52 protein-coding genes and 1 pseudogene (1 of these 53 running past the window's edge) are annotated in these 57,671 nt (G+C 45.8%); 28 read left to right on the forward strand and 25 right to left on the reverse strand.

Translation table 11 applies throughout. From position 1 onward, the window contains the following. Positions 1-36: 36 nt before the first annotated feature. A complete protein-coding gene (locus QUA99_RS17395; RefSeq protein ID WP_333238964.1) occupies positions 37-378 on the reverse strand; it encodes a hypothetical protein in 342 nt (113 codons plus the stop codon). Between the two features lie 25 nt (positions 379-403). After that, positions 404-487, reverse strand: a pseudogene (locus QUA99_RS33185) (LysR family transcriptional regulator); the annotation flags it as partial. 357 nt (positions 488-844) lie between these two features. On the opposite strand from QUA99_RS33185, the gene QUA99_RS17400 reads away from it, so the two are divergent. From QUA99_RS17400 to QUA99_RS17415, 4 genes are all read left to right on the forward strand, one after another. After that, entirely contained in the window at positions 845-1,525 is a 681-nt protein-coding gene (locus QUA99_RS17400; protein WP_333238966.1) for a type 1 glutamine amidotransferase domain-containing protein, read from the forward strand. 606 nt (positions 1,526-2,131) lie between these two features. Then, positions 2,132-3,496, forward strand: coding sequence for a P-loop NTPase fold protein (locus QUA99_RS17405; protein WP_333238968.1), 1,365 nt, complete (start codon positions 2,132-2,134; stop codon positions 3,494-3,496). A gap of 167 nt (positions 3,497-3,663) precedes the next feature. Beyond that, positions 3,664-4,683, forward strand: coding sequence for a shikimate dehydrogenase (locus tag QUA99_RS17410; protein WP_333238970.1), 1,020 nt, complete (start codon positions 3,664-3,666; stop codon positions 4,681-4,683). 107 nt (positions 4,684-4,790) lie between these two features. Further along, positions 4,791-5,222, forward strand: coding sequence for a hypothetical protein (locus QUA99_RS17415; RefSeq protein ID WP_333238972.1), 432 nt, complete (start codon positions 4,791-4,793; stop codon positions 5,220-5,222). 368 nt (positions 5,223-5,590) lie between these two features. On the opposite strand, the gene QUA99_RS17420 is transcribed toward QUA99_RS17415, so the two are convergent. The 3 genes from QUA99_RS17420 to QUA99_RS17430 all read right to left on the reverse strand — a co-directional run bounded on the left by QUA99_RS17420 (position 5,591) and on the right by QUA99_RS17430 (position 6,876). Then, positions 5,591-5,878: a YggT family protein gene (locus QUA99_RS17420; protein WP_333238974.1), complete on the reverse strand. Its 288-nt coding sequence runs from the start codon at positions 5,876-5,878 to the stop codon at positions 5,591-5,593. Between the two features lie 227 nt (positions 5,879-6,105). Then, complete coding sequence (locus QUA99_RS17425; protein WP_015175618.1) at positions 6,106-6,429, reverse strand: hypothetical protein; 324 nt, start codon at positions 6,427-6,429, stop codon at positions 6,106-6,108. Between the two features lie 81 nt (positions 6,430-6,510). Further along, positions 6,511-6,876, reverse strand: a complete 366-nt coding sequence (locus QUA99_RS17430) for a YkgJ family cysteine cluster protein (protein ID WP_333238976.1) — start codon at positions 6,874-6,876, stop codon at positions 6,511-6,513. Between the two features lie 490 nt (positions 6,877-7,366). Between QUA99_RS17430 and psb30 the strand changes: the two genes are divergently transcribed. Beyond that, the gene (gene psb30, locus QUA99_RS17435) at positions 7,367-7,507 is read left to right on the forward strand and encodes a photosystem II reaction center protein Ycf12/Psb30 (protein WP_332961075.1); all 141 of its coding nucleotides are present in this window, start codon (positions 7,367-7,369) and stop codon (positions 7,505-7,507) included. 106 nt (positions 7,508-7,613) lie between these two features. Here psb30 and recJ read toward each other — a convergent pair whose 3' ends face one another. Then, a complete protein-coding gene (recJ, locus tag QUA99_RS17440) occupies positions 7,614-9,695 on the reverse strand; it encodes a single-stranded-DNA-specific exonuclease RecJ (protein ID WP_333238978.1) in 2,082 nt (693 codons plus the stop codon). Positions 9,696-10,062: 367 nt separating this feature from the next. On the opposite strand from recJ, the gene QUA99_RS17445 reads away from it, so the two are divergent. Continuing rightward, positions 10,063-10,968, forward strand: a complete 906-nt coding sequence (locus QUA99_RS17445) for a bestrophin family ion channel (protein WP_333238980.1) — start codon at positions 10,063-10,065, stop codon at positions 10,966-10,968. Positions 10,969-11,041: 73 nt separating this feature from the next. On the opposite strand, the gene lnt is transcribed toward QUA99_RS17445, so the two are convergent. From lnt to QUA99_RS17460, 3 genes are all read right to left on the reverse strand, one after another. Then, positions 11,042-12,736, reverse strand: a complete 1,695-nt coding sequence (lnt, locus tag QUA99_RS17450; protein WP_333238982.1) for an apolipoprotein N-acyltransferase — start codon at positions 12,734-12,736, stop codon at positions 11,042-11,044. 327 nt (positions 12,737-13,063) lie between these two features. After that, on the reverse strand, positions 13,064-14,146 hold the full coding sequence (gene psbA, locus QUA99_RS17455) for a photosystem II q(b) protein (protein ID WP_333238984.1): 1,083 nt from the start codon (positions 14,144-14,146) through the stop codon (positions 13,064-13,066). Positions 14,147-14,695: 549 nt separating this feature from the next. Beyond that, positions 14,696-15,043, reverse strand: a complete 348-nt coding sequence (locus QUA99_RS17460) for a histidine triad nucleotide-binding protein (protein WP_333238986.1) — start codon at positions 15,041-15,043, stop codon at positions 14,696-14,698. Between the two features lie 234 nt (positions 15,044-15,277). On the opposite strand from QUA99_RS17460, the gene QUA99_RS17465 reads away from it, so the two are divergent. Next, positions 15,278-16,807, forward strand: a complete 1,530-nt coding sequence (locus tag QUA99_RS17465) for a YifB family Mg chelatase-like AAA ATPase (RefSeq protein WP_333238987.1) — start codon at positions 15,278-15,280, stop codon at positions 16,805-16,807. Positions 16,808-16,829: 22 nt separating this feature from the next. Here QUA99_RS17465 and QUA99_RS17470 read toward each other — a convergent pair whose 3' ends face one another. From QUA99_RS17470 to QUA99_RS17490, 5 genes are all read right to left on the reverse strand, one after another. Then, positions 16,830-17,051 carry a type II toxin-antitoxin system HicB family antitoxin gene (locus QUA99_RS17470; protein ID WP_333238989.1) on the reverse strand — a complete coding sequence of 74 codons (222 nt, stop codon included), beginning with the start codon at positions 17,049-17,051 and terminating at the stop codon, positions 16,830-16,832. Positions 17,052-17,125: 74 nt separating this feature from the next. Continuing rightward, on the reverse strand, positions 17,126-19,579 hold the full coding sequence (locus tag QUA99_RS17475) for a dynamin family protein (protein ID WP_333238991.1): 2,454 nt from the start codon (positions 19,577-19,579) through the stop codon (positions 17,126-17,128). Between the two features lie 53 nt (positions 19,580-19,632). Next, positions 19,633-19,863 carry a type II toxin-antitoxin system HicB family antitoxin gene (locus QUA99_RS17480; RefSeq protein ID WP_333238993.1) on the reverse strand — a complete coding sequence of 77 codons (231 nt, stop codon included), beginning with the start codon at positions 19,861-19,863 and terminating at the stop codon, positions 19,633-19,635. 77 nt (positions 19,864-19,940) lie between these two features. Then, positions 19,941-20,738 carry a PIN domain-containing protein gene (locus QUA99_RS17485; protein WP_333238995.1) on the reverse strand — a complete coding sequence of 266 codons (798 nt, stop codon included), beginning with the start codon at positions 20,736-20,738 and terminating at the stop codon, positions 19,941-19,943. 19 nt (positions 20,739-20,757) lie between these two features. Further along, on the reverse strand, positions 20,758-21,204 hold the full coding sequence (locus QUA99_RS17490; protein WP_333103939.1) for a helix-turn-helix domain-containing protein: 447 nt from the start codon (positions 21,202-21,204) through the stop codon (positions 20,758-20,760). A 369-nt stretch (positions 21,205-21,573) separates the two neighbouring features. Between QUA99_RS17490 and purB the strand changes: the two genes are divergently transcribed. The 3 genes from purB (at position 21,574) to QUA99_RS17505 (ending at position 24,677) form a co-directional block, all read left to right on the forward strand. Next, a complete protein-coding gene (gene purB / locus QUA99_RS17495) occupies positions 21,574-22,869 on the forward strand; it encodes an adenylosuccinate lyase (protein ID WP_333238997.1) in 1,296 nt (431 codons plus the stop codon). Between the two features lie 169 nt (positions 22,870-23,038). Next, complete coding sequence (locus tag QUA99_RS17500) at positions 23,039-23,878, forward strand: Uma2 family endonuclease (RefSeq protein WP_333238999.1); 840 nt, start codon at positions 23,039-23,041, stop codon at positions 23,876-23,878. 73 nt (positions 23,879-23,951) lie between these two features. Continuing rightward, on the forward strand, positions 23,952-24,677 hold the full coding sequence (locus tag QUA99_RS17505; RefSeq protein ID WP_333239001.1) for a M15 family metallopeptidase: 726 nt from the start codon (positions 23,952-23,954) through the stop codon (positions 24,675-24,677). A gap of 92 nt (positions 24,678-24,769) precedes the next feature. Here QUA99_RS17505 and QUA99_RS17510 read toward each other — a convergent pair whose 3' ends face one another. Beyond that, complete coding sequence (locus QUA99_RS17510) at positions 24,770-25,612, reverse strand: SH3 domain-containing protein (protein WP_333239003.1); 843 nt, start codon at positions 25,610-25,612, stop codon at positions 24,770-24,772. 387 nt (positions 25,613-25,999) lie between these two features. Between QUA99_RS17510 and QUA99_RS17515 the strand changes: the two genes are divergently transcribed. Next, on the forward strand, positions 26,000-27,367 hold the full coding sequence (locus QUA99_RS17515) for an NACHT domain-containing protein (protein WP_333239005.1): 1,368 nt from the start codon (positions 26,000-26,002) through the stop codon (positions 27,365-27,367). Positions 27,368-27,424: 57 nt separating this feature from the next. On the opposite strand, the gene QUA99_RS17520 is transcribed toward QUA99_RS17515, so the two are convergent. Next, positions 27,425-28,120 carry a Uma2 family endonuclease gene (locus QUA99_RS17520; RefSeq protein ID WP_333239007.1) on the reverse strand — a complete coding sequence of 232 codons (696 nt, stop codon included), beginning with the start codon at positions 28,118-28,120 and terminating at the stop codon, positions 27,425-27,427. 218 nt (positions 28,121-28,338) lie between these two features. On the opposite strand from QUA99_RS17520, the gene QUA99_RS17525 reads away from it, so the two are divergent. The 4 genes from QUA99_RS17525 to QUA99_RS17540 all read left to right on the forward strand — a co-directional run bounded on the left by QUA99_RS17525 (position 28,339) and on the right by QUA99_RS17540 (position 32,517). Continuing rightward, positions 28,339-29,322, forward strand: coding sequence for an alpha-ketoacid dehydrogenase subunit beta (locus QUA99_RS17525; protein ID WP_333239010.1), 984 nt, complete (start codon positions 28,339-28,341; stop codon positions 29,320-29,322). 144 nt (positions 29,323-29,466) lie between these two features. Beyond that, entirely contained in the window at positions 29,467-30,864 is a 1,398-nt protein-coding gene (gene secD, locus QUA99_RS17530) for a protein translocase subunit SecD (protein ID WP_333239012.1), read from the forward strand. Between the two features lie 216 nt (positions 30,865-31,080). Beyond that, positions 31,081-32,049: a protein translocase subunit SecF gene (gene secF, locus QUA99_RS17535; RefSeq protein WP_333239014.1), complete on the forward strand. Its 969-nt coding sequence runs from the start codon at positions 31,081-31,083 to the stop codon at positions 32,047-32,049. 81 nt (positions 32,050-32,130) lie between these two features. Next, positions 32,131-32,517, forward strand: a complete 387-nt coding sequence (locus QUA99_RS17540) for a hypothetical protein (protein ID WP_333239016.1) — start codon at positions 32,131-32,133, stop codon at positions 32,515-32,517. 191 nt (positions 32,518-32,708) lie between these two features. Here QUA99_RS17540 and QUA99_RS17545 read toward each other — a convergent pair whose 3' ends face one another. Beyond that, positions 32,709-34,193, reverse strand: coding sequence for an ATP-binding protein (locus tag QUA99_RS17545; RefSeq protein ID WP_333239018.1), 1,485 nt, complete (start codon positions 34,191-34,193; stop codon positions 32,709-32,711). A 433-nt stretch (positions 34,194-34,626) separates the two neighbouring features. After that, positions 34,627-34,794 carry a hypothetical protein gene (locus tag QUA99_RS17550; protein ID WP_333343444.1) on the reverse strand — a complete coding sequence of 56 codons (168 nt, stop codon included), beginning with the start codon at positions 34,792-34,794 and terminating at the stop codon, positions 34,627-34,629. 968 nt (positions 34,795-35,762) lie between these two features. Here QUA99_RS17550 and QUA99_RS17555 point away from each other — a divergent pair. The 3 genes from QUA99_RS17555 to QUA99_RS17570 all read left to right on the forward strand — a co-directional run bounded on the left by QUA99_RS17555 (position 35,763) and on the right by QUA99_RS17570 (position 38,618). Continuing rightward, positions 35,763-36,161: a DUF4342 domain-containing protein gene (locus tag QUA99_RS17555; protein ID WP_333239020.1), complete on the forward strand. Its 399-nt coding sequence runs from the start codon at positions 35,763-35,765 to the stop codon at positions 36,159-36,161. Positions 36,162-37,250: 1,089 nt separating this feature from the next. Then, entirely contained in the window at positions 37,251-38,105 is an 855-nt protein-coding gene (locus tag QUA99_RS17565; RefSeq protein WP_333239022.1) for a hypothetical protein, read from the forward strand. Between the two features lie 315 nt (positions 38,106-38,420). Further along, positions 38,421-38,618 (forward strand): hypothetical protein, encoded by a 198-nt coding sequence (locus QUA99_RS17570; protein ID WP_333239024.1) that lies wholly within the window; start codon positions 38,421-38,423, stop codon positions 38,616-38,618. Here the strand turns inward: QUA99_RS17570 and QUA99_RS17575 are convergent. Beyond that, complete coding sequence (locus QUA99_RS17575) at positions 38,590-39,975, reverse strand: hypothetical protein (protein WP_333239026.1); 1,386 nt, start codon at positions 39,973-39,975, stop codon at positions 38,590-38,592. The genes QUA99_RS17570 and QUA99_RS17575 overlap by 29 nt on opposite strands. 1,392 nt (positions 39,976-41,367) lie before the next feature. Beyond that, positions 41,368-41,559: a hypothetical protein gene (locus QUA99_RS17580; protein ID WP_333239028.1), complete on the reverse strand. Its 192-nt coding sequence runs from the start codon at positions 41,557-41,559 to the stop codon at positions 41,368-41,370. Positions 41,560-41,616: 57 nt separating this feature from the next. Here QUA99_RS17580 and QUA99_RS17585 point away from each other — a divergent pair, with 57 nt between their 5' ends. From QUA99_RS17585 to QUA99_RS17615, 7 genes are all read left to right on the forward strand, one after another. Further along, on the forward strand, positions 41,617-42,807 hold the full coding sequence (locus tag QUA99_RS17585) for an RNA-guided endonuclease InsQ/TnpB family protein (protein ID WP_445251022.1): 1,191 nt from the start codon (positions 41,617-41,619) through the stop codon (positions 42,805-42,807). Next, entirely contained in the window at positions 42,800-43,906 is a 1,107-nt protein-coding gene (locus tag QUA99_RS17590; RefSeq protein ID WP_333239033.1) for an alpha/beta fold hydrolase, read from the forward strand. Before QUA99_RS17585 ends, QUA99_RS17590 begins: the two co-directional genes overlap by 8 nt. Positions 43,907-44,036: 130 nt before the next feature. Further along, positions 44,037-44,168: a hypothetical protein gene (locus QUA99_RS17595; protein ID WP_333239035.1), complete on the forward strand. Its 132-nt coding sequence runs from the start codon at positions 44,037-44,039 to the stop codon at positions 44,166-44,168. 339 nt (positions 44,169-44,507) lie between these two features. Continuing rightward, complete coding sequence (locus tag QUA99_RS17600) at positions 44,508-46,064, forward strand: metallophosphoesterase (protein ID WP_333239037.1); 1,557 nt, start codon at positions 44,508-44,510, stop codon at positions 46,062-46,064. Between the two features lie 3 nt (positions 46,065-46,067). Beyond that, entirely contained in the window at positions 46,068-46,217 is a 150-nt protein-coding gene (locus tag QUA99_RS17605; RefSeq protein WP_333239039.1) for a hypothetical protein, read from the forward strand. 103 nt (positions 46,218-46,320) lie between these two features. Further along, positions 46,321-47,049, forward strand: a complete 729-nt coding sequence (locus QUA99_RS17610; protein ID WP_333239041.1) for a DUF3891 family protein — start codon at positions 46,321-46,323, stop codon at positions 47,047-47,049. Between the two features lie 389 nt (positions 47,050-47,438). Further along, positions 47,439-48,407 carry a YegS/Rv2252/BmrU family lipid kinase gene (locus tag QUA99_RS17615; RefSeq protein WP_333239043.1) on the forward strand — a complete coding sequence of 323 codons (969 nt, stop codon included), beginning with the start codon at positions 47,439-47,441 and terminating at the stop codon, positions 48,405-48,407. 134 nt (positions 48,408-48,541) lie between these two features. Here the strand turns inward: QUA99_RS17615 and QUA99_RS17620 are convergent, their stop codons facing one another. Next, on the reverse strand, positions 48,542-48,898 hold the full coding sequence (locus QUA99_RS17620; RefSeq protein ID WP_333239045.1) for a hypothetical protein: 357 nt from the start codon (positions 48,896-48,898) through the stop codon (positions 48,542-48,544). A gap of 372 nt (positions 48,899-49,270) precedes the next feature. Between QUA99_RS17620 and QUA99_RS17625 the strand changes: the two genes are divergently transcribed. Beyond that, on the forward strand, positions 49,271-53,764 hold the full coding sequence (locus QUA99_RS17625) for a WD40 domain-containing protein (protein ID WP_333239047.1): 4,494 nt from the start codon (positions 49,271-49,273) through the stop codon (positions 53,762-53,764). A gap of 79 nt (positions 53,765-53,843) precedes the next feature. Continuing rightward, a complete protein-coding gene (locus QUA99_RS17630; protein WP_333239049.1) occupies positions 53,844-53,999 on the forward strand; it encodes a hypothetical protein in 156 nt (51 codons plus the stop codon). A 28-nt stretch (positions 54,000-54,027) separates the two neighbouring features. On the opposite strand, the gene QUA99_RS17635 is transcribed toward QUA99_RS17630, so the two are convergent. The 4 genes from QUA99_RS17635 to QUA99_RS17650 form a co-directional block, all read right to left on the reverse strand. Next, positions 54,028-54,360: a XisI protein gene (locus QUA99_RS17635; protein WP_333239051.1), complete on the reverse strand. Its 333-nt coding sequence runs from the start codon at positions 54,358-54,360 to the stop codon at positions 54,028-54,030. Beyond that, positions 54,348-54,764, reverse strand: a complete 417-nt coding sequence (locus QUA99_RS17640; protein WP_242717021.1) for a XisH family protein — start codon at positions 54,762-54,764, stop codon at positions 54,348-54,350. The genes QUA99_RS17635 and QUA99_RS17640 overlap by 13 nt, the downstream gene beginning before the upstream one ends. Before the next feature lie 169 nt (positions 54,765-54,933). Then, positions 54,934-56,724, reverse strand: coding sequence for an ABC transporter ATP-binding protein (locus QUA99_RS17645; RefSeq protein WP_333239052.1), 1,791 nt, complete (start codon positions 56,722-56,724; stop codon positions 54,934-54,936). A gap of 175 nt (positions 56,725-56,899) precedes the next feature. Beyond that, the gene (locus QUA99_RS17650; protein ID WP_333239054.1) at positions 56,900-57,382 is read right to left on the reverse strand and encodes an FxLYD domain-containing protein; all 483 of its coding nucleotides are present in this window, start codon (positions 57,380-57,382) and stop codon (positions 56,900-56,902) included. A 194-nt stretch (positions 57,383-57,576) separates the two neighbouring features. On the opposite strand from QUA99_RS17650, the gene QUA99_RS17655 reads away from it, so the two are divergent. Then, a protein-coding gene (locus QUA99_RS17655; RefSeq protein WP_333239071.1) for a tyrosine-type recombinase/integrase crosses the window boundary here: on the forward strand, positions 57,577-57,671 show its 5' portion. The gene runs 94 nt beyond the window's last position; only the first 95 of its 189 coding nucleotides appear in the window; its start codon is at positions 57,577-57,579; its stop codon lies off the right edge, out of view.

Consider the following 57,671-nt stretch of genomic DNA (forward strand, 5'->3'; position numbering starts at 1 on the left):
GGCGCTCAAACCTTTATCTGATAAGGGTTTGACTGGCTACTTTGCGCCTCGTGACAGCTTCGCTATTTCTGGGCCAAATAGCAGTTGACATTCAATATCCGATCGAGTAAGTTTTTGAGTAGCAATTACAATGTCTAGTTTTCCTGCTTTGAGTAGTTGTATTAACTCGGGCGTTAACCCAAATTGCACGGTGTAAAAAGTGCGATCGTCCTGCGGTAGTCGATCGAGAATTCGTTCTGTAACAAATTCTTCCGGCGTACCGATTATGATGGTTTGCGGAGTTTGGGCTGTTGAGTTTTTGTGGGGAAGTGATGCAAGTTTCTCGATCGCACCAGCAATTTGAGTATACAGTATTTGTCCCGCTTCCGTGGGAACCATTCGCCTCGGAGTCCTTTGAAACAAGGGATTTTCCCAAAGCTGACTCTAGGGCTGCGACCTGTTGGCTAACAGCCGGTTGCGTGAGGTGGAGGACTTGCGTCGCCCCGATACGGTTCCGACGCGGTAAACCTCAATAAAGCTGCGATAACATTGAAAGTTAATCATATAGCAGAACTAAGAAGGAATCAGGAATCAGGGAAAGCAATTCCCCCCAATCGTTTCAGCAATTAAGAACGCGGTAATAACCTTGGCGGTTGCTATAAAGAGATTTATATTTACCCAATAATTTGATAATTTGTATTCTAGATAAATTCGGTCTATAGCAATCCTTGCAGGAGTCGTAAATTTTTTACCCCACCCCAACCCTCCCCTTAGCAAGGGGAGGGAGTAAGAAATTCACAAATGATTTAGGATTGCTATAGGATGAAAACAACAGGCACAAAGACATTCGCAAAAGGAATAAACTATGACTGGCCAAAAAGTTCTGATTGTTTTAACCAGCCACGATACACTTGGCGACACTGGTAAAGAAACGGGTTTTTATCTCGCAGAGGTGACTCATCCATTGGACGCATTTACTCAGGCGGGATTAACGGTAGATTTTGTCAGTCCAAAAGGCGGCAAAGCTCCAATGGTTGGAATTGATTTAGAAGACCCGCTCAATAAGGCTTTTTTAGACGATTCCGAGCAGGTTTTTCGAGTTGAAAATACGCTCAATCCCGCACAAATTGATTCCGCAGAATACAGCGCTATTTTTTATGCTGGCGGACACGGGACGATGTGGGATTTTCCCGATCATCAAGAACTCGCTGAGATTGCTGCTGCTATTTACGAAGCAGGCGGCATTGTGGGCGCTGTCTGTCACGGGCCGGCCGGGTTAGTCAATATTAAGTTATCTGATGGCGAATATTTGGTTGCTAACAAGACTGTGGCTGCTTTTACTAATGAAGAGGAAGCGGCTGTGGGACTGACTGAAATAGTGCCGTTTTTGCTGGAGTCGAAATTAATTGAACGCGGGGCTAATTTTACGAAAGTTCCTAATTTTCAGGCTCATGTTGTTGCCAGCGACAGGCTCGTCACAGGCCAAAACCCCGCTTCCGCAGCAGGTGTCGGTCACAAAATGGTAGAATTGATCGAAAATAAGTAGATCCAAAAAATATCACACACAGAAACTCGGTTTTTTAAACAACACCTTCGCGCCTCAGCCAAAATGCTCTAGGAGAGTAGGTTGGTTTGAGGCATTCGTACCCCACCTATTCTGAAAATGGCGAAGGTATTACAGCATATTCCATGTAGGTGTAGTACAAAGAAACCGGGTTTCGAGCAACAGAATCATTACCAGAGGCGAGAATGTAAAGAAACCCGGTTAGGAGTGTGTATTTCATCAACCTGGAATACGCTGTATTTAAAAAATCTGGTTCGGGATACCTAATTACTACCTGTTTTGGTTTATTCGGTTAACCGTACTCAAATAACCACTTTTATCCGAGAACATTACTGCTAAATTTTCGTCTGCGATGTCGATTAATTAGCGCTCGCTGTACAAATATAAATTACTTAGTTATGGGTATGAGTGAATATGATTTATTCCAGCAGGCAAAAATTAAGTATAATTTGGGAGTGCTAGTTGAGGGAAAAATCGAGATATTGAACGCCCATAAAACATTAGAATAAGTTGAGAATGTGTGCTGATTATTACCATATCGAAACGAATAAGCTATTAGGGCATAATGTAGTTTTGAGCGAACAGGGTATGGAACTAAATTTACAGAAATTTTATAAAGCTTGCAATCCCAGCTACACGCTAGCAGTAGCAAATCCAGAAGACAGACAATACTATATCGATTTTTCTTCAGTGCGGGGCGGCACAATTGTGGAACAATTGGAGCGCACCATCAGCCGCCTGTCCCCCGATGCACCTACCTGTCAATTATTCACGGGTCACATCGGCTCGGGTAAATCAACAGAATTGCTGCGGCTGCAAGCTCAATTGCAGCAACAAGGATTTCATGTTGTTTACTTTGAGTCGAGTAAAGACTTAGACATGGCAGATGTAGATATCACTGACATTTTGTTGAGCGTTGCTCGTCAGGTGAGCGAAAGCATCGAGAAAATGAAAATAAAGCTGCAACCGACGGGTTTTAAAGCTTTGCTCAAAGGGGTTGCTGATGTTTTTCAAACTCAAATAGATTTGAGGGCTGAAGCTAATGTCCCTGGTTTTGGGGAAATCAATGCCAGCACGGAGGGAGAATTTTCTCTGGCGTTGGGAATTGGCAAAATTACTGCTAAAGCGAAAGATGCTCCGAATCTGCGATCGGAGTTGAGGCAATATTTGGAGCCGCGAACTAACGTAATTTTAGATGCGCTTAATAAGGAGTTGCTAGAACCGGCTAACCAAGAACTGAAACGCCAAGGGAAGCAAGGACTTGTGGTAATTATCGACAATCTCGATCGCATACACCTGTGCGCGAAACCGACGGGGCGGCTGCAGCCGGAATACTTGTTTGTCGATCGCGGCGAACAGTTGGCAAGACTAAATTGCCACGTCGTGTATACAATTCCTTTGGTGCTGATTTTCTCTAACGATTTGGGCCAGTTGACCAATCGGTTTGGGGTCGATCCGAAGGTTTTGCCGATGGTTCCGGTGCAGTTGAGCGACGGTTCTGAGTGTTCTGAGGGTGTGGAATTGCTGCGGCAGATGGTTCTGGCGCGGGCTTTTCCTACGGTGCACCCTTCGCAGCGCTATGCTTTGGTGGACCAAGTTTTCGACTCTGCGGAAACTCTCGATCGCCTGTGTCGAGTCAGCGGGGGTCATGTCCGCAATTTGCTGCAACTGCTGTATAGCTGTCTGCAAAAACAAGACCCTCCTCTGTCGCGGGAAACTTTGGAAAATGTGATCGTCCAGCGCCGCCACCAGCTTACTTTGGCGATCGAACCTGATGAGTGGCAATTGCTGCGCCAAGTATCCGCTAGCAAAACTGTGAGTGGGGAAACTAAATACCAAATCTTGCTGCGGAGTCTCTGGGTGTTTGAATACCGTTACGGCGAAGATTATTGGTTTGATGTCAATCCGATTTTGGCAGACGCCAAGGAGTTTCGGGAAACGGTTGACAGTTGACGGTTGACAGTCACTCGGCGATTGAAATCGCTGTCGCGAGTCAAACGAAGTTCGAGCAGAGGGTGAGTAAAGAATAAGGGCGTTATTGTAGCAGGATTTGGTATGAAAACTAACAACACTCAACAGTCAACCGTTAACAGTCAACCGTCAACAGTGAACTCACAAAAATGATTAAAGGCACTACTAAACTATTGGGAGTAATTGGTCATCCCGTCGAACATTCTCTGTCGCCGGCGATGCACAATGCTGCTATTTCCCATTTGGGAGTCGATTTTGTTTACCTGCCGTTTCCGGTAAAACCAGGGGATTTAAAAGCTGCTATTGCAGGATTTGCGGCGATCGGCGTTCGGGGATTTAGCATCACGATTCCGCACAAACAAGCAATTTTACCCCTACTGTCGTCCGTTTCCCCGATCGCCCGAGCGATCGGCGCAGTCAATACTGTATACCTGACTGACAAAGGTTGGTGCGGCACAAATACTGACGTTGAAGGCTTTCTCGCACCGCTGCAAACCCCCCCAACCCCCCCTTACCAAGAGGGGGCTAAAGACTCAATTTCTGCTTTAGAAAGGGGCAATACGGCTGTTGAATCCTGTCCCCCCCCTTACCAAGGGGGGGCTAGGGAAGTTCAATCTGATTCCCCCCCTTACCAAGGGGGGGCGAGGGGGGGTTCCGATTGGAGTCAAAAAGTAGCGGTAATTTTGGGGAATGGCGGGGCGGCGAGGGCTGTTGTGGCTGGATGCGCTCAATTGGGATGTGCAGAGATTCACGTTGTCGGCCGCAGCGAACAAAATTTAGCGGAATTTCAGCAGAGTTGGGTCAATTGTCCGATGCCGGTGCAGAATTTGCAGGTGCATACTTGGGAGAATTTGTCAATGTTAATTTCGCAGGCAGATTTGCTGGTGAACACGACGCCTGTGGGGATGTATCCGCAGGGGGAAAAGTCGCCGGTGGCGGCTGGTGAGCTCGATCGAATGAAAGCAGGTGCGATCGTCTACGATTTAATTTACACCCCTAATCCTACCCAGTTTCTCAAAGATGCGCAGCTTCGCGGGGCGCAAGCTATTGACGGACTCCCCATGCTAGTTCAACAAGGAGCAGCAGCCTTAAAAATTTGGCTGAACAAAGAATCCGTCCCAGTCGATGTGATGCGGCAAGCCTTGCGACAGCATTTAGGCCTCGACTAATGCCATTGCTTAAAAAAGTAGCTGTAGTTTTCAGAATTCCTATAACTAGGAATTCGATCGTGAATTCGCGCTAAGCTGAGAATTAAAATATACTTGCGCTGCAATTTATGAAATTTCGAGCTATCAGCCTTTTTTTTGCTACTTGCCTGATCGGAATTTTTAGTTTGGTATTCACTCCACCTGCTTGGGCTCTGACGCAGATTAAACTTTCCGACCTTTCTTATCGCGAATGTCCGGCAGAGATGGCAGAAGGAACAGTCACCAGCGGCAGTTCTATGGAAGCTAACTGCTTTTTGATTACTGGGAAAGCTGAAAATAGCACGGGCAAACCAGTTGTCAATGCCGATATTTTCGGCCGCATTTATGATGCTGACGACAATCCGGTGATGCAAAACCGGACTCGGTTGGGTTCTATAGAAGAAGTTCCTCCCGGAATTAGCGATTTTCAGCTCAGAATTTCGGTTGCCGCCAATCAACGAACACCTTTGAAGCTCAAGCAATTTAAAGCTACAGGTTTTACTGGCGTGGTTCGCCGCTAACGAAACTCTTGGAGATTTTAGATTGCTGATTTGAGATTTTGGGTTGGGTGCCGGTGAAACCGCTATGCAGTTTGAGATTTGAGATTTGAGATTTGATATCGTTTCCGGTTGGATGGGAATGATAAAGTCAAGGTCAATAATTCCACATTTCCCCACTCCCCACTCCCCACTCCCCATCATTCCGGTAACACCGGAATTGATAGGAGATTATTGAGTGGCTGGCAATTTCTCATTTCTCATGTACGATGAACTCCCCAGCTTTTCAACCGGGGAGTTCATCTAAAAAGGTCAAATCTAAAATTTAGTTGCCTGCTGCTACGTCTGCCAAAGAATTTACGCTTGATGCTTAAAAAATTAAGCTTTTCTAACTAAAATGCTGTTTGCAAGCTGGTCAAAAGACCGATCAAGAATTCCGAGCCGAACTGAAGTACAAAAAACGCAATCAGCGGCGAAAAGTCAATCCCTCCTAAGGGGGGAATAATCGAGCGGAATAGATTCAGGTAAGGGTCTGTTAACTGACTCAAGATTGAAAACGGGGGGTCGTACCAATTGATATTCGGGAACCAGCTTAACAGCACCCGAAAAATCATTAGGACTACATAGATTTGCAGAAATGTGGACAGCGTGGTTGCCAAAAGGCCTATGGAATAACTCATATATTCTCGTTGAAGTTTGAGTAAAGTTTACAGACACTTTAACTTAAAGTTTAGCATAGGTGGGGGAGAGGGTGAGCATGAGGCTGTTTGCGGGCGCGCTAGAAGAGCGGCGGCCACAATAAAACTCGCTCTTGGCTTCACAGGCCAGAAAGGCCCGTCAAGCGAGAATGGTGCTGGGGGCGCGAGTTGCCAGCATCTGCCCGACTAATCTCAAATCTTAAATTGAGTTAGGAGTCTGGGGCGATCGAACCCTCGCTGCCCGGCGCCGGCGCGTTCCCGTTTACGTCGCCGAGTTGCAGCCGCACGTCATCTATTGCCTGATTTAGCTGGGCAATTTTATCTTCTAAACTCAGCCTCGCTACTTCCATTCCTTCGGCTTCGAGTTGGCTGGCTTTCCTCTGGCGGATTTTTCTGGTTTTTGTGTCTGAAGGTTCACTCAGCAAAGCTTCAGCAGCGCGCCGCGACAGCACCGCGCCCAAAACTGCACCCACCAAGCCGCCAACTGCAGCTCCGGCAATAAATCCCCCTGTAAAACCCTCTCGATTGCTCATGGCTCAACTCAACTGCGCGATATTTCTTTGATTTGTTTATTTTGACACTCTCCCGGTGAGAAACCTGGAGATAGTTAGTTGTCAGTCAGGTAAGGCGAGAATTCCGACTTCAGAGTTAAAGCGGATCATCTCCAAAGATCGATCGCCATAAAGATCTTCAATGTGTTCCAAGCAGCAGTCGATCGCGAAATCGTTCAATTCAGCAGGCTCAACGCCGTACATTTCCTCAAAGACCTCTGAGTCTACCCGACAAAAGCGCGGTCGATCGGGATAAATTCCGCATTCTCGCGTCGCTTTGTCAAAATTGATACACCAACCGTCGTCTCCGACTAAGCTCAAGTAGAGCGCTAATTCGTCTTCAGATAAATACTCGTCTAAGTCAGGGCGTTCTGTTGGGTCGAGGTAACAACAAGCACCGCACTGCTTTACGCAACGCCAAGTAGCCATAGTTTGATTTTAGATTTTAGATTTTAGATTTTAGATTTTAGATTCGGCTCGTTATGTGGAAAATCCCAAACTTTAGGAGATTGGGGCTCCTCAAGTATATCAATTGCCAGCGCCGGAGGCGGATCTCCGAAGGGGCGGTGCGATTTTAGATTTTAGATTTTTGATTCGGATCGCTTTGCGGGAAGGGGCATCAAGTCCCCGGTTCCCTGTGACCAAGACTTTCAAAGGTGGTACCCGCCACGTGATTTATCCGTGGAATCAATCCAAAATCGAAAATTGAAAATCCTTGCGTCCCCCGAATTTATCCCTGGGGTCAATCCAAAATCTAAAATCTAAAATCTAAAATCGAATGACTGGGAGGTCGATCGTAGTTTACATTTTGTTGAATTTTGTAAAGTTCCTTAAAAAACAGGGACAATAGCCCGGTAAAATCAGAAGCGGATTTTCTAATTCAACAATCTAGACTTAATCACTACAGTCAGGAGGACACATGGACTTTATAACCGATCTTTTCAGCGGCCTGGGCGGTGTAAACTACCAACTCATTGTTCAGGTAGCTTTACTCGCAGCCGTCGTGCTTTCGGGCCCGATCGTGATTTTTCTGCTGGCAGCTAGAGGCGGCGACCTGTAATTATAGCACGCTCCGGGGCGATCGAGAGTTGGGAGTTTGGAGTTTTAAATTATGCAAAATTCAAAACGCTCGATCGCCAATTTTTCCTGCTGCACGAGCTTTCTTATCAAATACCGAGGGCGCGTTTAGCAGTTTGAATCAAATTCTCAAAAAAAGGTAGAGATACATCAACTTCTCTAGCATCTTTGCGGGAGTTGCCCAACAAACCGATGTTTTGTCCGGGTGCAACAGCCAAAACTTGTCCTTGAGAGTTGCGAATTCTCAATTCCTCGATCGAGCCGGCCGGAGACAGACTGCAAGAATAAGTGCGATCGCAATAATCAAACTCAACTTTTCCGAACCTCGGTGGCCTGGAAGTAGCAGCATTTGCCGGTAGCCGAACGCCCAACAATTCTAACTCAACTGATGTCTTGCCATTAAAACTATTTTCCCGCAATCGGTAAGCAATATCAACCCGCCGAGGCAAAGGAAAATATTCGCCCCAACGCCAAGCAATCGCCTTCACACTAGCCGATAGTTTTCCATCTAGAGTTGCAGTTAGTTTAACGTGACCTCCTTTACCAACAATTTTCTGTTCAGTTATGCAAACATTAGGCGTCCAAAATACAGGAGCCTTATTCTCAATCCCGCAAGGTTCCAGAGCATCAATTTGTCGGTAAAGGTCGAGATTAATCTCAGCCAAATCCGCTCGCACGTCTACTGAAACCAGCGGTTTTAGGTGTTCCGGCTGCAAACATTGATTGGCAAAAATTGACAGTTGATTGCGGAATTGTTCGAGGTTGTCAGCAAGCATCGAAAAACCGCCCGCCGCTTTGTGTCCGCCAAATTTAGTTAATAAATCCGCGCAAAAATTCAGGGCGTCAAATACATTAAACTCAGGAATTCCCCTCGCCGAACCCCTGACAATTTTATGGGCAACCTCCCCTACAGCCTCATCCTCAAAAGTACCGATAAACACAGGTACGCCGTAGCGTTCCACTAACCGAGAAGCTACAATCCCGATCACCCCGTGGTGCCAACCGGGCTGCACGACAACTAAAACCCGTTCTTGCTGCAAGTCTATCGCCCTTTCCTCGCACCAAGCAATGGCTTCCTGCTCAATTTCCTGGCACAACTCCTGCCTGCGCTGATTGATTTGTTCGCACTGCATTGCGTTTTTGAGAGCCAATTCGCGATCGTCCGCAGTCAGCAACTCTATCACAATTTGAGGGTCAGCCAGCCGCCCCACAGCATTGATCCGGGGCCCGAGCCTAAAACCAATATCTTCAGGCTTTAAGGAATTATTAGTTTTATTTTGCGAGTTAAGAATTGAGGGACTTTCCGCACTTTCCGGCTGCACTCCAGCCACCTGAATTAAAGCCTGAATACCCGCCAATTGCGAGTGAGGCAACAGCCGCAAACCACGCTTCACCCAGCGTCGGTTAACTCCTGTCAAAGGCGCTAAATCCGCAATAGTTCCTAAAGTAAATAACTCCAGCAGCGGATTCACCAACCCGCCAACTTTTTGCATATCTTGAGCCAAAGTAATCGCCAAAACATAAGCAACGCCTACGCCAGCCAAACCGCGATAAGGTGAAGATTCAGCAATTAATTTTGGGTTGAGAATAGCATCGGCAGGTGGCAGTTTTGGCGGCAAATCGTGGTGGTCTGTAATAATAACTTTGACACCGAGTTCTCGCGCTCTGGCAACCGGGCCGTAAGCTGCAATTCCGTTGTCAACCGTGAGAATGAGAGCGACACCTTCGGAGTGAAATTCTTCTACAATGCGATCGTTAATCCCGTAACCTTCTCGCATCCGGCTGGGAATAGCATAATCCACATTCGCCCCCAGAGTCCTCAGAGCTCGCAACAACAAAGCCGTGCTCGTCATCCCGTCAGCATCGTAGTCGCCGCAAATCGCAATTTTTTGCCCTCCCGAAATCGCCTCCCGCAACAATTTGACACTCGCAGCCAAATCTGGAAACTCATCGGTTGGCGCGGGCAAAACCAGAGATTCCGGTTCGATAAACCCTTGCACTTCTTTAACAGAATCTATGCCGCGGTTAATCAGCACCTGTGCTAGCAAGGGCGACAAACCGATTTCGGCGGCAAACTGTTCGGCTTGCTGCGTTTGAGGCGAATAAATTTGCCACCGTTGGTTCGGCAATCGGTGAAAATGCGGAGGCACAGATGTCGGTAGCTCTTGCACGGAAGCTGAGGTTTAAAGATACATGATTAATCTTACCGAATTAAGTGCCTCAGTCAATCAATTTTAGATTTTAGATTTTAGATTTTAGATTGATGCTGATGAGTTTTTTGGTTAAAATCCAAAGGTTGTTTGTAGGAAAGCTTTTTTCGGAAGCTCTCACCCCACCCAAATAGGGATACAAGCGCTGACAGCAGTCGTGGAGACCAAAAAATTTTAGACCAAAGTTCAAACCCCCCAGATTTATCTGTGGAGTCAATCTAAAATCTTGAATCTCCAATCGACTGGCGGGAGTCGAAGAACTAAGTCTAGCAGGTATTTGCGACACCCGAGCTAGGGCGCAGAGTGCTAATTTAAGGAGGAGACTTGCATGAGTGACGATCGACCGTCGTGGTTTAAAGTTGTAATACAGGTTCGAGGGTCTGTCATTCCCTCCATTTTGCCCCGCGTTTTGCTGTGCGGCGGCTTTGGAGTTTTTATTTCCCTGCTGCACTTTTTTGAGTTGCCGGTTTCCCTGCCGATTTTGTCGAGTATTGTACCGAGCATTGTCCTGGGTTTACTGTTAGTTTTTCGGACAAATACAGCCTACGAAAGATTTTGGGAAGGTCGAAAATTTTGGGGCACGTTAATCAACAATGTCCGCAACTTGGCGCGCCAAATCTGGGTAGCCATTGAGGAAAAAGATCCGCAGGATATCACACTGAAAAAGTTTGCCCTGCGCCTGTTACCTGCCTTTGCAGTGGCGATGAAACTGCACTTGCGGCAAGAATCTGTAAATCCAGAATTGGAGCCGTTAATGTCCCCAGCCCAGTACCAAAAGCTCAAGTCGATGAACAATCCGCCCCTAGAAATTGCCTTTTGGATTGAGGATTACTTGCACGAGCAGTATGAGGGCAATTGTGTTGATGTCTATCAGTTAACTGCTATGAAGGAGTTGCTCAACTCTATGATTGATGTACTAGGCGGCTGCGAGCGGATTTTGAAGACGCCTATCCCTTTGGCTTACGCGATTCACCTGAAACAACTATTGTTACTTTACTGTTTGGCACTGCCCTTTCAAATGGTGAACGATTTGACTTGGGGAACCGGCCCTATTGTGGCTTTAATTAGTTTTACTTTGTTCGGCATCGAAGAAATCGGCATTGAAATAGAAAATCCCTTCGGACACGATGCCAATGATTTGCCTTTGGACAATATTTGTGCTACCATGAAGCGCAATATCGATGATTTAATTTCTTTATCTCCTAGCGTTCACGAACACGTGAAAGATAAGTAGAGTCATTCGATTTTAGATTTGAGATTTGAGATTTTAGATTGGTATATAAAATCTAAAATCTCAAATATTTTGGTTAATTTCTAACACTCAACCGCATTAATCCAGCCAATACTAACAATACAGGGGTCAGCCAATCTCCCCACTGCACGTAGAAAGTCCGAGTTTGCCGCCGATAAATAGTAGCATCTCGGACTTCATATGTATTAATTCCCGACTTCCAAACCGTCTCGCCGCGAGGATTTACAAAAGCAGAGTAACCCGTATTAGTTGCGATAACTGCCCATCTATCAGTTTCAATTGCCCGCATTACATCGAGAGCATAGTGCTGAGCCAACATCGGCGGTTTGTAATGGGCATTGTTGGAAGCTGTGAGCATAAATTCGCCTCCATTCGCCGCCTGATATCGGAAAATTTCTGCAAAGGCCGAATCGTAACAAATTCCGACAATGGCGCGGCCAAACGGCGTATCAAACAATTGTTGAGAATTGCCGGGTGCTAAATGAGCATCTAAGGGAGAAAGCCGATTAATAATCCCGCCTAAGATTTCGTAAAAAGGGATATATTCGCCTAAAGGCACTAGCTTTAGTTTATCGTAGCGGCCGACAATTTCTCCCGCGCGATCGATCGCCAATAAGCTGTTAGTGATACTATTCTCTTGCTGTCCGAATCCTCCCACCCAAGCCACAACGCCGCGCTCGAGTATAGCTTGGTAAAAAGAAAGAGTAGAACGCTGATACTCGTTTGTCCAGATAAAAGGCAAAGCTGTCTCTGGAATTAACACAGCATCGACTTTCCTGTCTGCTAGCTGTTTGTATCCAGTGGTGTAACCTTCCAAAGCGCGCCCCCAACCCCCTGAATCAAACTTAATCTCGTTAGGAATGTTGCCTTGAATAATGCCAATTTTTAAAGCGGTTGCAGCTTCTTGATTCAACGGGCGGTTGTATAAACTCCAGCCTGCAATATGCAAAATTAAACACAAACTCGCAGGCAAAATATAAGCAATCCAATTCTTCCTTTTTCCTTCTTCCTTCTTCCTTCTTCCTTCAATAAAAGCTTCGGCGATTAAGCCATTTACTGCTACAATTGCCGCTGTTACTGCACTGGGCCCGGAGAGTTGACCGAGGTGCAATATTGCTAAATTGTGGGGGCTTTGGGTATATGATAGGGATGTCCACCACAGCGAACCTGTACTCCAAATAGTTTCTAAGGCGCACCACAAAGCTGTGCCAATTAAAACGCGAGTTAACGCTGAAAATTGAGCTTTACCCCCCCCAGCCCCCCCTTGTAAAGGGGGGGAGTTAAGAATAAGAATTGAATTTTTGCCGGGTAAAGTTAGGGAGTTGAGAATTACAAATAGCCAGGCCCAAACGGCGACTAAGGCGGCTCCCCAGAGGGTGATGAATGCCCAGCAAAAAAGTGCGATCGCCAAACTCGGCCACCAAGGAACTCCCAACCAAGTCATCGGGTGAATTCCCATAATCCAAGATAAAGCTAATCCGTGATAGCCAATTCCCCAGAGTGAAGGAAGAAGCAAAAATGAATCAGGAAGGACAATAAATTTTGGTTTTTTTTGTGTTATTATTGGTCGTTCGTAACTAACAACCAAAACCCAGAGGGGAACTAGGGCTACCCAAGCGAACAGCCAAGCATTTACTGGTGCGGTTGTCAATCCCATCAAAATGCCGCTAAAAAGTGCGATCGCCCAGGCTAATGTTTGAGATTTATGAACCGCGAGTTTTTCAAATTTGTGCCTGTTAAATATCGCCACTTTGATGATTACTAAAAATAATAATTCTTAATCAATATATCAGATCGATCGGGAATAAAGAAGTTCCGCAACTAGCAATGTACGGGATGTAATATCAACTCCGGTAGCATCGGAATTAATATTACCCACAGTCAGGACACGGCAGTGCCGTGTCCCTACCCCACTTTATTGTAGGGACACGGCACTGCCGTGTCCTCAGTATCGTTCCGATGCAACCGGAAACGATATAACACATTCAACCGAAGGAAATCTATCAAATTCTACTTGCCAAAACAAAAAGCGCCCCTATTTCTAGGAGCGCTTTTTGTTATTAATCAAAAGCTAAATTTAGCCGTTGATGGAAGGAGCAACCATTGCTACAGGGGTGACATCACCAGCGGCCAAGTCAAGCGGGAAGTTGTGAGCATTGCGCTCGTGCATCACTTCCATACCCAAGTTTGCGCGGTTGATCACATCAGCCCAAGTGTTGATGACGCGACCTTGCGAGTCGATAATCGATTGGTTGAAGTTGAAACCGTTGAGGTTGAAGGCCATCGTGGAAATACCCAAAGCGGTCAACCAGATACCGACAACTGGCCATGCACCTAAAAAGAAGTGCAAAGAACGGCTGTTGTTAAAGCTCGCGTATTGGAAGATCAAACGACCGAAGTAGCCGTGGGCCGCGACGATGTTGTAGGTTTCTTCTTCTTGACCGAATTTGTAACCGTTGTTTTGCGATTCGCTTTCGGTTGTCTCGCGAACCAAAGAAGAGGTAACTAAAGAACCGTGCATTGCAGAGAACAAAGAACCACCGAAGACACCAGCTACTCCCAACATATGGAAGGGGTGCATCAGGATGTTGTGCTCGGCTTGGAACACGATCATGAAGTTGAATGTGCCGGAGATACCCAAGGGCATACCGTCAGAAAAGCTGCCTTGTCCGATCGGATAAATCAAGAATACTGCGGTAGCAGAGGCCACAGGTGCAGAGTAGGCTACGCAGATCCAAGGACGCATTCCTAAGCGGTAGCTCAGTTCCCACTGACGGCCCATGTAGCAAAAAATGCCGATGAGGAAGTGGAAAACTACGAGCTGGTAAGGGCCGCCGTTGTACAACCACTCATCGAGGGAAGCTGCTTCCCAGATGGGGTAGAAGTGAAGCCCGATCGCGTTTGATGAAGGAACAACAGCACCAGTAATGATGTTGTTGCCGTACATCAAGGAACCTGCTACTGGTTCGCGGATGCCGTCGATGTCCACTGGAGGAGCAGCTACGAAGGCGATGATGTAACAGACGGTGGCTGTCAGCAGAGTAGGAATCATCAGACTCCCGAACCAACCCACATAAATGCGGTTATCCGTGCTAGTTACCCACTCGCAGTAACGTTCCCAAACGTTGGCGTTTTCACGACGCTGTAAGGTTGTTGTCATTTGGTTTATGATTGCTTAATTGAATTTTCAAGGTTCGTTGTGGGGATGTCCCACGCTTATATTAGTAACATCATTCGCTAAAGTTTGCCAAGGGATTAGCGGTTACTATTTAAATATTTTACAAACTTTTACAAAAGCTTGATTTTTAGTAAATTCTTGTAATTTTTTACAAAGTAATATTACACGCCTAACGGGTTAAATATAGCGACCTGAAGAACTGAATCTATTATATTTAGGTTGGTTCAGGAGTTTGAAAAAATTATTTTTGTTCAGAGCAATCCTCTTTCTATTTAAAGATATCTTAATTAGGTATTGAAGAGATTATTTTTAATATTTATTCACATATTACTGGTGGATGCGGTGAGCGTAAATTTTTATCTGGAGAATACTGAAAACCGGGTTTCTAGTGCGATCGAACTGCATTGTCAATAAGATCCAATCAACCGGGTTGATTGACGAAAAAAGAAACCCGGTTTCTGAGGCGCTTGGCAATAGAAATCAACCGGGTTTCTGAGGATGAGTCCGCAATTTCTGCGTAAAAATTAGCCTTTAGCCTGGAGGCCAGTTCATGTGCCGTCCGCCGAGAATGTGAAGGTGCAGGTGGTCTACAGTTTGACCGCCGTCGCTGCCGGTATTAATGACGACGCGATAGCCGTTGCTGAGTCCGAGTTGTTCTGCTACGCGCTTGACAGTCAGCAGCAGGTGTCCCATGAGATCGCGATCTTCCGACTCGGCATCGGCTAATTTGGCAATAGGCTGTTTGGGAATGACGAGGATGTGGACGGGTGCTTGCGGATTGATATCTCTGAAGGCGAGGGCCAAGTCGTCCTCATAAACGATGTCTGCCGGAATCTCTTTGCGGATGATTTTGCTGAAAAGCGTTTCTTGAGTTGTCATGGGTGTTAACGAAGTTCGGCAACGGATTGTGTAACGGATGTAACGGATGTAACGGATGTAACGGATGTAACGGATGTAACGGATTTCGGGAAGAGGGAAGACGCAGCAGGAGAAAAGGAACAAGAGAAAAGGAAGAGGCAAGAAAAGTTTTTCTTACCTCTTCCGATATTCATTAGTCATTGTTAATCATAATAGATGATGAATCAAGGACAGGCAAATTAAGGATAAAGAAAAATGCTTGCTAGGGTTTGGAGTGCATCGATCGTAGGAATTGACGCGGTAAAGGTGGGTGTCGAGGCTGATGTATCGGGGGGACTGCCGAAAATTGTGGTTGTGGGGTTGCCGGATTCTGCGGTGCAAGAAGCTAAAGAAAGGGTTAAGGCGACGCTAAAAAATTCGGGATATGCTTTTCCGATGCGGAGTATTGTGATTAATTTGACTCCGGCAGATTTGCGGAAGGAAGGGCCGAGTTTTGATTTGCCGATCGCCATTGGCATTTTAGCAGCCTCGGAACAAGTCAGCGCTGAACTTTTGGGAGATCATTTGTTTTTAGGGGAACTCTCTTTAGATGGAAGTTTGCGGGCTGTGGCTGGGGTTTTGCCGATCGCCGCTGCTGCACGAGAAATGGGTATTTCGGGATTGATTGTACCGGCTGCTAATGCAGCAGAAGCGGCTTTGGTACACGGAATATCTGTTTATGGTTTTGAAAATATTTTTGCAGTTACTGATTTTTTAAACAATCCTAATGTGTATTCGCCGATAGAAGTAAACGGTCGAGAACAGTTAGCAAAAACGCGGTTTCCCGGTTTAGATTTAAAGGATGTCAAGGGACAAATTCACGCCCGCCGCGCTTTGGAAATAGCGGCCGCTGGCGGACACAATTTAATTTTTGTCGGGCCGCCTGGAAGCGGTAAAACTATGTTAGCGAGGCGTTTGCCGGGTATTTTGCCGCCGCTGACTTTTGAAGAAGCTTTGGATGTAACTCAAATTCATTCGGTGGCGGGGTTGTTGAAGGATAAGGGAAGTTTGGTGAGCGATCGGCCTTTTCGCAGTCCTCACCATTCGGCATCGGGGCCTTCTTTGGTAGGTGGCGGCAGTTTTCCGCGTCCGGGTGAAATTTCTTTAGCACATAGGGGCATCCTTTTTCTCGATGAATTAACTGAGTTTAAAAGAGATGTTTTGGAGTTTTTGCGGCAACCGCTGGAAGATGGTTATGTGACGATTTCTCGAACTAGACAATCGGTGATGTTTCCGGCGCAATTCACATTAGTTGCAAGTACGAATCCTTGCGCTTGCGGTTATTACGGCGATTCGATTCAACAGTGTACTTGTTCGCCGCAAAAGAGGGAGCAATATTGGGCAAAACTTTCGGGGCCTTTGATGGATCGGATTGATTTGCAAGTGGCGGTTAATCGTTTGAAACCGGAGGAAATTACGCGACAGCCGACTGGAGAGGAGTCGGAACCGGTGCGGGTGAGGGTGCAGCGGGCGCGGGAGATCGCAACTCGCCGTTTTCAGTCGGAATCTAGTTTGCGCTGCAATGCCCAGATGCAAAGCAGTCACATTAACAGATGGTGTCAGTTGGATGAGGCTTCTCGGAATTTATTGGAGATGGCGATTCGGAAATTGGGGCTTTCGGCGAGGGCTAGCGATCGAATTTTGAAGGTTGCTAGAACTATTGCTGATTTGTCGGGGGATGAAAGCTTGAAAACGAATCATGTGGGGGAGGCGGTTCAGTATCGGACGATCGATCGGATGCAGTAAGGGGGATTTGTGCGATCGTTTTTCAAGTCGTAAGTTGATATATTGCAGGTGGGTACTTGGGTTCGGGAATGGGTTTTCCCGCAGCTTTTGCAGCTTCCAGCCATGCTGTTTTAGCAATCTGTACTTCCTGCAAAGCTGATTCTGGGGTTTCGCCAAAAGCGGAACAGTATTTTAAATCAGGAATATCGGCAATGTAGCCTTCATCTGGGTTGCTGTAAAAAATATTGATGTGATAGTCTTTCATGATTCATCATCCTTAATTTTGAGCTATATCGTGTATTCCTGCTTCGTAAAATCCTTCTTCTTGAAGAAATTGAGTTAATTCCTTAAGCCCTTGGCGGCGCTTAAATTTTGGTTTTGTATTAATGGTTTTGTCTGACTCAGAAGTTCATTAGCCTTCTCTTTCAACTTATCCACCTGTAATTTATCATTACCAACTGAAAATGATTCAAGCGCTTGCTTTAATTCTTTCAGTGTTTCTAAAGGTAAAGCTTGAGCTTTTAGTGATTGCTCCAAATCCTTCCTATAATCACCTAGAAGAGAGTCTAGATCATCAAAGTACCTTTTAATTTGTTGATCCAATGATTGCTCAATCAATCGGTTAGATTGTTCTTGAATTTCTTCGACTTTATTGTCAAAGAATTTAACTATTTCACCCTTAAAAAGGATTATGTTAACTGTATATCTTTCTTTATATACATGTTTGTCTAAGTTCACACCGAACCAACCAAAAAAGGTGCTAACTCCACCATAAATTGCGCTCAGTATTGGATGGTTAGCTACCATTGCCACTAAACGAGCACCAAACTGCACCAACAAACCACCAAATGCTCCTTCTAACAATGCTGTGAGTAAATCAGATAATCCATACCCTCTGAATTCAAGCTCAGGGGTATTCACTTCTATGTAAATATCAACTAGCTTGAGTATATCTGGCTTAAAAATAACATCAAAATCTCTTTTTAACCGCTCTCGAGCGCGTTCAATAATAGGCTTAGTTTCATTATCTAGTAACTGGGATAATTTTTGAATCCTGCCTTCTGTCTGTTTATCCGTCTGTTTACAAGCGACATCCAATTGACGTTCAATAATTTGCTTCGCCGAAGCTGCTATTTGCTCAGCGAATAGCTTGGCATCTTGCTTACTATCAAATTCAAATTCATCTTTATCTCTATTAAAGATGTTGGATATGTCGTCCAACCACTTGGAAAATACTGTTATAGCAGAATCTAAAACATACTTTTTCAAGAGTGTGTCAAGTTCGTTTTTTACTTCTTTTTTGAGGGTTTCTAGGTTGGCGTTTACGGTTTCCTTTATTTCCTTTTTTGTTTGGGCAACCTTTTCATCTAGATTCGGACGGCAATCAGCTAGACTAGAAAGCTCATTCTTAAGATCCTCCATTGCTTGCTGGAGCTTTTCAGCATTACTGTTAATGTAAGTCAGGTCATTTTTTGCATTATTACATAAATCATTTAGATGAATAAGACAACGATTCAAGGCAAACTCCATGCAGCGGGGGGCAACTTGTCGCAAAATTACATTAATTGCTTCTTCCAGAAAAGATGCAAACTTTGATGCTTTCCAAAGTCTTACCGCTTTCTTTTGTAATTCCTCTACAGTTGCATCCTTGAGTTCATCCTCCCAATCAACAGGCCAGACTTCTCTAGCTAATGCTTCGGCAGCTTCAGGATCTTGAATATCTTGACTACTCAGAGATGATTGACGAAGAAAATCCTTAGCGCAGAATGCTTGCCTAGCAGAAACTTCAAATACGCGGTCTGTGTTGGCAAGTTGGAGGTTATTAGCAACAAATTGTTTTACCATTTCGGTATCTATGTCACCTCGACGACGCTCATCGATTTTATTAACTAAAACATATAAATTTTTTTGACTGCTTGTTCTAATAACTTTGTGAACTTCTGCTTTAATCTTTTCGGCTGCTTCAGCCCTCAATTCAGTGAAATTCAGGACAAGTAGCACAAGTTGGCTACGCTTAAGTTGCTTGGAAACTACAATTTCTAGCTTTTCGCTGACTCCGGCTTCACTTGGCCCAGGCGTATCAACGATTACAAGATTACCTAGCTTCTCTAGTTGTTGATTTTGCTCTGTTCTGAAAAAAGGAGTTTCGATAGATGGAATGTCATTGTCATTGAGCAACTGGAGAGGATCTTGATCTTGGGATACTGCCAGAATGTTGCAAAGACGGATAATATGATTCAACTCTGTCAGGATCTTGTTGATATTCTTACTGCCAGAGATTTCTTCGGAAATTCCAAAATCTCTATCACTGTGGATTTCTTGGAGTAAACTTGCTAAATGCGGATATTCACCAGTCTGCTTAAGAACTTCTTCCATCCCTTTCTGCTCAATTTCCAGCCTGATAGCCTCCAATGCTTTCTTAAATGCTTCACAGATTCTAGGACTCAATTTTAGAATCGGCTCTGCTGCATTTTCTTTCAATACAATCTCTGTTGGCAGTGTTGTCATCGCTGTAGCAGAACTTGGCAGGAGTTCTTGACCAATAATGGCATTAATAATTTTGGATTTGCCAGCATTCATCGGTGCGGCAATAGCCATTCTGAGTTTTAGGTCTGTGACTGTACCAATCTCCTTTGCAATTTCCTGTTGATATATCTGGTACTTGTTTTCTGAGCTATCCTCAGACTTAAGTTCTTTGCTAGCGCGACCCATCAGAGTGCTAACTTCTTGTAACAGGGCAATTACCTGTCTTTGCAGGTCTTGAACATTTGGCTTTGAGGCTTGAGAAGTCATAGGCTTTTTAGTTGGTGTTTATGTTGAATGGTAGCAGAGATTGTATAACAACTTTAAGCAATTTGTAGTCGTTTCCCCAACGTGTGAGGTTCTGGTAGAGGTTTGCCGTCTTCTTGATAGAGTTCAATCAATGTTTCTAACAATTCTTGTCCGTGTTTTGCTGCTTCCTCGTAAGTGTGTCCGTGAGTGCAAGGCTGCTTGACATCGGTAAACTCCGGCAAACTGACAACAAAAAGTCGATCTTCTTGTGACCACTGGATGATGAGACTGTAACGGCTATTCATCTTGTAGCTCCTTTAGCTTCTGCAAATCGGTTATTTTAATCAGCTTGTTGCTCCTCAACCCTATTTATTGTTAATTCTCAATCCAAGCTTTGAGCAAATATTTTTAATGCTTTGACATCCTCTGATGAGATATTCCCCTCAATTTCCTGATTCTGAAATCGTAGAATTTCACCTCTACCATCTTTCGCACTAATTGTAAGTGTTTTTTCTTGCTGCCAAATACGATACCGCTCTCCCTCAAGAAATTTACCGCCTTCAGGTATTTGTCTGCCGTAGTTCCTTAAGACTGTTTCCGCAGTTTGCACAATATCTAGACTATATTCATATAACAAAATATCACTAGCAAATTTGGGCATACCTGCTTTTTTTTCCAAAAATTCAAGTAATTCAGCAACAGTCTTCGGAGGTTTTTTGTACCTTTCCGACTGTTGCCGTAATAATCTCACTATTAAGTCCGGGTATTCGTCAAATAGCTCGCTCATAAACTCATCAGGTGACAGCGATTTGATGTTCCAAGGAGCTAAATCCTTTTCTTTGAAATCCGCGAGATTGCTGGTAACAATAACATCAGCATTTGCTGTTACAGCAGCAGCAAGAACATGACGGTCTTTAGGGTCATTTTTCATGATTTGCTCTAAGCCGACAGGTACTTCAATTATTGCTTCTGGAAAGGCTGCATTGATTTCCGCTTCAAGATGGATTGCTTTCTCCTGGCATAATATCCCTTGGCGGACAAGGTTGCTCATTGCTTCATCAAGGATTTTCTGCGACCAATACGGTAAATACAGACCTGCCTCGGCGGTGGAAAGCAGAGTATCGCGCAGATACATAGGAAACAGGACACAAGCATCGAGGACAACACTAAGCTTAGACATATTAATGTTGGAATTATTTCTATGCCTCGTACAAACCAGCTTCTTCAGTCATCTCGATTAGCCGATCCAAGTGTTTGCGACGTTTGTTGTCTCGATGTTCTTTATATAAAGTTAAATCCTCCAAACGAATACGTCTATGCTTTCCTACTTTGATACAAGGAATTTCTCCCTGGTCTAGTAACTTGACCAGAAATGGTCGGGATACATTCAGAATATCAGCAGCTTCTTGTGTTGTCAGTTCGTGATTGTGAGGTACTAGAGAGATAGCTTGACCTGATGCCATTGCACGCACAACCTGACGCAAAATGCTGTAGACTGATTCAGGAATTACTATCTCTTCTCCGTTACTTCCGACTAATTTTGGTTGTGCAAATTCGTGGCTGAGAATCCGATCTAATTTTGCTATTTCTTCTTGTTTTTGTTCAGGAATCAAAACTGACTCAAGCGATGCTTTTTGGTTCAACATAATTAATATCTTTTTTGATGTGATTGTTTTTGAAGCACAGAGTCAATATGGTGGTATAAGTTGGTATAATCAGCGGTTTAAACCGCTGATTATACCAGACCCCGTTTTATTTGTCAGCAGACAGAAGCTGCGATAGAGGAAAACCTGTGCAGCCATTGCTGGAAGGGGTATGTAAGTATTTGGCCGGCATATACTTGGTTGTTTCCTTTACGATAACACTTACTGTGCTATAAACGCAATATCCGAAACAAACGAAATATTCAAACTCAGAAGAGGGATAGTTCGATCGCCCCAAATTCCCCATCCCGACTCAAGACGGAGGCCTCGCAGAGGTACAATAGGACGATCGCATTCCCCAAAACTCCCACCGTGATAGAGCGCTACACCTTGCCCGAAATGGGCAACATCTGGACTGAAACCGCCAAACTGAAAAGCTGGCTGCAAGTAGAAATCGCTGTCTGCGAAGCTCAAGCCGAACTCGGCTACATCCCCGCCGCCGCAGTCGAAGAAATCAAAGCTAAGGCTAATTTTGACCCGAAACGAGTCCTCGAAATAGAAGCCGAAGTCCGCCACGACATGATCGCCTTCTTGACAAATGTCAACGAATATGTAGGCGATGCCGGACGCTACATTCACCTCGGCTTAACCAGTTCCGATGTGCTCGATACCGCTTTGGCGCTGCAATTAGTCGCCAGCGTCAATATCTTGTTAGAACGTGTCGAAGAATTGAGTCAAGCTATTCGCTATCAGGCTCAACAGCATCGCAATACCGTCATGGTTGGCCGATCGCACGGAATTCACGCCGAACCCATCACCTTTGGCTTTAAACTAGCAGGATGGCTGGCAGAAGTCTTTCGCAACCGCGCCCGATTGGTGAATTTGCGATCGTCCATTGCAGTCGGCAAAATCTCCGGCGCCGTCGGAACCTATGCTAATATTGACCCGCGAATTGAAGCGATCGCCTGTCAAAACCTCGGACTCGAACCCGATACCGCATCCACTCAAGTCATTTCGCGCGATCGACACGCCGAATACGTCCAAACCTTAGCACTGTTAGCAGCATCGATCGAGCGTTTTGCAGTAGAAATTCGCAACCTGCAACGCACCGACGTTCTCGAAGTCGAAGAGTTCTTTTCCAAAGGGCAAAAAGGCTCATCCGCCATGCCCCACAAACGCAACCCGATTCGATCGGAAAGACTGACAGGGATGGCGAGAATTGTCCGCGCCAACGCCGTCGCAGCCTTAGAAAACGTTGCACTTTGGCACGAACGAGACATCTCTCACAGTTCCGTAGAACGGATGATTTTGCCCGACAGTTCTACAGTAACTCACTTCATGTTAGTAGAAACCACAGACTTAGTAAAACACCTGCTAGTCTATCCCGAAAACATGAAACAAAACATGAACCTTTACGGCGGAGTCATCTTCAGCCAGCGGGTGATGTTAGCCTTAGTAGAAAAAGGCACGAGTCGCGAAGAAGCCTACAAAATTGTGCAATCTTGTGCTCACGAAGCTTGGAACAAACCGGGCGGCAATTTCTACAATTTAATTGCTAAGGACGATCGGGTAACAGCTAAGATGACGACCAAAGAAATAGATGATTGTTTCGATCCGCAGTATCAATTGAGGCACTTAGATTTAGTGTATCAGCGCTTGGGAATTTGAAGAAATTGGGAATTTTCTAGCTAAAGGGACTTAGACATTTTCACCTCAGTTTTTGTCTAAGTCCCACTACGTTATGTCAAAACCTGCTTCGATCGACACAATTGCAGCAGCAATCGCTATGCTGTGAACAGAGCATCAGTCCCGATCGCCAATCGATCGCGTACCCGTCATGACCCAAAGCCTTAGTCCTATAACCCCAGTCCGCGCCTTCCCAGATCACACGCAACTCCCCGAATCCGACGGCACGTTTGTGAAAAACTTCCAAGAACATCCTCAGTGTATCCTGCTCACCGACTCCCTGGGAACCACGCTGCAAACCCTCCACCCCGACGGAATGTATGCGATCGGGCAAGATAGTGGCATCTACTGGCGCGAAACCGACCCACCAGAACGCGGAGCCGAAGCTCCCGACTGGTTCTACGTCCCCAATGTTCCACCCCTGGTAGATGGAGAAATTCGTCGCTCTTACGTGTTGTGGCGCGAGTATATGGTGCCGCTAATTGCGATCGAGCTTGCTAGTGGAAATGGTTCGGAAGAACGCGATAATACTCCTTTATCTCGCAGCTCAGAAGGTGTCACTCAGAAGCCTGGAAAGTTCTGGGTATACGAGCAGATTATTCGGATTCCCTACTACGCTATCTACATCATCAAAACCGGTGAACTAGAAGTCTACAACTGGGTGAATACTCGTTATATTCGCTTGGAACCAAACGAGCGCGGACACTACTCGATCGAACTAATGGGAGTGGAGTTGGGTGTATGGGAAGGTAGTTATCAAAATCAAACACAGCGATGGTTGCGCTGGTGGGATAACCAGGGTAATTTGTTGCTGATTGGAAGCGAACAAGCCCGACTCGAACGCCTTAATACCGAACAGGAACGCCAACGAGCTGAAGCTGAGAGCCAACGGGCTGAAGCTGAGAGCCAACGAGCCGATCGGGAACAGCAACAAAAAGAACGATTAGCGGCTTATTTGCGATCGCAGGGTATTGATCCCGATCTGATTTGATCCTTGGCGATCGGTGTGTTGCATTTAGCTTTTGGTTGTAATCTACTCTCTAAGACTAACAATCAGAACAGCTATGAAATTTAATCGTTTTGGAAAATACCCGATCGCATTTATGCTAGTGTTGCTATGTGCGATCTGTCTGCACCATACAACATTTGTCCGCGCCCAGGAGCCGCCACAAGTGCAAATTACCCAAGCAGAACCAAACCCAGTAGTACCTGAAAATATTTTCATGAGTCAACTTCCCAGTGGGGCGCGACTGGTTGACATCCGCACCGTAAATCCCAACATTCGCCTCGATATTCGCTACGCAACTACTAACAATTTCTTGAAACGAAAACTTTACCCTATATCGAAATGCGCTTTGAGAAGTTCTGTTGCTCAAAAGTTAGCGCTAGTTCAAACAGATTTGGAAAAAATCGGATTGGGTTTGAAAGTTTACGATTGCTACAGACCTTTCTCTGTCACTAAGCAAATGTGGCAAGCTTGGCCAGATCCGCGCTATGTTGCTAATCCTGCTAGGGGTTCGCGGCACAATCGCGGTGCTGCTATTGATTTGACTTTAGTCGATCGCACTGGCAAAGAATTAGAAATGCCCACACCTTACGATGATTTTACCGAAAAAGCTCACGCAGATTATCAAGGCGGCAGCGCCCAATCTCGGAAAAATCGTCAAGTGCTTAAGGATGCAATGAAAAAACACGGATTTATCGGTATCACAACCGAATGGTGGCACTTTGACTCGGAAGATTGGCAGAAATTTGCGATTCTTGATATCTCGCTGGGAACGATTCCTTAATTATACTATTTATTAAAAGGTAGGGACACGGCACTGCCGTGTCCTCCGGGTAGGGACACGGCACTGCCGTGTCCCTACAGATGTCAGGGAAATTATCGCAATTTTACCGAAAATTCGTATTCGTATCCCCGGAAATTTGAATCTAATTGTAATGTGTAATTGCCTGTTACTGGCACTTTTCCAGTCCACTCTGTTTCATTGCCTTGATAAGGATCTCCTGCTAAAAGTTTGCCGCTGGGAGTTATAATTTGTGGGAAAACATCTTGCCGATTCCTAACAGTCATTGTTTGACCTTTTCTAGCGCGAATCCGGTAAGAATGGCTGCCGCCACCAATAATTCGACCTTTGACGATCGCCTCATCTCCTCCCGGCAGAAAATTAATCTGCTGGTTGACGTTAGAACAACTGCTTTCGGTGCGTCTTTTCGCAATCCAACCGGGAACTGGATCGGTAATTCGCAGCCAACCGTTTTGTTCTTCGGCGACTGAAACAAAGGTATTATTTTTAAGTTTTCCTACTATTTGGCTGCCCCTTACTTGCGGGATCGATCGCACGTTTAGCGGTGGATTCGGATCGCTGACTACAGCTTGGCTGATTTTGCAACCCGAATTTGGCGGTGTGACAACTACTGGCTCAACTTTTCGCGGAGAGACTCCTGCAACTAGCGAGGATTGAAGTGCTGGGGTTTTGGCAGGTTGGGCTTCGGATTTCAGAGATTCCGCAGCCTGGGTTTTTGGTTGCAGAGATTCTGGTTGCCGAGATTCGGGATTGTTCGTCGGCGCTGCAATGGGGTTTCTGGTGGATGCCGGGGATTCTGCAAGGGGAGGATTGGATTGTTTCATCGCACCCGACTGTATAGTTGCAGCAGCCACTCCCACCGCTGTTGCCAGTCCTGCTAAGCTTACCGTGATGATTTGACCCTTCGTAAATGACATAAAAAACCCTCTCTGTATCTATACTAATAATTTTTGTTTGGGAGTTGGGGCGATCGCCAGTTAATTTATAGTGGAAATACCTAGTGCGGGCCACAGGGTCATTCGATTGCGCGATTTTAGATTTTGGATTTTGGATTGACCCCAGGGATAAATTCGGGGGCTTGAGGATTTTAGATTTTGGATTTTGGATTGATTCCACGGATAAATCCAGGGGCTTGTACCACCTTTGAAATTCGCTGGTCAGGATTTTTAGATAAAATTTCAGATCCATAATCGTCGCAATAATTTGAGTCAATATATACTGGACGCCTATACTGATGGTAATCTTGCTCTGGGGTATTTGCGCGCAAATTTGCGAAGGTAAGCGTTCAGCGCGAGGTACATAAAATGTCAAAATTGATTCCTCTAAGATTACAACCGCCTCGCGATCGATTGTTGGAGGAGGTGAAGCAGGAAGTCCAAGCAGGACGATCGCAGTCTTTGCACGCTGCTGTGCTGGCTAACCTCAGTCAAGACTCGTCGCCTGTTGGTGTTAACCGCTTTTGGGATGTGGAAGTGAAAGCAGGCAACCGTCCGAGTTTTCGGCTTCCTCCCAAAGCCAGCATTGCTAAAGTGTTCGATCGCGCCGGCGGCAAATTGGTAATTTTGGGAGCGACGGGTGCAGGCAAAACTACGACGCTGCTAGAATTAGCTCGGGTGTTAGTTGCCCGCGCCCAAAAAGATGCTAGTTTGCCAGTACCAGTGCTGTTTGAACTCGGATCGTGGAAAACAGAATCCGGGGCGATCGCAGATTGGTTAATTGCTCAACTTCACTTCAAATACGGTATCTCTCCTGGTGTCGGCAAAAAATGGCTTGCCGAACAAAAATTGCTGCCTCTCCTCGACGGCTTGGACGAAGTAGAAACCCACCGCCAAAATATCTGCATTCAAGCAATCAATCAGTTTGTTGAAAGCGAATTGAAACCAAAACATTTAGTAGCTTGCAGCAGTTTTGAAGCTTACAAAAACTGCGATACTAGATTTCGCCTGCAAGCAGCGGTTTTATTGAAACCTTTAACAGAAACTCAAATCCAAAATTATCTGCTAGAAGCCAGAAGCCGCGAACTTTGGTACAGCATTGAGAACGAGCCGGAGTTGTTGAAATTGGCAAAAGTTCCCTTGCTTTTGAGCATGATGGCTTTGGCTTACGACGATATTTTAATTGAAGCTTGGAAGCGCATTACTTCCGCCGAAGAACAGCGCAAATATCTGTTAACTGCCTATATTCGCCACCAAATCACCGGGCAAGTCAAGCAGTATCCCAGAGGAAAGGAACTGCGGCCGGAACAAATTCGCCACTGGCTGGGATGGTTGGCGAGAAGGATGGAAGAGCAAGGAATTCAAGAATTTTACCTCGATCGCATACCGTATAGCTGGCTGCAAACAGACGAGGAACGGCGCAAGTATCAGTTTGGAGTTAAGCTGCTTGGCGGGCTGATTTGGGTGATTTTGGGATTAATTGCCAGCCTAGTCTCCGGGTCGATTTGGGGATTGATTGCGGGTGCTGTTGCTGCGGTAATTAGTGCTTTGTTGCCGGGAATTCCGGGGATTGAAAGTTTTATATTGCGCCTGGTGCTGTGGTCTAGCGGCTGCATTCCTTGGGATTACAAGCGTTTTCTCGATGCTGCCACCGATCGCCTGCTGCTGCAAAAAACTGGCGATCGGCGCTATCGATTTATCCACGATTTGTTGCAAAAGCATTTTGCTGAAATATAAATTATCGAGCGCCCGTACTTGATACAGAATAGCGATCGATCGAATTACTGACTGCCATTAGTTCAAATTGTCTGGGTCTACTCCCAACTCTCGCAATCTTTGAGCTAATTGTTGGGCGCGCCGATCTAATTGTTCGGCGCGCTGCGCTTCATGTTTCACTTGTTCTTCAGGTGTCAAATAGCGTTTGCCATCGGCATCGTACCAATACAACCACTCTCTTGTCACCCCAGAATAATTTCCCCTTTCACAACCAATTCCCAAACCGATTTCTGGCATCCAAACAGGATTTCCTGACTGCAGTTCATACTTGCCATTGACTAACTTGTGTACTTCCAAACGCGGTTTACGGCGGCGGGAAGAATAAATCACGTAATAAAGTACGCCTAAAGCTTGATATTCTTCCAATTTCGTGCTGTATTCCTTGCGATAATTTTGGGAAACAACTTCTAGCACGAACAGCGGCATGACATTTTCATCCCACACCACGTAACTGGGACGTAATTCTTCGTCGTAAAACCGTTCTACTCCTAAACTCAAGAAACCATCTGGGACAATAGCTGGCTTGTCAGGGTGATAGTAAACACCCATATCTATCCCAAAAAACCAGTCCATGCGTGACGACCAAAGTATTAGCAAGATTGCTTTTAGCAACCCCGGTATTAGTTCTTGCAGTTCGTTATCCACAGGCGTTTCATCCGAGTCTGGTAGTTCGTCGGCTGACGGCAAGTTCCTCGGCAAGTTGTACTGTAACATTGCTGCTTTCCTCAAAACTAATTCATATTATATAAACGCAAATTACTCTTGAACAAGAGAATAGTTTTTCAATGATTTGACAAAAATAACCAAACATGATAAAGGTATTGCCAATTCTGCACGCTTTAAGTACAAAATGTTCGATCGACTCCTAGATCGACACCCTCGAAAGGTTAAGATTCTAATCTGACCCTCCTGCAATCATTGCTTCACCTCCTATGGCAGAAACCTTATTGTTCAACGCCCTCCGCGAGGCGTTAGACGAAGAAATGGCCCGCGACTCCGCCGTATTCGTACTCGGCGAAGACGTAGGTCAATACGGCGGTTCCTATAAAGTCACCAAAGACCTCTACAACAAATACGGCGAACTTAGAGTGCTCGACACCCCGATCGCCGAAAATAGCTTTACGGGCATGGCAGTAGGCGCAGCAATGACGGGACTCCGGCCGGTCATCGAAGGCATGAACATGGGCTTTTTGCTGCTGGCCTTCAACCAAATTTCCAACAACGCCGGAATGCTGCGCTACACATCCGGCGGCAACTTCAAAATGCCGATGGTAATTCGCGGGCCAGGGGGCGTGGGCCGGCAACTCGGCGCGGAACACTCCCAGCGGTTAGAAGCATATTTCCAAGCCGTACCGGGTTTGAAAATAGTCGCCTGTTCGACTCCCTACAACGCCAAAGGACTCTTAAAATCAGCCATCCGCGACGATAACCCCGTTCTGTTTTTCGAGCACGTCCTTCTTTACAATCTCAAAGAAAATTTGCCAGAAACAGAATATTTAGTGCCGCTGGACAAAGCAGAAATTGTGCGATCGGGCAAAGATGTCACCATCCTGACTTATTCCAGAATGCGGCACCACGTCTTGCAAGCAGTGCCCGCCCTGCTAAAAGAAGGTTACGATCCAGAAGTAATCGACCTCATTTCTCTCAAACCCCTGGACATGGAGACCATCGGCGAATCCATTCGCAAAACTCACAAAGTAATTATTGTAGAGGAGTGCATGAAAACAGGAGGCATCGGTGCCGAATTAATTGCTTCGATTAGCGATCGATTTTTTGACGAGCTCGACGCACCGGTTTTGCGCCTGTCTTCACAAGATATTCCCACACCTTACAACGGGAATTTGGAAAGACTGACAATTGTCCAGCCCGCTCAAATTGTCGAAGCAGTCCAAAAAATGGTAGCTTTGCGAGTATAAATAGTGATTAGTCAATAGTCATTGGTTGACTGTTGACTGTTGACTGATGACTGTTGACGGATGACTGATGACTGTTGACTAAAATCTGCCAACCGCCAACTGCCAACTGACAACTGCCAACTGACCAATGACTAATAATTAAATATGCAAAAACAACGTTCCATATTAGCCCTAATTTTTGTTTTAATCATCGCCGCCATTACTGTAATAGTAACTATTCCGACGCGGCTGGGATTAGACTTGCAAGGAGGGTCGCAACTCACAATTCAGGTAAAAACTACCCCCACAATTCCCAAAATTGACCAGGGAATGTTAGAAGCAGTGCGGCGGATTGTCGAAAACCGCGTTAACGGTTTGGGTGTTTCCGAAGCATTAGTCCAAACAGTAGGAGAAGACCAAATTCTCGTGCAGTTGCCCGGAGTAAATGACCCGCAGCAAGCAGAACGAGTTTTGGGCGGCACGGCCAAGCTAGAATTTCTGGAACAACTGCCCGGAACAGAAGCACAATTAGGCATTGAGAGGCAGTTGCAGCAGGAATTGCTGGTCAAACAAACAGCATTGAAAACTAGCAACAATGAGGCGGCTATTAAAGAAAATCAGGCTGCTTTGAAAAGAAGCAATGAGGCGATCGCCAAACTCTTCAAAAGCAGCGGCCTCGGTGGCGAAAACCTCAAAGACGCTCAACCTCAACCCTTGGCGGCTGGGAACAACTGGAACGTTGCTCTTGTTTTCGATAGCAAAGGAGGCGAACTCTTTGCCCAACTCACTAAAAATTTAGCCGGTACCGGACGCAGTATCGGTATTTTCCTAGACGATAGAATGATCAGTTCTCCAGTCGTCGGCGTTGAATTTGCCCAAACAGGAATTACTGGTGGAAGTGCCGTAATTCAAGGCAACTTTACAACGCAAGAAGCCAACGATTTGGCAGTGCAATTGCGGGGCGGCGCTTTGCCCGTGCCGGTCGAAATTGTAGAAAACCGCACTGTCGGCGCTAGCTTAGGTAGAGACAGCATTCAAAGCAGTATTAACGCAGGTATCGGCGGCTTAATTTTGGTCTTGATTTTCATGGTTGCCTACTATCGACTCCCCGGCGTAATTGCCAATATTGCGCTGTTAATTTATGCTCTGTTAACTTGGGCAGCTTTCGTGCTTTTGGGAGTGACATTAACGCTGCCGGGAATTGCTGGTTTCGTGCTCAGCATCGGGATGGCAGTGGATGCTAACGTGCTGATTTTTGAGCGCACGCGCGAAGAGTTGCGGGCGGGGAAAACGCTTTACCGATCGGTCGAATCTGGTTTTTACCGCGCTTTTTCCAGCATTTTAGACGGCAACGTCACAACAGTTATTGCTTGTGCTGCTTTGTTCGGGTTGGGCGCTGGTTTAGTTAAAGGGTTTGCTGTAACTCTGGCATTGGGCGTAGTAGTGAGTATGTTTACTGCTATTACTTGCAGCCGCACTCTACTTTTAGTAGTGTTGGGCTTTCCGGCCCTGCGAAAACCTCAGTGGTTCTGTCCCGATTTGTCTAAAACTGCTAATAGTTAACTCTTGACTGTTGACTGTTGACTGTTGACTGTTGACAGACTAAGTAAGGTGCGCAGTAGGTAAGGTTCGCAATGCGCATCCTACATTGAGAAATTTTTCTTTCTTCTTCCCTCTTCCTTATTCCCTCTTCCTTATTCCCTCTTCCTTATTCCCTCTTCCTTATTCCCTCTTCCTTCTTCCTTATTCCCTCTTCCTTATTCCCTCTTCCTTCAAATTATGAAATTCAGTGTTATCAAACAGCGATCGCTCTGGTGGAGTATTTCCGCCGCTATAATCCTTGCAGGTATAGTGTCGATGGCAATTTCTTGGACTCGTCCCGATATCCGCGCACCGCTGCGGCCGAGTTTGGACTTTATCGGCGGCACTAGGCTGCAATTTGAACTCGACTGCACGAAACCAGAAAATTGTAAACCCATCGATCTTGCTGCTGTCCGCCAAGTCCTGGACACCCAAGGTTTAGCTGGCAGCAGCATTCAAGTTATCGGCAAAGAACAGCGAGGTTTGTCGTTACGAACAAAAACTTTGGATGTCGAACAGCGGACTAATTTACAAACAGCTTTGAGCGAAAAGATAGGCGCTTTTGCTCCTCAATCTACTCAAATTGATACGGTTGGGCCTACCCTCGGTAAACAATTATTTACTTCGGGATTGTTGGCTTTGTTGCTTTCTTTTGCTGGAATTACGGTTTATCTAACATTCCGGTTTCAGTTGGATTATGCCTTTTTTGCTTTCGTTGCTCTATTCCACGACGTGTTGGTTACTCTTGGTGTTTTCTCGTTTTTGGGTTTAGTTCAAGGAGTGGAAGTTGACAGTTTATTTGTGGTCGCTCTCTTGACAATTATCGGTTTTTCTGTTAACGATACAGTGGTAATTTACGATCGCGTGCGCGAAGTAATCAAGCTAAATCCGGGACAGTCGATCGATCAAATTGTCGATGATGCGGTCATGCAGACCCTGGGAAGGTCAATTAACACGACGATGACAACGCTGCTGACATTGTTTTCAATCTTTTTGTTTGGCGGCGAAACCCTCAAATACTTTGCTTTAGCTTTGATTGTCGGCTTTATTGCGGGTGCGTATTCGAGTATTTTCGTTGCCAGTACGCTGCTAGCTTGGTGGCGCAGTCGCACCGGCAAACCTATCCCCGTCCCCGCAGAAGGAATCAACCAGTCAGAGGAAGTTTAATTGACTGTTGACGGTTAACTGGTGACGGTTAACTTTTGACTGACTAATGACTAATGACTAATGACTAATGACTAATGACTAATGACTAATGAAAACGACGCAAATTTTCAAATAGAAGTCCAAAGGCTTCACAAACTAACAGTTTACGGCCGCTGGTTAACAGTGATATTGCTGTGGATTAGCGTCGGTTCTTTGAGCATTTGGGGTTTGCGCCGCGAAATCGCTTTGTGGTTAGAACACTTCACTTGGGCGGCAGTGCGCTACGGTTTATCTTTTCACCGCTTGCCGACTCTCGGTTTGGGTTTGTGCTTGGGAATGACTTTAGCTGTGCTAACTTGGCAAAGTCGCAATAGAGTGCGAGGATTGCCCCTGCGGGAAAAACAGGGTTTGGAACAAAAAGTTCGCCGCATTCGCCAACAGGGGCCGAGTCATCCTTTGTGGAAGTGGGTTTGCAAAGGTTCGCGGTAGCTGACGGGCTTTATTCTTTAGTCCCAGACGCACTCCAACCTAAGAAACCGGGTTTTTATACCGAATCTGCCCGCTGCAAGCAAATATGAGGGTGAAAAAACCCGGTTTCTGACCACCTTTGAGTAGATGCTAATTATTTTAAATCCGTTAAATCCCGTACATTTCTCGTTGCCGAACTTCTTTCTGCTGTATCACGCAAAGCGAGGCAAAATCTGTGCTGCAGAAGACTGTTGAAGTGGAATTTCGATCGCAAATTCTGCTCCTTTTCCCGGTTCCGAAAAGCACTTCAATTCGCCGCCGTGTTGGTTGACAACAATTTCATAGCTAATCGACAGTCCCAAACCCGTTCCTTGGCCGACGGGCTTAGTAGTAAAAAAAGGGTCAAACAACCGCTTCCGAACATCTTCTGTCATCCCCGGGCCGTTGTCAGAAATTTTAATTATTACCTTTTTTTTCTCAATTAACTCCGTGCGAATCCAAATCGCAGGAAGCAGGCGAGTAGAGTTAGCAATTGATGATTGACTATTTGTACAGGACTCTTTTTGGTCGCCTGCTTGGGACTTTTTATGGCTTGTTTTCTCGACATTTTCGTGTTTGTTCGACTCAACAAGAGCGTAAATGGCATTAACTAAAATATTCATAAATACTTGATTGAGCTGTCCGGGATAGCAATGCACCAGCGGCAAGTCGCTGTATTCTTTGTGAATTGCGATCGCCTCCTGCCCCGGTTTCCCTTTAAGCTGGCTTTGCAACAGCATAATCGTGTTGTTGATACCGTCGTGAATGTTGACCTGCTTCATTTGGGCTTCGTCTAACCTGCAAAAATTCCGCAGCGACAAAACAATGTCGCGCACTCTTTCTGCACCTTGCTGCATGGAATTTAACACTTTCGGCAAGTCTTCAACTAAATAATCGAGTTCGATTTTTTCTGCTTCTGCTTCAATTGCTGCGATGGATTCGGGACAGTGCTGTCGGTAGAGGTCGAGCATCCGCATTAAACCTTGCGTGTACTCTTTAGCGTGGTGCAAATTACTGTATATAAAGCCGATCGGATTGTTGATTTCGTGAGCTACTCCTGCTACTAACTGCCCCAAAGAAGACATTTTCTCGGTTTGAATTAATTGAGTTTGAGTGCGCTGAAGTTCCAGCAGGGCAAGTTCTAGCTGTTGGGCTTGATGTCTCAATTGCGCTTGCGACTCGCGCATCGCCACTGTTGATAATTCGTGAATTTGCAACTGAGAAAGCAGCAGTTGATGTACGTCTAAAAGTTTGTAAGTTTCGGGTTCTACTTGTACTACAATGGGTTCGTGGATTAGTTCGGGCGATCGCTCCAAAGACTGCCGCACGGCCGTCATAATCGAGGTTTCGCGATCGAGAACCAACATATCAGTTTTAGTAAAGCGGTAAAGTATGAACAAAGGCTGTTGAGAAAATAACTCCAAACTGTAGGGGCGGCTCATGTGTTCAAAATAACGCCGCCGCGAAATCATCCCTGTAAACTTTCCTTGCTGAGTAATGATTATGCCGGGAACTAAAGGGTTTGCTTGAAAAATTTTAGCAACTTCGTCCCCCGGACGGTCAGACTCTAGGAGAAAGTCGTACAGGGTTAATTCCTGTAGAGTCGATCGCAAACCAAGCGGCGATTTCAGGGGACTCAACCCGTCAGTTTCATACACTGCTCCCTCCTTTGGTAATTGGCAGTAGCGGTTGGCTGCTGGAGTCTTGCCTGCTATTTAGACTGCCTTTTCAACTCTTTTTATAGCTCGGTCATCAACTTCCCTCTGCTCGCTCGAATCCAGTTAACTCAGCAGGATTTTCTTTGCCTTAAATCGTGCTGGTATCCCCCGAAACGATATTGCAGGTTAGATTGATTTAACAGCAGACACCCGTTTGAAACGTGACTATGTAGTAAATTTTATATATCCAAGCTTCTACTAATCCGAATATAACACTCATAACTATTGTTAATGTTTGAGGACATTAATTTGCTTCAGATTGACAGACACCTGCAACTTGTGGCAGTAAATTGGGTATTACCCGTTGCGTAAAATTATATTACAATAAGACAAGAATAGCGACAAGTCAGCAGCCGATCGCCTATTTGAGAAATCACGCCAAATCCGTGTCGGGGAATTGCCAAGAAATCTCAATTGTCAGTTGTTTCGCACAAATGCCGATCGCACTCAACCCAGGGATTGTATTGTAGGTAGTCTTCGCACTAGGGACAGCCGATTGCGAGCAATTTGTCAAGTTCGGCAGCTTATACTTTAGCCGCATCAAGACTCCAAAGCTTCACAGACAAATTTTTTCCGGCAGATCCTAAAGTTGTGCGATCGCAACTAGAACTCACATTCACACATCCGCTTGATGTGCTTTAAAAGTTTGCAAAAAAGTACCGTCGGGCCGCCAACTCGATCTTCAAATTTTGTCGCTGGCAAATCGGATACGGAGAATAAAGAGGAAGCAGAAGGAAATAATTTTATTTTACCCGACTTTTCCCCAAGCTCAACTTCAATTTGAGGAAGTTGGTTTGGTTGCGATATTGCGATCGCAGTTACTTCTCCTCCCCCTTTATTTTAGGCAATTCTCATTAGAAACTCTAAGATGTTGATTTGATGAGGAAGCTCAGGGGGTCGGGTTTGGTTTGGCGATCGCACTGAGCTAAATTGAAATGACATTTGAGGAAAGTAAGCGACGGTTTCCATGTGCGGTTTGCCGAACTAAATGTGCTAACTCTATACACGGGCTGACGATCGCACTTTCAGTACAATGTCAGTATTTCAACCTGTACACCTGTTGAGTCTGAGTCTCTGAGAGTGTGAATCTCCCTCTAATCCTTTGACTGTCAGGATCTGAGGTTTTTGAAGACTGCAGCCGTGCGAGGCTCAGAGGCTGACAGTTAACCAAGCAGCACAAGGCGAGTCGGCAGCTAACGCCCGCGCAGGCAGGATTTTAGGCTCTCGCCGCCAATCAATTTTAGATTGTAGATTTTAGATTGTAGATTGTAGAAAGCGACCCTACTGATAAATCCGGGGGCTTGCGATGAGGATTCCGAGCTTTTTTCTCCCTCCCGGCATGAATCCGGGGGTCCCGGACGAAATTGCTTGATTGTCAAAGATGAACAAAGAAAAGCACGACAGCAGCCGCAATATCACCCAAAAGAATGATTGATCTAAAAAAAGTTGCGTGTTATGTTTCTAAATAATTCTATACAAAAATACTTTTACCTAAAAGGAGAACAAAAAATGGACACACCTACAGATCGCGAACAAGAACCTGTCGGGGCAAGAGAACTCGAATCAATACCTGTATCGGAAAAAGTTTCTGCCCAAAAAGTTAGTGAGGTTAATTTTGAAACGACTCCTTTAGAAACCCCTGCTTATACTCAGCAAAAAGTTAGCGTCGAGGAGTTGAAGATTAACGGCGACGATTTGGTTGCTAAAGTTAAAGAACTGATGCACGAAGGCCATATCCGCCGCATCATTATCAAAAATGAAGAGGGACGGATCTTAGTAGAAGTTCCTCTGACAGTAGGAGTAGTCGGCGGAGTAATCGGTGCGGCTTTGTTTCCAGTCATTGCAGCAGTAGGAGCGATAGGTGCATTAGTCGCTCACCTGACCATCATCATTGAAAGAACAGAGTAAAAAAACTCAGTTGTTAGTAATAGTTGATGTCCGGTTAATTTCCCCTAATCAAGCTTGTTGGTAGTGAGTACGCTCTTCATCTCTTTCTGGAGCCGAAAAAACTTGCCTTGATTACTACTAACGTAATAATGGTTATATAACCGGACTTAAACAAATTTCAAGCCCAAACTGGCTTTATAAATAGATGGCTGGTAACTGTTACTACTTCATTCTGAGTTTTCCAGATTTCACGTCATCTATTGCCTTCCCACTCCGGCAGTAAAGTTGCTACTTTTAAGGGCGATCTCAATCATCTACGATCGAGCTAAATCCTCGACTAATCCTGGTGTGGTGACACTGATTCATTACCTCCAGACGGCGTTGATTCATTTGACTGAATGACCAAGGCGCTGCCTTTAAAAAAGTGTATAATTTGAGATAAATTACTCCGATGCTATAGCAATCCTAAATCATTTGTGAATTTCTTACTCCCTCCCCGCGGGTTCGGGGAGGGTTGGGGTGGGGTAAAAATTTTACGACTCCTGCAAGGATTGCTATATGTGCCACCATCTGCAAGAGATTTTTTGGCTCCATTTCTCCCAATAATCCGCATAAATAGTTCCTAAACTCCCCTTTTTGGGCTTGATGACGAAAGATATCGTCAAATCTTTGACACAATCGATCGAAGCAGGGGGCATTGCGGCGGGGGTTTTCTTTGTCATTGCTCATCTTTTAACGTTATCTGGTTGCAGAGCAAGCATTATAAATAACTAATTTAGCCCGTATTCTTTGTTTAAGTGCCGTTATTTCTATTCCTTTAGGGGACTCTGGAGATCGCTCTGAGGGTAGAGCCTGGTTAAGGCGTTGGCGAGTTATATTAGATACAGATGAAGGAAAAACCAAAAGTTCTCTAAACTCGCTAAGCAGAAAGCTGTTAAGCATTTAAAGTGGGTATGAGCAAAACGCCCAACGTTTACACCTAAATCTTGTCTGAATCGTGACAGTGAGTTGAAATAAGTGATTTAAATGCTCAACAGCTTAGCTCAAGTTTTCCAACCAGAGCATCTCCTACAGACAAAATTTTTTTGAAGAGTTGTGACGAAGATAATTATGAAACCTAACGAAGAAAATAGCTCTAGCCGTGAAATTCATCAAGAGGTTCACACAGATGCAAGTAACGGTCACGTCAGTACAACCCGAACCACTACAAGTGTTCCGAGTACAGCGGTGAAGGCTTCTAAAGAAGCAGCTCATCACCAAGGTTACGTACAGGGTGAAATGGCGGAAAACCACCGTCAACTTGGAGTCCAAGAAGTCCGCGATAATGAGAATGCTGGTCGCGGGTTACTGTTAGGTATTCTTCTTGCTTCTTTGGCAGGCTTAGTTCTGGGCAGTGTATATTACTTCAATCGGGGCGAGGAGGCTCCTACTCCTACTGCTGCTCCTGTAATTGTTGTACCGAAAGCGAATCAGCCTTCAGCAACACCTGCTCCGACTCGGACTGTAGAGAGAGAAAAAACGATCGTTGAAAAGATTGTTCCGGTTCCGGTTCAACCATCTCCAGTTCAAAAGGCTACGCCTGCTCCTCAACCAAGTCCAGCTCAAAACGCAACTCCGGCTCCTCAAGCAAATCCGGCTCCCAATATCAATATTACGGTTCCAAACTCACAGCAGCAAGATGCACCCGCTCAGCAAGCAGCGCCTTCTCCATCTTCGCCGTCAAATAATACCAATACTGCGGTTCCGACTCCGCAGAATGAGCCAGCTTCCACTCCGCCAACTCCAGCACCTGAGAGTTCAGCTACTCCATCTCCAACTCAAGATAATGGTGCTTCTGGAGCAGGTACGAGCGGCGAAACTAATACCGAAACTAATACCGAAAGCCGGAGCGATTCTAATCCTGCGGATACGGCTGTACCTAATAGCAACTCTGGTGCAGAGGGTGCCCCTGGTTCACAGCCATAGAAGTTTAATTTGGAATTATTCCGCCCGGGGTTCCAACCCCAGAGTCATAGCCAAAGTCCTTTAAAGAGGACTTTTTTTATGGTTTAAATTGATATTTTTTCAATACATACCAAAATTAGCGCGACATAGAGAAAAAGTGAGGCGAAAATAGCTTCAAACCTAGATACAGAGAGACTTTTAGCTCGAATGGGTATAAATCTAGTATTCACAAAGGTTTCAGGAATTTTTAGGTCATCGACCTCTTTCTCTTGCGAGTGAGAGGTTTTCAGACCCTTTAGCGGCCTGAAAATGTCTAAGTCCCACTAACAGAACATCGTGGCTGAACTCAAGAAACTAGGTTTGTGCGATCGCCAACTGATTGTGCAAACATTTGCTAACACAGTCCTGGACGGAAAAACCCGGTTTCTTGAGGTAATTTGGTCGTATACCCTCGAACCTGACAACCAGAAACCGGGTTTTTTGGGTCTCGTGCGTCCGGGATTGGCTAAGAAACAGTTTGGTGAGCTAATTTAACTTTCCCTAAAGCCATCTTCCTGCTGTCAAAGAGTTTCATAACCCCGGAAGAGATGGTGTCGATGACATCGGGAGAACAGTAAGACAGAAACTCTTCCGACGAAGTAGGGTCTGCAAAAAACTCTTGAGCTTTCTTCAAAAAGTTTTCTGTTTCAGCAAAGCCGATAGATTTGATAATAAACGTAGAAACCGGGGAGTTTTTAATATCATAGCGCGATTCTTGATTGCGTCCTATTTCTAGCAGGTCTAACACTTCTCTTTGCAACTGACTGTCTAGAGGATAGGCACTGGGTCGGTTGGGCAAGTAGTCCTCCAAAACAGAGGTTTTAAATCCAGGCGTGCGCAATTCTCCCATCATAGTTGACAGCGGAATATCGCGCCCCAAACGGTAGGAAAGAGCTTCTAAAATGGCGATGGTAATTAGTTTTATCCCCAGATAAAGTTTAGCAACTTCGATATTTTTTCGAGTTATGGCAATCAGGTGAGCGTAGGTGGCATCGTCCGGCTCTTGCATAAACTGCTGGAAAACCAGTTCTGGTTTGAGGAACTTCAAAAATCCTTCCATTTTTTGCAGAGACCTGCGATATCCACCAACAGTATAGGAATTGGCATTCCCCAATTCGTGGTTGGTTTCTGGCATCAAGTTCCAAGTATTGTCTAAGAAATTAGAGGAATTTGGAGAGGCAAAATTCTCTACATCCCGATTGGCTAACCTGACAGAACGCTTGACAATTTCAACGGTTTCGGCATCAGTCCATCCGAAATCAAAATCGCGATTTATACTTACCAGCCGCTGGTGCAAAAGTTCGATCGCGCTCAAACCACTGGGCGAAACCGGACGAAAAGGAATAGTAGCCTCAATGCAAGCGGCGATTTGGGCGATCGTACTAGCTGGCAAAAAAGGCTCCAAAGATTTGGCAGCAATCACGGCACTCAAAAATTCGTTTTGGCCGCCAAACGGAGAGAGAGTCTTGCCGGGAACAAACCCAAAGACTGAGGCCACTAGCTGATACATGGTATCGTCGGGCAGTTCGCTTTCATCTTTAATAACTAACTGCGATCGCACTTCTTTGACAAAAGGACAAAGGGCGCTACTAATATTGAAACTAACGCCCTGATCCACTTGCACGTATACAAGGTCGTGAAACAGCGCAGCCAGCACCTCGATCGGATCGACTGACCCCCCCACCTCAAAAATGTGTTCCGACGTGTGAAAGTAGCGCCAAGGCCCTCTCATCGTTTGAATGATTAGCTCGGCTATCTGCTCTAGCTTCGCAATGTCTACTCGACCTCCCAATTGCTCGATCGAGCTTACCAAGCCATCCAAACAGCGTTTTTGTTCTCCCAAAAGCTCCATTTACGCACCTCCAGTGCATTCCCTGATCGTCTTGCGCTTGATTGCATGGTATCAAAACCCGCTGCGATCGTGCTATGATTTGTGACTTAAAAATTGCAAATTCTAGGGTGAAATAGAGAGAAGGGGGAGGGCAAGAGGGAGAGGGGGGGAGAGAGAAAGAGAGAGGGAGAGGGAGGGAGGATCTCAATAAAAGCAGCCCAGCTAGAAATTGGAGTTTTGAGGCGCAGGAGGCAGGAGGCAGGAGGCAGAAGGCAAGAGGCAGAAGGAAGAAGCCAGAAGAAGTGTTTTTACAAATATGAGATGCTCCCGAGAGGGAGGGAGATAGGAAAATTAAATATTAACAATTCTGGATTTGTGGAGATGCGGGCAACCTGCGCGAGCTGTATCATAAATTACAGTAAAAGTGACAAAAACTTGGTTAAGCCTTGATAAATTTTTGAGAAATTTATGATGAATTTTTGACAAAAGCTGTGGGTGGGATTTACACCACCTTGAAGCTGCTGCGGTGTAAATACTGCGTCCGGTCTCAGAATAAGATTCGTAGACGTGCTGGTAAATCTCTTGGCATTTCCTCTGATACGCTTCGGTTGAGTAGCTTTCTGGCAGTCGAGCTAAAATTTCCTCGATCGCCACTTTAACTGCTGCCTTGGTTTGCTGTCGCCTGCGCCAATCTCAGACTATTTTTTTTTTCTTGAGGGTTGACAAAAGCTCCTTTGCTACTTTCTTAATTTCGTGATTTTCTTGTTCGGTTAAAGTAATACCAATTTTAAAAAAGAATGCAACAGTATTCTTCTTCCTCCCCCGCAATGCAGCGGGGGGGCTAGGGGGGGTCGAAGAGTGTTGCACGATTTTAGAGAAATGGTATAGTATCTGGTTTTATCAACAGGTGAAAAATTGCTAATTCTTGCTCTGCTAAGTTCTAGGAGATTTCACGTTTATCCTCAAGGTTGAGTTCTTGGGCAAACTCCACCAAATCGGCAAAGAATATCTCCACATTGCGGGATCTGCATTATATTCATCAACCATTTGCTGGAACTTGTCTAAGTAATTCATCCGGTTTTTGTTGAGGCGTAGCATCTGGATGAATTGGGTGCTAATTATGCCTTTGAGTTTCTCTGTTTCGGTGTGTTTGTAACTCGATGCCAACTGGGATTTGAGTTATAAATTATTCCAGCATGAAGGTGGGTAAAAGCTTCAAAGCTTCGGACTTCTGGAAACAGATTTCTGTAATAGCTACCATACTCATCAATCAATTTCAAAGTCTAATTAGGTTGGCAATGCTTAACCGTAGACCCAGCTCCGGCTTGAGATATTCTAGTCTATTATACTCTGACGTTTTGCGACACAAAAGCGATACCACAAGAGTTTTGAGTTTTTTTGATGTCGGGAGGGTTAGCGAGCTCCCTCGCCAAGTCCAGCCCCAACCGATTTCTGTTTTAGCTGAACAGCCATTGCTGTGAGTGCGGACTTGCTGGGGGGTTCCGGCTTGAGGTGAGTGGCGATACAGCGAATACCACTCTTGACCAAAAAAATGGGATACAAGCCTCCCCCTTCTACGGGGACTTTCGGTTCGGAATCTCTCAAGCAAGGTTTTTGAATAAACAGCACCGCATTTATTCAGGTGTGCTCTACAATGGTTGTATGTTAAATCTAACCTACGAGTACAAGCTCATTCCTACCGATACGCAACGCCAAACTTTCGACCAGTGGCTCAATATTTGCCGCCAAGTCTACAACTTTGGATTGCGAGAACGAAAAGATTGGGTTAATTCTCGTAAGTGTGATATCAACTCGTGCAGCATCAAGCAGGAATACATTATCCCTGGTGATGCACCGCGTCCAACCTTTGCCCGCCAATGCAAATCATTGGCCTTGGCAAAGAAGTTAATTCCTGAGTTGAAACTGCCTCACACCCATGTCTTGCAGCAGGCGTTGCGCCAACTAGAGGCAGCGTTTGTGGCGATGTGGGAACGAGGACACGGTTTTCCTAGATTCAAAAAGCGGATGCGCTCATTTGTGTTCCCTCAATTGAATCTAGAATCCGTTAAACGATTTGATGATGCCGATTGGGTCAACCTGCCCAAGATTGGAAGCGTCAAAATGCACCTGTCGCGTCCAATCCCTGAAGGGTTTGATGTCAAGCAAATTCGCGTTGTTAAGAGGGCTTCTGGCTACTATGCCATGCTCACTTTGCAATGTGATGTCCAACTGCCTCAAGCCTCACCTTCAGGGCATGGATTAGGGATTGATTTAGGGTTAGAATATTTTTTGGCAACTTCGGATGGTGAATTGATTGATAGACCTCGATTCTTTGTGGATGGACAACGCAAGCTGAAATTGCTGCAACGTCAACTCAAGCGCCAGAAAAAAGGCTCTAGAAAGTTTCGTCAAATTCATCACCAAATAGCCTTGCACCACGAATACATGTCGAACAGTCGCTCATACTTTCATTTTAAGACCGCACATCATTTATGTAACGCAGCCCAAACAGTATTTGCTTCTGACTTGAACCTCAAAGCAATGTCAGCCGGAATGATGAGCAAGCACACGCTTGATGCAGGGTTTGGTCAGTTCCTGAATATCTTGGGTCATGTTTGCTTTAAGCGAGGTGCGTACTTCGCGTCTGTAAACCCAAACGGAACCAGTCAAACCTGCCCCAGATGTCAAACCCATACAGGCAAAAAAGAACTATCCGAACGGGTACATAGATGTCAAACCTGTGGCTATGAAACGAATCGAGATGTGGCAGCCGCGCAAGTGGTGTTGCAGCGTGGATATACAGCGGTTGGGCAAATCGCAGTGAATTTTGGGGAGGGCAAGCTACATGAGTAGTCCCAAGGAACTAAGAATCCCCGCTCCTTCAGGACGGGGAGTTGTCAACATTGCCTATACTCCGCCTTGGCTGCTGAACAACGGCCTGTTAATGACGTTGTACACCGCATTAAGGGCTAGTCGCCGCTGGGAAAAGACGATCGCTGACCCAGAGCCCCCTTACCGAGAACACATCTTCACTGGTGCCTGTGGAGTCCCGATTTTCGGCTGGGTTGCCATCCCCGAAAATCCCCGATATACCATTGTCGGCACTTACGGCATTACTGGCGATCTGGATAATCAATGGTTTCTCAGGCTACTAGGCCGTAAAGCCTATGCCCAAGGCTGTGCAGTGGTATTATTTGACTGGCGAGCTCACGGCAAAACCGCCCAACTCTCTCCCACCCTGACTTCTGATGGCCTGTACGAAGGCGAAGATTTCGTTCGGATTGCTGCCGCGGCTAAAGAAATGGGATGTCCCGCCCCTTTTTGGTTCACGGGTTATTCCCTGGGCGGACAATTAGCGTTGTGGGCGGTAAAATCAGCTCAGACGATCGCAGATTGGGGACCTGACTTAGGGATCGAAGAGTCAGAACTAGCAGGCGCGGCGGTGATTTGCCCCAGCTTGGACTCGAACCGTTCTCTGTCTTATCTAGTTAAAGATGAGTGGGGGAAATTTTTAGAAAAAGCGATCGCGCGACAGTTAAAAAAACTAGCAAAACAGATCGTCGCATCGCATCCGGGGGCGATCGATCCTGCCGCTATTGAACGCGCCAACAGTATTTGGGGCTTTGACCGCGAACTGGTAATTGGGCGGTTAGGTTTCTCCTCTGTGGAAGAATACTATGACGCTAGCAGCGCTCTACACATTTTGCCTCACCTCAAAAAACCCACTTTCATCCTTTATGCAGCAGACGATCCGATGTTTGACCCGGTGCTTGTCTCTGAGTTGCAAGCCATTAGCGCGAACAATCCAGCCTTAGAATTAGTGCTGACAGCCTGCGGCGGTCATGTTGGGTATATCAGTAGTAAACGCTGTCAGCATCAATTTGCCGATCGCGATCGGTGGTGGGCATGGAATCGGATTTTACAGTGGTTCGATGCCTTGAGTGTTGATTGAGATTATCAAATAAAACCTGAACACTCCTAGGCAATAGTTGCGGGGAGGTAAGGCTTAGGGGGTTTAATTCCTCCAGTCCAGAACGTTAAAACTATTTCGCAAAAACACCAGACATCTGGGCAAAAGCTGCATGGCTTGCTGGGACTCAATTGTGCATAATTTGCACAGCCCTTATTTGAGTTTAGATACGGGGCGATCGCCTCAAACCAAAGAAACCGGGTTTTTGGCCGTTGCTGTCGGTTTTAACGAAATATTCTCGTAAAAAACCCGGTTTCTGAGTACCCGCGCCTCAAACCAAAGAAACCGGGTTTTTGACCGTTGCTGTCGGTTTTAACGAAATATTCTCGTAAAAAACCCGGTTTCTGAGTACCCGCGCCTCAAACCAAAGAAACCGGGTTTTTGACCGTTGCTGTCGGTTTTAACGAAATATTCTCGTAAAAAACCCGGTTTCTGAGTACCCGCGCCTCGATTTTCAGCTTTTAGAGAGAGGTAAAAACTGGCCCGATCGCTACACTATGATTAACTAAGAACTCAGCAATTTGGGAGAAGAGGTGAATTGAAATTCGTGTCCGACCCGCGAATAACAGTCAAAATCCGCAAAATGAAAGAGCGGGTGCGGTGGCAAGAACAGTCGATCGTCAATCGGGGAATCGACCAAACTCGGATAGTTTTAGAAACTCCAACCACCGACTCTCCAGAGTTTTCGTTTTTAGTAGTAGGCGACAGCGGCACGGGCAACCACCGCGGCCACAATCCCCAGCGGCAAGTGGCCGAACTGATGCTCTCGGAGCGCGAAAATTGCCGTTTCCTCCTCCACACGGGCGATGTAGTTTATCTCGTCGGTTCCAGCGAATATTACTTGCAAAACTTTATTCGCCCCTACCGAGAATTTATAGTCGGCGGCGAGCATCCCTCTCGGATTGCTTACGATCGCATGGTGTTTAACTTTCCGTTTTTACCCGTACCGGGAAACCACGACTATTACGACTTGCCCATAGTCTACGGCATTCTGTCGGCGACAGCTTTGCCGCTGCGCCGGCTGTTGGGTTCCAAATTGGATCTCGATGTCGGCTGGCACGGTTCCGATCGCGGAAATACCTACGCTAAAGCGTTTCTGGACTACCTCAAAGCTCACAAAATGCCGGGAGAGCTCGATCGCCACCTAGACGCCCACTACACTGCCAGCACCAGCACCGGCCGCTGCCTCCGCTACCAACCCGGACGCTTTACCCGCTTACCCAACCGCTATTACACCTTCTGCAGCGGCGGCATCGACTTCTTCGCCCTCGACTCCAACACCTTCAACGAACCGTTACCGATCCCGAAAACCAAACAGGGCGACATTCGCCGCCAGAATTTGGAACTCGACCGGCAGAAGTTGGAACAAGAAAAATTGGCAATGCTCGAAATCTGCGCTCGGCTCAACCCCCTAATTCCCGAGGAAGCCGAACAGCTAGACGACTTAGCCGCCAAATTAGAGCAAGTTGACGAAATCCTGATGGACATTGACAAACAACTGTCCCCCTACAAAACAGCTACAGACGTTGAACAGCTCGAATGGCTGAAAAAAAGACTGATTGCGTCTTGGGCTGATTCCGAGGTGCGGGGGCGGGTAATTTACCTGCACCATCCCCCCTACGTGACCGAGGCGACAAAGTGGAATCAAGCTCAAACTTTGGCGGTTCGGTTGCGATTGCGCGAGGTACTCGACGGGGTGGCCGATGCAGTTGGGGAGGCGGCGCGGGGGCGTCCGCTAGTAGATTTGGTGCTGACCGGCCACGCTCACTGTTTGGAATACCTGCGGACTGGGGATACCGGACACGGCGACTCTGGGATTAATTGGATTGTCTGCGGGGGAAGCGGGCACAGTCTCCGCCGCCAGCGCCCGGAAGGGCCGGTGTTGGAGGAAGTATTGAGTCCAGAAGCCGATCGGCTGGCGCGTGAGGGCGGGCGATCGCAAAAAGGCTCTCGGCGGATAGCGGAATCTTTGCTCTTTGTCGGCCGCAGCGGTCAAGGTTCCCACAAACGCCGTCCTTATTCGTGTTTGCGGATTGATGTTCTCGACGGGTGTCCCCCCAAGTTCCGCATCCGACCTTTGGTTGTCGAACGATTTGAGGGGAAATGGCAGGATATCTCGATCGAACCTTTTGTAATTTAACGAATGAAGCTGCCGTCAGGATCGGGTTTTGCCGCAGCAAACGGCTTAATTCCTCAGCTTGAAACTCTCAAGATTCTCTCTCAAACCCCGAAAACTTCAATAGACTCGCATTGCATTCATGCGATCGCCATAACAGGAAATTATCTGCGTTAATCAGCGTTAATCTGGCTTGCATCTGCGGTCGATCTATCAATCAAAGATTAAAGCAATTGCTCGTCTCATCTTTGCACTCAACTTAATTCAGGAGAAAAACTCAATGATTGCTAACTTAACCGCCACCGGGTGGGAAATTATTTACCACCGGGCCCACGCTTTGCTCGCGGCGCAACTTGGCGGACAGTGGAAGCGCTCGAAATCTCCGGTTCGCCTCTACGAAACCATAGCGGCTATTTCGCATCACGATGATTTGGAGAAAGAGTGGGAAGAAAATATTTTGACTGAAGCGGGCGCGCCCTTTGATTTTACATTGCAGACGGAAACCTCTGTGCCGAAAATTAAAGCCATGACGCAGAATGCCCTATATCGCGGTCGCTGGGTAGCCATGCTGATTTCTATGCACATGAGCTATCTCAACGAAGGCAAGCGGGGAGAGTCCAAGGAACTCGACGAGTTTTTGGACGAACAACTGGAAAATCAAAAAAAATGGCAAAAAGAGTTGCAAATTTCCGAGAAAGATGCTAAAGCAGCTTATGCTTTTTTTCAGTGGTGCGATCGGCTATCATTAATTCTTTGCAGCCGCGAGTTACCCGCCGGAGAACGAGCTTTAGAAATTAGTGTCGGCCCGGACGGTAAGCGCTACGATATTGTACAGAACAGCAACGAACTTGTGACTGTAACTCCTTGGCCTTTTGAAGACGATAAGTTTACTGTTAACGTCGAAGCGTGCCACTTGGATAAAGTCAAGTTCGACAGCAACCAGGAAATCAAGGAAGCGTTGCAAAAAGCTCCGCGCAAACTCTTAGAGTGGACTTTTGTCAAGTCTTAATTAAACCTTTGAAAAATAGGTGAGGGTTGTTGTCGAAGTTTAGCGGGCATGGCATTTGTGTAAACTTAATGTTAAAACCATGTCTCATATTATGTCCGGTCGATTACCCCTAATACGGTAAGGGCGGGTAAACCTGCCAATACCTGCCAACAATCTCCAATCTCAAAAACCCGCCCTTTTAATCGCGGTCACTCGATCGGACATGATATCAATCAGCGTTATAGTTTGAGTCTCGATCCCCCCTTAACTCCCCTTAATAAGGGGGATAAGAACAGTCAAAATTTGTCTTGTTAAGGGGGATGCGATGGCGAGCGAAACTTGGATACAAACGAAAAAAATCTAGGGTTTGAGTTCAGCCATTACCCATTACCTATTACCTATTACCAACTATGAAACGTTCAGCTTGTCTAATTTTCAATCCAGTCGCCGGTAACAGCGACCCCGACCAAGACTTAGCTATAATTCAGGAACTTTTAGAGCCTTTTATTGACTTAGACATTCGGCTGACAACCCCAGAAGTAGACGCAGATCAAATTGCCCGCGAAGCAGTGGCTAGGGGAGTTGAGGCAATTATTGCTTCCGGGGGCGATGGCACATTATCAGCGGTTGCCGGCGCGATTGTGGGCACAAATATTCCTTTAGGAATTATTTCGCGGGGAACTGCTAATGCTTTTGCTAATGCTTTAGACCTTCCGAATACAATTGAAGCCGCCTGCGCCACTATTTTGGGAGGGTTGACGCGGGTGGTGGATGCCGGGATTTGCAACGGTGAAATGCCGATGGTTTTGTTAGCTGGAGTGGGTTTTGAGGCGGAAACCGTCGAACTTGCCGATCGCGAAATGAAGAATCGCTGGGGAATGCTGGCTTACATTTTGTCAGGAATTAAACAGTTAAACAATTTAGAAAGATTTGAAGCGGAAATCGAAACTGAAGATAAAATTATCAGCCTGACTGCTGTAGCAGTGACAGTGGCGAATGCAGCGCCGCCTACTTCCATTTTAGCTCAAGGGCCTGCCGGAATTATTTTTGATGACGGCTTGCTGGACGTAACGCTGGTGGCGCCCGAGAATAAAGCTGGGGCGATCGCAGCTTCTTATCACCTATTGCAAACAGCTTTGAGCGGCAATGCTACGGATCGCGACGACATCGGTTATTTGCGGGCAAAAAAAGTAACAATTAGTGCCGATCCTGCTCAAAAAGTGGTTGTAGACGGCGAAATCATCGGCATGACTCCAGTTTCTATTGAGTGCGTTCCGGGAGGTTTAACTATTTTTGTACCGCGAGTTGAAGAAGAGCCCCTGGTGGAAAAACTCACCGGTTTAGCGGACATCGAAATTACATTGAAACCCTTAAGTTAAAGTTTACTGCGACACAAAAGACCTCTTGCAAAAATAGGTTGGAACGGGCCACAGATCCCGTTCCAACATTTGACTAAAAGGACTTTTGCAAGATATCTCAACGATCGGAAAGACCGCCCGGGCGGTCTTTTTTTTTAGGCGTCTAAAATTTGGCGAATGCGGCGCTCCAAACGTTCGAGATCGAGTCCGCCTTCATCGCGGCTGATGCGGCGCACGGTGACGTTAACATTGCTCAAATCTGCCAGCAAATCTTGCAGGATTTCTTGTTGCTGCCGAGCTTGAGTTATTTCGTGCGGTTCCTGCACCAAATCGCGAACAATTGTATCTTCCGCGCGCGAAGCAACGATCGGGTCTGCTTCGCCATCAACGTGCACGAAAGTGCGGCGACCGGGCCCCCGTTCTTCTTCAATTGGTATTACTGCTGTTACTCGATCGGAGCGTACATATTTGCCAAATCCCAGGTGGACTAAGACAGAAGATTGTATTTTCATAGATAGCAAGATTTATTTGTTAGTTATCTATATTTTAACTTTTGCAGTCAGGATATAACAACTAATATGACAGTTAATTTTACTAGCAAATAGATCGGTTATCGATCAGTTTTATTATTGTCATTTTTTGTAAAATATGCTAAGCTAATTAACTGAATAGAACCTACGCACGGGTAGTCAGAAACCGGGTTTTTCCGAAAAAATTTCGTTCCAGCCAGCAGAGTCTGTAAAAACCCGGTTTCTTTTGCCGGAGTGCGTAACTCCTGTTAACATAGAATTACAGCAGTTTGCTGCCGCAACACATTTCAGGGACACAGCTACCGATTCTAGATTTGAGCATTACTCCCACGGACAAACAGGAAAGCCTAAATCATGCTAATTAGTCTCGACTTAGTTATCAGCCTCCTGACGGCAATTCCCTTCGGCACTATCAAAGACAAGCTTCAGCGCAACGAAGCTGTCATCAAATTATTAAAAAGATTTAACCTCGATCCCGATGCTCCGCCCGCAGATTTTAGCGGAGTGTATGTTTATACTTTAGTAGAGTACGGCGCAGGCAAACCCAAGCAGATTTTAGAACTATTTCGCCAAAAAGAGATTGAATCAGCATTTCGCAAAGCTTTCGAGTCCGATAGCCCCGCCATTTTAATTCAAGCAGGCGATGACTTTCTCAACGAAAGTGCTTTGGGCCAAGAAATTCGAGATTTAGGCATTGACCCCAGACGGGAATTCATGGCATTTGCCGCCGTGTTTATGGAAGTCGCAAAGCGGACGCGGACGCTGGGAGATTTGATGGTGGGAAATGCGATCGCCTCTTTGCAAAAACGCCTATCTATGGTGCTCGATCGCATCGAACGCCTCCCCACCCTCGAAGGAATTCGCACCGAATTTGCGCGGTTGGAAGCCGAAGATTATCCCGCACTTCCGGCAGCATCATCAACGAATATTCAAAAGTCTCAAGCTTTTATTTTATCACAACAAGTTCGCGGGTGGTTTGAAACATTAAGTTATAAGTTTGAAACCTATCAAATCTCGGAAGATAACTATTTTGAATGGATTATCAATGTTCCTGTCAGACGCAATCGGTACGATCGCATTTTAGTGCGCGGAATTGCCGGAGAAGCCGGACTCAGGGATATCTCAGCTTTGCGCGAATCGGTGGAAAAACAGCGCACCGATGAAGGCTGGTTAGTCACAGCCCGCCGCATCAGTCGCGCCGCGCGGGATGAGGTAGAGAAAGCCGAAAATCGTAATTTAGCTTGCTATACGTTTGATGAATTACTCGACCAAGATGCCGATTTTACCGCTTATCTGGATTGGCTAGAAACAGAAATTACTAGCCGAGAAATTGATACTAAATATGTGCCGCTAGCTTGTACGAAAGAAGAAATTGACCCCGATACTCACCGCAAGATAGGCGTGAGTCATTATGACGGACGAGATGGCTGGATCGAAGGTTATATTGACCTGTGGTTGAATGATCCAGTAAAAGAACATATTTCAGTTTTAGGAGAATTTGGGACTGGAAAAACTTGGTTTGCGATGCACTACGCTTGGATGGCGCTGCAACGCTACAAAGAAGCTCAAAAGCGCGGTTTAGAACGTCCGCGTTTGCCGTTAGTAATTCCTTTGCGAGATTACGCCAAAGCAGTTAGTGTCGAGTCGCTCTTTTCCGAGTTTTTCTTTCGCAAGCACGAGATACCTTTGGCGGGTTATTCGGCATTTGAACAACTCAATCGCATGGGCAAATTTCTGTTGATTTTCGATGGTTTTGATGAAATGGCCGCTAAGTGCGATCGGCAAGAAACCATCAACAACTTCTGGGAATTAGCAAAAACCGTAGTTCCCGGCGCAAAAGTCATCCTCACTTGCCGTACCGAACACTTTCCTGAAGGCAAGGAAGGACGGGCATTGTTCAATGCAGAACTGCCAGCATCAACAACTATTTTAACAGGCGAAACTCCCCAATTTGAAGTATTAGAATTAGAAAAATTTAACGACGAGCAAATTGGGCAAGCGCTGTCATTTCAAACAGAAGCCGCGACAGTGGAAAAAGTGATGGGAAACCCGCAACTATTGGATTTAGCGCGTCGCCCGGTGATGACCGAGTTAATTTTGGAAGCATTGCCCGATATTGAAGCAGGAAAACCAGTCGATATGTCGCGGATATATCTGTATGCGGTGCGGCGAAAGATAGAGAGAGATATCAAAGCAGAACGTACTTTTACTTCTGTAGCAGATAAGCTTTACTTTTTGTGCGAACTGTCTTGGGAAATGCTGTCTACCGACCAAATGAGCCTGAATTATCGCGGTTTTCCCGATCGCATTCGCAACCTGTTTGGTTCCGTCGTCCAAGAGGAAAAAGACTTAGACCACTGGCACTACGACATGATGGGTCAGACAATGCTGATCCGCAATGCTGATGGCGATTATACTCCGGCGCACCGTTCGTTATTAGAGTTTTTTGTCGCTTACAAATTTGCGGCGGAATTGGGAGTTTTGGCCGCAGATTTTACCGAATTAGTTGCGCCTGAACAGTCTTGTGTCAACCCTGATGCAGCACCTCAAGAATATACTTGGTCTAATTATTGTCGGCTTCAGGCCCAGAAGAGAAATAACAACGAACTTATCGCAGCTTTGAAGGGATTTGTTGCTGAAGATTTAGGTCAACTCCGTCAGAGTTTCGGACACGCGCCGCTGACGAAAGCTGTGATGGATTTGTTGTTGCCGATGGTAGGGGCTTTAGCCTCGTGCCGGCCCTGCCTTGATGTAGGGGCAGCTACGGAGGAATTATTGGAAATTCTGGAAGCAACGCGGGGAAAAACAGAAAGTGAGGTAGGTTATGTGGGAGGAAATGCGGCGACGCTGTTGGTGAAAATCGATGGAACTGCGTTAGAAGCAAAAGACCTTTCTCGTGCAGTTATTTTAGGTGCTGATTTGACAAATGCTAGTCTGCGCCACGTCAATTTGACTGAAGCAAATTTAGCTAATTCTGATTTTACTAAAATCTTCGGCAGCGTGCGATCGGTAATATTTACTCTTGATGGCAAACTGTTAGCTACAGGTGATAGTGATGGCGTAGTTCGCATTTGTGAAGGTAGCAGTGGAAAAGAAATATTGACCTGTAAAGGACATACCAACGTCGTGGAATCTGTCGCCTTCAGTCCAGACGGCGAGATACTTGCTAGCGCCAGCTATGACAAAACAATCAAGTTATGGGATGTCAAGAGTGGTGAATGTTTAAAAGTGTTGCAGGGACATACGGAATCAGTAATGTTTGTCACCTTCAATCCTGATGGAAAAATACTCGCTAGTGGCAGTTTCGATCGCACGGTAAGGTTATGGGATATCCGCACGGGTGAATGCCTCAAAATTTTGCAAGGCCATACTAAAGTTGTATTTTCAGTTGATTTCCATCCTGCTGGTGAGATGCTTGCCAGTGGCAGCGGCGACAAAACAGTGAGGCTGTGGAATATCGGTACTGGTGAATGTCTCAAAACTTTGCAAAATCATACTAAAAACGTGTTTTCAGTGGCTTTCAATTCTGCTGGTGAGATGCTTGCTAGTGGCAGCGGCGACAAAACAGTGAAGCTGTGGAATATCGGTAGCGGTGAATGTCTCAAAACTTTGGACGGACATTTCGATCAAGTACGGTCAGTAGCCTTCAGTCCAAATAGCGAAATACTCGCAAGTGGAAGTTACGATCAAACAGCAAAGCTGTGGGACATCCGCACTGGAAAATGCTTGAATACTTTGCAGGGGCATAGCAATCAAGTAGGGTCAGTTGCCTTCCATCCTGCGGGTGAAATACTTGTTAGCGGTAGTTATGACCAAACGCTGAGGCTGTGGGCTATCAACAGCGGTGAATGCTTGAATACGTTGCAAGGGCATAGCACTCAAGTAAGGTCAGTAGCCTTTAGTCCAAACGGTGAAATTCTTGCCAGCGGCGATGACCAACAAACTGTCAGGCTGTGGGATATCAATACTGGTGAATGCCTCCAAATCTTGCAGGGTCATCTCGATCGGGTACATTTAGTTGCCTTCCATCCAAACGGTGAAATACTTGCTAGCGGAAGTTATGACCAAACGCTGAGGCTGTGGGATGTCAACACTGGGGAATGCCTCAATATTTTGCTAGAGAGTGGAAAAGAAGTAAGGTCGATCGCCTTTAGTCCTTCGGGTGAAATACTGGCCAGTGGTAGTTATGACCAAACGGTGAGGCTGTGGGATGTCAACACTGGTGAATGCCTCAAAACCTGGCAAGGGCATAACAGTTCATTATACTCGGTTGCCTTCAGTCCTTTGGGCGAGATATTTGCCAGTACAGGTTATGACGGAACGGTGAGGCTGTGGGATATCCATACTGGTGAATGCCTCCAAATATTGCAGGGACATACGGGTTGGGCACGCGCGATCGCCTTTAGCCAGAACGGTGAAATACTTGCCAGTGGAAGTGTGGATCAAACAATAAGACTGTGGGATATCAACAGCGGTGAATGCCTCAAGATTTTTCACGGGCATACTGATTGGATACGTTCAGTTGCCTTTAGTTATTCTGGTAAATTAGTTGCTAGTGGAAGTGTCGATCACACGGTAAGATTATGGGATATCCGTACAGGTGAGTGTCTAAAAATTTTCCAATATAACCCCAGTAGAATTAACTCATTTGCCTTCAATTATGATGATACACTGATTGCTAGTTGCAGTCGGGATGGCACAATTATGATTTGGGAGATTGAGACGGGTGAGTGCCTCAAAATACTCAAAAGTGACAGACCTTATGAGGAGATGAATATCAAGGGTGTTACGGGTTTAACGGAGGCTGAAAAAGCCACGCTCAAAGCTTTAGGGGCTGTTGAAAATTGAGCGTCGCCAAGGAGGAAGTATGCAGTCAGCAATACGGATTACAACCAAAGTTATTGCAGCAAATAAACTTTAAATTCAAGTGCCGCCTGGATCTGTGGGTGAAGAAGTTGAAGTTTTTGTAATTATACCAGAAAAGCCTCCGTGGCGGCGTAAGGTGTTGGAATTGCTTACAGAAATCCGCAGGCGTCATGTCTCCAGAACTGTTGAAGAAATCGATCGGGAACTTCAAGAATAAAGAAACTACTGGAGCAGTTAAACCTAATTTATTCTATGGCAAATTCACTTAATTTTCGCATATTAGGAGGGTCAAAACCAAGTATAATATCTTGTTTGGGAACTCCCAATTCTACGAGTTCGTTAGCAATACCCACCTCGGTTCCATCTTGCTGAATCCAGATTTTATTGTCCATAATATCCAGGTGCAAAACCGGGCCATAAATTCGCCGCTGATTGCGCCAGCCGACATATACTAATTGATAATGATCGCGCTCGACATCAAAGATAGTTTGAGCCTGAATGCGCTCATCCCAAACAAGACTAGCGTGTTGGGAGAGCAGAGTTTGGATGTGCTGCCTGTAAAGGTCTACATTTGCCATTGTGCGATCGCCTCTTGCTCTATATCGTAAATCATCAAATGAATTTGATTTTGTTGAACTAAAGACTGAATAAACCCCATTGTGAAAAAACTATCGTAGACATTGCTGGGTACGGCTAGGTATAAAATGCGGTCAGTTTCTTGTTGTTGTAAAGCTGCTCGATAACTAATGAATTGTCCTAAAGCTGTGTAAAATTGGGAGATTTTGGATGGGCCAATAAAGCTTTTGATTTCAACGGCGATTTTCTGTCCGTCTTTTTCTGCGGCAACCACCTTTTCGGCACCCAAGTCGATGTAAAGTTCGAGAGTTCCTGCCTGTAAAGTGTATGGATCGTGAGTAATCTGCCATCCATCTTTCTGGAGAGCGATTTTAACAACTTCGTGAAAGGCATCTTTAGCAGGCATGGTTGTACTGACTCGTTGTGTTTAATATCTTGGGTAGTTGTTGTATTTTAAGTATATGCGCTGTTCATCTAGAACATCACTGACCCACGGGTAGTCAGAAACCGGGTTTTTTCCAGAATACTTCGTTGAGGCCAGCAGAAACGGCCAAAAACCCGGTTTCTAACGTAGCCTACTGACTAAACTGTTGAGCGTAGTAGCCAGCATAGCGATCGCCCTTTTCCAGCAACTCCTCGTGCGTCCCTGATTCCACAATTCTGCCTTTTTCCAAAACTAAAATGCGATCGGCTCTCCGCACAGTCGCCAAGCGGTGCGCGATAATAAACACAGTGCGATCGCGCATCAATCTTTCCAGCGCTTCTTGCACTAAACCTTCGGATTCCGAATCCAGCGCCGATGTCGCTTCATCCAAAATCAAAATTCTGGGAGCGAGCAGAACTGCACGGGCGATCGCAATTCTTTGTTTCTGTCCCCCCGATAAATTTACACCCCTTTCTCCTACCCAAGTTTGATAGCCGTCGGGAAACTCACTAATGAATTGATGAGCGTTAGCAATCTCCGCAGCTTTTTGCACATCTTTCAGTTCATAATAAGAGCGTCCAAAAGCGATATTTTGAGCAATTGTACCCGAAAATAAAATCGTTTCTTGCGGTACAATTCCGATTTGCCTCCGCAGAGTATTTAAGGTGACATCTTGAATATCAATACCGTCAATTAAAATCTGTCCCGCTTGCGGATCGTAAAATCTGGGTAACAAGTTTACTAAAGTAGTTTTACCCGCACCGGATGCACCCACGAGGGCAATCATTTCTCCGGGAAGCACCAACAAACTCATGTTTTGCAGAATCGGAACCCCCCCTTGCCCCCCCTTATCAAGGGGGGGTTGAGGCTGTTTTCCCCCCTTATCAAGGGGGGATTGAGGGGGGTAGGCAAAATTAATGTTGCGGTATTCGACTTTTCCGGTAACGTGGGGCAGTTCAATTGCACCCTGTTTTTCAACTACTGTGGGTTCAATTGCTAATAATTCAAAAATGCGATCGCTAGAAGCTTCTCCCTGCTTAAAATCCCCGTAATTAGCAGTTGTAATAGCAATGGGGTCAATTAAAAGTGCCACCCCTGCGATATAACTGATAAATTGAGTACCTGTGAGATTTCCTTGAGAAATTTGCCAACCTCCCAGGAAAAAGAGCAAAATCACGCTCATCGCTTCCAGAAAGCCAACTACAACGAACTGAAGTGCTTTTACTCTTTCTGACAAATACTTAGCGCGCCGGTTTTGTTCTGCTTCTTCTGCAAAGCGGGCAATTTCGTAGTCTTCAGCCACAAATGCTTTGATTAAACGAATGCCGCTGAATACTTCTGTCAGCAAAGCGGATAAATCAGAGATGCGATTTTGGCTTTGCCGCGAGTAACTCAGCAATCTCTCGCCAAACCAACCAATTAAGATAGCCATCAGCGGTGCAATAATTAATGCACCCAAGGTTAATTGCCAGTTGAGATAAATCATATATCCCAGGACGGCAATTAGCTGCAAAATACAAGGAATAAACTGATGAAAAAATTTATTTACGACTTCGCCAATGCGGTCAATATCTTCTGTGAGGCGGTAGGATAAATCTCCAGTTTTGGCAGTTTCAAAGTAGCCGAGATTGAGTTTTTGCAGGTGGGAGTAGACTTTTTTGCGGATTTCTAAAGCAATAGTCAAAGCTGCTTTTGCCATCAGCGTATCTTGACCGTACTGGGCTGTACCGCGAATTAGAAAGATAATGGCGCTGAGTGCAGCAATTTGAGCGAACCCTTGTAAATCTCCTTTACCTATAAATTTGGCGGTTTCGCCAACCAGCCACGCTATAATCGGCCAAAATACGGTAAATACTACGGTACAAGCTAATGCTTTACCGATGGTTTGTTTTTGGGGACGGAGGTAGGGTAAGATTTGCCAGTATGTCGATCGAGTTTTCAAGATATTTTACCTCTGCAAGTTCTGTTTTTACAGATATCTGAGCCAAAATATGATATCAGCGATCGGGCAAATATCAACAATCATTCTTCACCGAAAGCATCCGGGATAGAAAGCCCACGGATGAATCCGTGGGGTTCATTGTCCAATTCTTCAATCTAAAATCTAAAATCTAAAATCATTCTTGACCGTCTGCATGAGTCGCCTGCACCTTAGCCCCCGCGACAACTTCGCCCCGAAAGGCGGCTGACTGTCCGGGTGCAAGAGTAACTGGTTCAGCGTCGATAAATCCGTTGTCAATTAAATTGCCTGACTCGTCCAGAACTTGATAATTGACTTTGACATTCTTGATTATTTTGCAGCCTTGATTAAGGACTTGACCGCTGAAAAACTTGCCGTCATAATTTGCCGCCGTAATTGACACTTTTGCAGCCATGTTGGAACCGGTAATGCAAGTTTGAGAAGTTCCTAAAGATGGCTGTTTATCGCATAACTTGCCCAAGTCTACTGTTTTGCCGTCGGGGGTTTTGATGTAGCAAAACGGCTCGTCAATTTCGGAGTTTTGGGCAATTGTATTTGTAGCGTCTGCAATCAAAGGGCGAGCTGATATCGGGGACATTAGTAAACTAGAGAAAGCTACTGTTAAATGTAAATAAATCATGCTTTTTTAGGCAAGTTAGGAAATTAATTGCTACAATACAATACAGCTAAGATTTAGGCTAGCATATCTATATTTAGGGGGCGTCGCACTCACGCTGCATTGTGCTATAATAAGATATCAAACTTTAGAAAGTAAAGTAAAGTCATGGTCGTTACTCAAGATAACCCAGGACAAAAACGTTAGAACTGATTGTGGTGTTCTTGAGCAGGAAAAGAGAGCACTTGACCCCATCCCACGTTCTCAAAATTGTAGCGACTGCCGGCAAGCGGGTCGAGGTTGAGGGGAAAGT

It is taken from the genome of Microcoleus sp. F10-B2, assembly GCF_036704965.1.
Taxonomy (GTDB): Bacteria; Cyanobacteriota; Cyanobacteriia; order Cyanobacteriales; family Microcoleaceae; genus Microcoleus.

Excerpts from the sequence above, each read along its gene's own strand:
- QUA99_RS17605 (WP_333239039.1), top strand. The coding sequence starts at position 46,068 with ATGAAGCTGCCGTCAGGATCGGGTTTTGCCGCAGCAAACGGCTTAATT.
- QUA99_RS17415 (WP_333238972.1), top strand. The coding sequence starts at position 4,791 with ATGAAATTTCGAGCTATCAGCCTTTTTTTTGCTACTTGCCTGATCGGA.
- QUA99_RS17640 (WP_242717021.1), bottom strand. The coding sequence starts at position 54,764 with ATGCCTGCTAAAGATGCCTTTCACGAAGTTGTTAAAATCGCTCTCCAG.
- QUA99_RS17485 (WP_333238995.1), bottom strand. The coding sequence starts at position 20,738 with ATGTCTAAGCTTAGTGTTGTCCTCGATGCTTGTGTCCTGTTTCCTATG.
- QUA99_RS17575 (WP_333239026.1), bottom strand. The coding sequence starts at position 39,975 with ATGGAGCTTTTGGGAGAACAAAAACGCTGTTTGGATGGCTTGGTAAGC.
- QUA99_RS17480 (WP_333238993.1), bottom strand. The coding sequence starts at position 19,863 with ATGAATAGCCGTTACAGTCTCATCATCCAGTGGTCACAAGAAGATCGA.
- QUA99_RS17430 (WP_333238976.1), bottom strand. The coding sequence starts at position 6,876 with ATGGCTACTTGGCGTTGCGTAAAGCAGTGCGGTGCTTGTTGTTACCTC.
- QUA99_RS17510 (WP_333239003.1), bottom strand. The coding sequence starts at position 25,612 with ATGTCATTTACGAAGGGTCAAATCATCACGGTAAGCTTAGCAGGACTG.
- QUA99_RS17470 (WP_333238989.1), bottom strand. The coding sequence starts at position 17,051 with ATGAAAGACTATCACATCAATATTTTTTACAGCAACCCAGATGAAGGC.
- QUA99_RS17635 (WP_333239051.1), bottom strand. The coding sequence starts at position 54,360 with ATGGCAAATGTAGACCTTTACAGGCAGCACATCCAAACTCTGCTCTCC.
- QUA99_RS17515 (WP_333239005.1), top strand. The coding sequence starts at position 26,000 with ATGTCAAAATTGATTCCTCTAAGATTACAACCGCCTCGCGATCGATTG.
- QUA99_RS17550 (WP_333343444.1), bottom strand. The coding sequence starts at position 34,794 with ATGCGGCTAAAGTATAAGCTGCCGAACTTGACAAATTGCTCGCAATCG.
- QUA99_RS17595 (WP_333239035.1), top strand. The coding sequence starts at position 44,037 with ATGGCTTGCTGGGACTCAATTGTGCATAATTTGCACAGCCCTTATTTG.
- QUA99_RS17420 (WP_333238974.1), bottom strand. The coding sequence starts at position 5,878 with ATGAGTTATTCCATAGGCCTTTTGGCAACCACGCTGTCCACATTTCTG.
- QUA99_RS17445 (WP_333238980.1), top strand. The coding sequence starts at position 10,063 with ATGAGTGACGATCGACCGTCGTGGTTTAAAGTTGTAATACAGGTTCGA.
- QUA99_RS17650 (WP_333239054.1), bottom strand. The coding sequence starts at position 57,382 with ATGATTTATTTACATTTAACAGTAGCTTTCTCTAGTTTACTAATGTCC.
- QUA99_RS17405 (WP_333238968.1), top strand. The coding sequence starts at position 2,132 with ATGGAACTAAATTTACAGAAATTTTATAAAGCTTGCAATCCCAGCTAC.
- QUA99_RS17625 (WP_333239047.1), top strand. The coding sequence starts at position 49,271 with ATGCTAATTAGTCTCGACTTAGTTATCAGCCTCCTGACGGCAATTCCC.
- QUA99_RS17540 (WP_333239016.1), top strand. The coding sequence starts at position 32,131 with ATGACTAATGAAAACGACGCAAATTTTCAAATAGAAGTCCAAAGGCTT.
- QUA99_RS17610 (WP_333239041.1), top strand. The coding sequence starts at position 46,321 with ATGATTGCTAACTTAACCGCCACCGGGTGGGAAATTATTTACCACCGG.
- QUA99_RS17425 (WP_015175618.1), bottom strand. The coding sequence starts at position 6,429 with ATGAGCAATCGAGAGGGTTTTACAGGGGGATTTATTGCCGGAGCTGCA.
- QUA99_RS17565 (WP_333239022.1), top strand. The coding sequence starts at position 37,251 with ATGAAACCTAACGAAGAAAATAGCTCTAGCCGTGAAATTCATCAAGAG.
- QUA99_RS17590 (WP_333239033.1), top strand. The coding sequence starts at position 42,800 with ATGAGTAGTCCCAAGGAACTAAGAATCCCCGCTCCTTCAGGACGGGGA.
- QUA99_RS17465 (WP_333238987.1), top strand. The coding sequence starts at position 15,278 with ATGCTTGCTAGGGTTTGGAGTGCATCGATCGTAGGAATTGACGCGGTA.
- QUA99_RS17555 (WP_333239020.1), top strand. The coding sequence starts at position 35,763 with ATGGACACACCTACAGATCGCGAACAAGAACCTGTCGGGGCAAGAGAA.
- QUA99_RS17525 (WP_333239010.1), top strand. The coding sequence starts at position 28,339 with ATGGCAGAAACCTTATTGTTCAACGCCCTCCGCGAGGCGTTAGACGAA.
- psbA (WP_333238984.1), bottom strand. The coding sequence starts at position 14,146 with ATGACAACAACCTTACAGCGTCGTGAAAACGCCAACGTTTGGGAACGT.
- QUA99_RS17475 (WP_333238991.1), bottom strand. The coding sequence starts at position 19,579 with ATGACTTCTCAAGCCTCAAAGCCAAATGTTCAAGACCTGCAAAGACAG.
- psb30 (WP_332961075.1), top strand. The coding sequence starts at position 7,367 with ATGGACTTTATAACCGATCTTTTCAGCGGCCTGGGCGGTGTAAACTAC.
- QUA99_RS17615 (WP_333239043.1), top strand. The coding sequence starts at position 47,439 with ATGAAACGTTCAGCTTGTCTAATTTTCAATCCAGTCGCCGGTAACAGC.
- QUA99_RS17620 (WP_333239045.1), bottom strand. The coding sequence starts at position 48,898 with ATGAAAATACAATCTTCTGTCTTAGTCCACCTGGGATTTGGCAAATAT.
- QUA99_RS17505 (WP_333239001.1), top strand. The coding sequence starts at position 23,952 with ATGAAATTTAATCGTTTTGGAAAATACCCGATCGCATTTATGCTAGTG.
- QUA99_RS17585 (WP_445251022.1), top strand. The coding sequence starts at position 41,617 with ATGTTAAATCTAACCTACGAGTACAAGCTCATTCCTACCGATACGCAA.
- QUA99_RS17400 (WP_333238966.1), top strand. The coding sequence starts at position 845 with ATGACTGGCCAAAAAGTTCTGATTGTTTTAACCAGCCACGATACACTT.
- QUA99_RS17500 (WP_333238999.1), top strand. The coding sequence starts at position 23,039 with ATGACCCAAAGCCTTAGTCCTATAACCCCAGTCCGCGCCTTCCCAGAT.
- QUA99_RS17520 (WP_333239007.1), bottom strand. The coding sequence starts at position 28,120 with ATGTTACAGTACAACTTGCCGAGGAACTTGCCGTCAGCCGACGAACTA.
- QUA99_RS17460 (WP_333238986.1), bottom strand. The coding sequence starts at position 15,043 with ATGACAACTCAAGAAACGCTTTTCAGCAAAATCATCCGCAAAGAGATT.
- QUA99_RS17395 (WP_333238964.1), bottom strand. The coding sequence starts at position 378 with ATGGTTCCCACGGAAGCGGGACAAATACTGTATACTCAAATTGCTGGT.
- secD (WP_333239012.1), top strand. The coding sequence starts at position 29,467 with ATGCAAAAACAACGTTCCATATTAGCCCTAATTTTTGTTTTAATCATC.
- QUA99_RS17600 (WP_333239037.1), top strand. The coding sequence starts at position 44,508 with ATGAAAGAGCGGGTGCGGTGGCAAGAACAGTCGATCGTCAATCGGGGA.
- QUA99_RS17410 (WP_333238970.1), top strand. The coding sequence starts at position 3,664 with ATGATTAAAGGCACTACTAAACTATTGGGAGTAATTGGTCATCCCGTC.
- QUA99_RS17490 (WP_333103939.1), bottom strand. The coding sequence starts at position 21,204 with ATGTTGAACCAAAAAGCATCGCTTGAGTCAGTTTTGATTCCTGAACAA.
- secF (WP_333239014.1), top strand. The coding sequence starts at position 31,081 with ATGAAATTCAGTGTTATCAAACAGCGATCGCTCTGGTGGAGTATTTCC.